Origin of the sequence: Zavarzinia marina, from assembly GCF_021568905.1 — a bacterium.
Taxonomy (GTDB): Bacteria; Pseudomonadota; Alphaproteobacteria; order Zavarziniales; family Zavarziniaceae; genus Zavarzinia; species Zavarzinia marina.
The window spans coordinates 1-42467 of the sequence record NZ_JAKGSB010000011.1; the positions used below are offsets into that span (position 1 = coordinate 1).

The window sequence follows — 42467 nt, forward strand, 5'->3', positions numbered from 1 at the left end:
TCTGCGCCAGATGCAGCATCACCGCGCTGTCCTTGCCCACCGAATAGAGCATCACCGGGCGCTCCGTCTCCGAAACAACCTCCCTCATGATGTGGATGCTCTCCGCTTCCAGACGCTGCAGGTGAGTCAGTGATGGTGTGGACACGGCGAGCTTCCAAGGTTCGAGGAGAAATCACACCGGAAAACAGGAATTGAGATAATTTCCGGCCACCAACCGCAGATAATCCGGGCGGCGAGGCAGGTCAAGGCTTTGAACGCCGTCGGATGCATTTGGAAAATTATTATTTTCCATTTTGCGGGTCAATCGGGAGATCAATCGGGGCCATCGGTTCCGGTGGGGCGGGGGACAGCCCAGCGCGCGGCGGCGGCATCGTCGCCCATCTTGGCGGCGACCCATTCGGCGGCGCCGTCCGCCGTGATCTCGCGCTTCCAGAAGGGGGCCTTGGTCTTCAGCCAATCGATCAGGAAGGCGCAGGCATCGAGCGCGGCGGCACGATGGGGGGCCGCCGCCGCGACCATGACGATGCGCTGGCCGAGATCGAGCCGCCCGACCCGGTGGACGATGGCGCAGCCGGTCAGGGCGAAGCGACGGCGGGCCTCGTCCTCGATCGCGGAAAGCGCGCGTTCGGTCATGCCGGGATAGTGCTCCAGCTCGATGGCGACGATGTCCTTGCGGTCGCCATGATCGCGCACCAGGCCGATGAAACTGGCGACGGCGCCGGTGCCGCCGTCGCCGGCAAGGGCGTCGAGAATGGCGCCCACGTCGATGTCGCCGGTCTGTATGGAAACGCTCATCGCGCCGTTCCGCCTGTCATGCCGACCATCTGTCATGTCGACCATCTGCCATGCCGACCATTCTGGGCCGGCGCGGGCGGAAAGGGAACCGGCCGCGGGAAAGGGAAGGGGCGGGACGGGAAGGCAAGGCAAGGGCCAGGACGGGAAGGGTCAGGGCAGGGCGGGGGTGGCGGCGATGCCGGGCGGCAGGGCCGGGGTCTCGCGCAGCAGGGTGATGGTGATGCGGCGGTTGGCCGGATCCAGCGGATCGTCGGGGTTCAGGGGTTCCGACGCCGCCTTGCCCGAGATCTGATAGACCCGCTCGGGCCGGATGCCGGCTTCGGTCAGGACGCGGCGGCTGGCGTTGGCGCGGTCGGCCGACAGTTCCCAATTGGTATAGCCGGTCGACGAGCGGTAGGGCGCCGCATCGGTATGGCCGGCGACGGCGATTCGATTCGGCAGGCGGCCGACGATGCCGGCGATCTTGCCCAGCAGTTCGACCATGGCCGGCGACATGCGCGAAGAGCCGGACTGGAACATGGCTTCGCGCCTGCTGTCGACCAATTGGATGCGCATGCCCTCGGGCGTGACGTCGACCAGCACCTGGCCGGCGATGGCCCGCATCTCGGGCGACGACTGCAGTGCCAGGCGGAGTGCCTGCGCGGTTTCGGCGAAGCGCTGTTCCTCGGCGCGGGCCATGGCCTCGGTCCGGGCGCGCTCGTCCTCGCTGAGGGGCGGGGCCTGGGGGCCGAAGGCATCCACCGGGCGCCGGCCGACGCCTTCGGCATCGGGCCGCTCGCTGCGGGCCTCTTCCTCGCCCGGCGCGGGCGTCGCGACCGCCGCGCTGCGCTCGCCGACGTCGGTCTGTTCGCCGCCGGTTTCCCGACCCTCCTGGCCGAGATCGCTGATCGGGCGGCTGTCGTCCTCGATCGGCTCGCGCTCGCTCTCGCTTTCGCTCGGCGGGCGCTGGGGTTCGATGCGGGTGATCAGGGCGGGGCTGCCGCCATTGTTGCGATTGCCGTCCCGGGCGATGGTCTCGCCGCCCAGGACGCCGCCGGCGCCCGATGTGGTCTCGGATACGGAGACCGGGTCGAAATAATCGGCGATGCCCTGTTTCTGCGCCTCCGACGTGGCGTTCAGCAGCCACAGCAGCAGGAAGAAGGCCATCATGGCGGTGACGAAATCGGCGTAGGCGACCTTCCAGGCACCACCGTGGTGGCCGCCCGCGACCTTCTTCACCTTCTTGACGACGATGGTCGGGCCGTTGCCCATGTCACCATTGGCCATGGACGGGTCCTAGACGGGCTGGAGCTTCTGGGTCGCTTCCTCGACCTCGTAGAAGGTCGGGCGGACGTGGGTCTGCAGGGCCTTGCGGGCGAATTCCACCGAAACCGCCGGCGGATAGCCCTGGAGGTGGGCGAGCAGCCCGGCCTTGATGCAATGGAGGTAGCGCATCTCCGCCTCATGGGTGGCGCGCACGGAATTGGCGATCGGGGCGACGAAACCATAGGACATCCAGACGCCCATGAAGGTGCCGACCAGGGCCGCGCCGATCAGATGGCCCAGCACTTCCGGCGGCTCTGTGATCGAGCCCATGGTATGGATGATGCCGAGCACGGCGGCGACGATGCCGAGCGCCGGCATGCCGTCGGCCATGTTCTGGATGGCGTGGGAGACCTCGTGTTCCTCGGCCGCATGGGTCTCGAGCTCGAGGTCGATCAGGCTCTCCATCTCGAAGGCGTTCTCGGTGCCGAGCGTCATCAGGCGCAGGTAGTCGCACAGGAAGGTGACGGCATGATGGTCCTTGGCGAAGGTCGGGAACTGGTTGAACAGGGTGCTGTCGTGCGGGTTCTCGACATGCTGTTCGAGGGCCAGCATGCCCTTGCTCTTCGCCAGCTTGAACACGGAATAGAGCAGGGTCAGCAACTCGAGGAAGGCGTCCTGCTTGTAGCGCGGCCCCTTCATGGCGCCGGCGATCGCCTTGCCCGTCTTCTTCAGGACGGGCGGGGGGTTGGCGATGATATAGGCGCCGATGGCGGCGCCGAAGATGATGAGGAATTCGAGCGGCTGCCAGAGCACCTCGACATGGCCGCCCGCCAGGATATAGCCGGACAACACGCTCCCGAGGACGACGACGATACCGATGATCAGCAGCATGTGGCGCGGCCCTTCTGGCCTGTGAATCATTGCGTATGGACTGTTGCACTCTGGCGCAGGGTGGTTAACAAACCGCTTAGGCGGTCGCGCGAGCGGGGATTTTCATGAAGACGGCGATTACGGCCCTTCTGTGCCTCATGCTGTTCGTGATGCTGGGATCCTGCGCCAGGCACCCCGGTACAGGCAGCCAGGGCACGCGCAGCCAGGGCGCCGGCGTGTCGTCGGCGGCGGGCGCGGCCGCGCCCAGGCCGGTTCGTGCCGTGCCCGTGCCGCTCGCCTGTTCCGACCGCCGTCCGTCGCCGGCGGCCGAGGGGCTTTCGGGCGCCATGGTGCGCGCCGCCACCGCCGAGTGGCGCCGCTGGGGCGAGCGCGTGGTCGAACTGCAGCCCGGCCGCTCCATTCTGATGCTGTCCGGCGGCATGCCGACGGTCTGGGAGCAGGAGGCCGACGCCTTTCCCATGCTGGCGAACTACTGGTGCGCCGCGCCGCCCTATCGCAATTATTGGGAGACGGCGGCGCAATACGCCGGCTTCGACCGGGTGCGCGCGCCCGATGGCGCCATCGACCGCTACGCCCTCGAAAACCTGCCCGTCGGCTCGGCGCCCTTCGCCGATCCCTGGTCGGCGGCCTTCGTCTCCTACATCGTCTTCATGGGCGGCGTGCCGGACCAGCGCTTCCGCTACAGCGATACCCATTGGGATTATGTCGCCGACGCCATCACGGCGGCACCCGGCACCAGGGCCTTCCGCGCCGCCGGCATCCGCGACGTCGCGCCCCGGCCCGGCGATCTCGTCTGCGCCACCCGCAGCGGTTCGCCGCCCGCCGACTGGCGTGCCCTGCCGGCCGGCGGCTCCCGCCCCATGCATTGCGACATCGTCGTCGGCACTGTCGGCTGCGCCTTCTCGCCGGCCCGGCGCTGCGTGGAGGCGATCGGCGGCAACGTCCTCCAGGGCGTCACCCTCAGCCGCATCCCCGCCGACGGCTTCGGTCACATCCTGCCCGGCGGCGAAGGGCGGGACTGGGTCGTCGTCCTCCAGAACATGGGGCGGTAGGGGACGGTCTCAGACCGTTTTCATCGCTCTTTCCAGCAGCGTCATCCCGGCGGAGGCCGGGATCTGGTGCAGAAAGAGACCTCTTCTGGCCGAGGTCCCGGCCTTCGCCGGGACGATGGCTGTTGAAGGGGCTGCCCGAATGTGACGTCGAGGCGGATCAGGCCGCCGTATTGGCGAGGCGCTTCACCGGGAAGCCGGCCGCCTCGATGCGGGCGATGATCTCGTGCAGATGATCGGTGTCGCGGGTTTCGACGATGAGGTCGAGATCGGTGTTCTTCACGGGGACGTCGAGGAACAGGCGCTGGTGCGATACTTCGAGGATATTGCCGCCGGCATCCGCGATCAGATTGGCGATCACGGCGAGGGTGCCGGGACTGTCGGAAATCATCACACGAAGGCCGGCGATCCGTCCCTCCCGCACCAGATTGCGGCGGATCACCTCGCCCAGCAGGCGGGGGTCGATATTGCCGCCCGAGAGCACGAGGCCGATGCGCCGGCCCCGGAAGCGCGCGGGATCGGCCAGCACGGCGGCGAGTGCCGCGGCCCCGGCCCCTTCCGCCACCGTCTTTTCGATGGCGAGGAGCAGGCCGACCGCCTGTTCCAGCTCCGCCTCCGAAACCAGCAGGATATCGTCGACCAGGCGGCGCGCGATGGCGGCGGTGATGCGTCCGGCGGTCTTCACCGCGATACCCTCGGCGATGGTCATGCCGCCGCAGGCTTCCTCCCTGCCGTCGAGGGCATTCTTCATGGAGGGGTAGAGCGCGGCCTCCACCCCGATGATCTCGATCCCGGGCTTGAGCGCCTTGGCCGCCGTCGCGATGCCGCCGATCAACCCGCCGCCGCCGATGGGTACGACGATACAGTCGAGGTCGGGCACGGCGGCCAGCATTTCGAGGGCGACCGTGCCCTGGCCGGCGATCACCGCCGGATCGTCGAAGGGATGGACCAGGGTCAGGCCTTCTGCCTCCGCAATCCGCAATCCGGCGACGAAGGCATCCGCCAGCACCTGGCCTTCCAGAACCACGCGGGCGCCGTGGTCGCGGGTCTGGCGCACTTTGACGAAGGGCGTCGTCCTCGGCATGACGATGGTCGCCGGAATGCCGAGGCGGGCGGCGTGATAGGCGATCCCCTGGGCATGATTGCCGGCCGACATGGCGATCACGCCGGCCGCGCGTTCCGCCGCCGTCAGGCCCTGCAGCTTGTTGCAGGCGCCGCGATCCTTGAAGGAGGCGGTGAACTGCAGGTTCTCGAACTTGACGAAGAGGCGGGCCCCCGCGATCTGGCCGAGCGTCCGGGCTTCGGCGCAGGGGGTCGGCACGATCTGGCCCGCGAGCGCCGTGGCCGCCGCCTCGATGTCGGCAAGGGTGACGATGTCGTCCGGAACGGGGGAATCGGGCGGTTTCAGCATCGGGGCAAGTCCTTCACATGCCCCGACTTGAGCATGTCAGGCGGCGTCGCGAAAGTCCCAGCGTGTGCCGGTGCGCGCCAGCGCGAGATCGAAGAGCCGCGCCGCCGTCGCGGGATCGGGCGTGATCTTCTTGTCCGCCTTGGCCGGCGCCCCGCGCATACCCCCCAGCTTCGACGGACCGTAGAGATCGCCGCCCCGCGCGGCGGGATCGGTCGCGGCCAGCAGGCTGGGGGCGGCCCCCATCGCTGGCGACTGCGCCATCAGGGCATTACCGAGGGCGAGCATCGCCGTCTCCATCAGGGTCGGCTTGATCGAGCGTCCGCCCCAGGCACTGTTGGTCGCGGCATAGCCGGGGTGGGAGAGCAGGCTCTTGACGCCGATCCCGGCCTGGTCCAGGCGCCTTTGCAATTCCTCGGCGAGGAGCAGATTGCCGAGTTTCGAATCCGCATAGGCCTGCCACTTGTTGTAACGCCGCGCGCGCCAGTCGAGATCCTCGAAATCGATCCTGCCGCGCCGGTACATGGCGCTGGTCACGGTGACGACGCGGGCATCGCGCCGCCCGGCCATCAGGGGCAGCAGGCCGAGGGTCAGCGCGAAGTGGCCGAGGCAATTGGCGCCGAAATGCCATTCGAAGCCCTGAGCGGTATGGCCGTGTTCGACGCCGAAGACGCCGGCATTGCAGACCAGGATGTCGAGCCCGGGCAGGCTGTCCGACACCGTCGCCACGCAATCGCGGACCGATGCCAGATCGTCGAGGGACAGCAGGGCGGCGCGAACCGTGGCGCCCGGGCGGACGGCGCGGAGCCGGTCCAGGGTCTCGGCCGCGCGACTCTCGTCGCGGCAGGCGATGACGACCTCGGCGCCCCGGGCGACGAGGCCCTTGGCGGTTTCCAGCCCGATGCCGCGGTTGGCGCCGGTGACGAGGGCGATGCGGCCCTCCAGTTCATTTCCGGTCATGCGTGATCCTCCCCATCGCCATCGTGCCGGCGAAAGGGAGGGGGCGGATCGTCCGTATGGAGGGTGTTCGCGCCTCAGGCGGCGCGCAGCACGTCCGCGACCGCGTCGAGCGGCACGTCCTGGGTGATGAAGGCCTCGCCGATGCGCCGCGCCAGGATGAAGGTCAGCTTGCCGTCCTTCACCTTCTTGTCCTGGGCCATGTGATGGATCAGGGCGTCGGGCGCCAATTCGCCGGCGATCTGTGCCGCGCCCTCGATGTCGGCGGGGGCGACCGGCAGGCCGACGGCGGCCATGTGGCGGCAGGCCCTGACCGCGTCCTGTCCCGGACAGAGGCCGAGGCGGACCGAGAGATCGAAGGCGAGGCGCATGCCGATGGCGACTCCTTCGCCGTGGAGCAGGCGGGGGCCGAAGCCGGTCGCGGCCTCCAGCGCATGGCCGAACGTATGGCCGAGGTTGAGGAGGGCGCGTTCGCCCGTCTCGCGCTCGTCGCGGGCGACGATGCCGGCCTTCGCCGTGACGGAGCGGCGCACCGCCTCGATCCGGGCCGCGCGGTCGCCGTCGACCAGGGCGGGCCCGTTCGCTTCCAGCCAGTCGAAGAATGCGGCATCGCCGAGCAGGCCGTATTTCACCACCTCGGCATAGCCCGCCAGCAATTCGCGCCGGGGCAGGGTTTCGAGAATGGCGACATCCGCCAGCACCAGGCGGGGTTGATGGAAGGCACCGACCAGATTCTTGCCGTGGGACGTGTTGATGCCGGTCTTGCCGCCGACCGAGGAATCGACCTGAGAGAGCAGGGTGGTCGGCACCTGCACGAAGTCGACGCCACGCTTGGCGATCGCCGCCGCGAAACCGGCCAGATCACCGATCACGCCGCCGCCAAGGGCAACCACGGCGTCGCGCCGTTCGATCCGCGCGTCCAGCAGGCGGGACATCAGCCGTTCCAGCATGGGGAAGGACTTGGTGCCTTCGCCCGGCGGCATCACGACCGTTTCGTGGTGCACACCGGCGGCATCGAGGCTGGCCTGGGCCCGCTCGAGGTGAAGCGCGGCGACGTTTTCGTCGGTCACGATCAGGGCCCGGCCCTTGGGAAAGAGGTCGCGCACGCCCGCGCCCAGGCTGTCGATCACGCCGGCGCCGATATGAATGTCGTAGGCGCGTTCGCCCAGGGCAACGGGAACGGTTACGGCGCTGTCAGGCATGCTCGGTTTCCTCGCCGGGGGCGATCAGGGTCAGGATGGCGTCCACCACCTGGTCGTGCGGGCCGTCCAGGCTGTCGACCACCAGATCCGCCTCGGCATAGACGGGATAGCGCGTCGCGATGAGACGCTCCAGGATCTCGCGCGGGTCGCCCTTCTTCAGAAGCGGGCGGTTGTTGCGCTTCTTCACCCGGCGCAGCAACACGTCGAGATCGGCGCGCAGCCAGATGGAGACGGCGGTCGCCTTGATCCTGGCCCGGGTTTCGGGATCCATGAAGGCGCCGCCGCCGGTCGCCAGCACATGGGGCGGCGAGCCGGTCAGCAGGCGGGCGATCACGCGCCGCTCGCCGTCGCGAAAGGCGGTTTCGCCATGGCGCTCGAAAATCTCGTCGATGGTGCAGCCGGCGGCTTGTTCGATCTCGGTGTCGGCGTCGACGAAGGGAACGTGGAGACGCTGGGCGAGGCGCTTGCCGATCGAGGATTTGCCGGCGCCCATAAGGCCGACCAGCACGACGGTCCGCGCCAGCCTGAAGGGCGGGATTGGCGGTACCGGGGCGTCGGCCTGGGTTTCAGCGCTATGAAGGTTGTCGTCCACGGGCGGAATGTGCCCTTTGGTCCCGTATCTTTCAAGGCGCCATCGGTCGAATCTGCGGGCCGTCGCGGGATCGGTCGCGGCCTTGTCCTGCCGCGGGGCGGCCCTTACAGTGGCCGCATCGAAGCCGTTGGGGAATCGGCGCGCCCGGCGCCGTCCCGTGACCGGTGCCACATTCCTGCCTCATCCGGATCGTCAGTATCAGCCCATGTCGAAGTTTCTCTTCATCGTCTTCGGGGTCCTCGTCGCCGCGGTGGTCGGGGGCGGCGCCTATCTGGCGACCTTCGACCCGCCGGTCTCGCGCGAAAGGATGGAGCAGGTCCTGCCCAATGACCGCTTCCCCGACTAGGCGACGGCAGACCAGGCGACGGCAGGCATCCCCCCGGCGGGCCGTTCTGGCGCTGGGACTCCTGTCCTGCCTCGGGGGCAGTCTGGTCGTGCCGACGCCGGCGCGCGCCGAAGGTCCCGTCCGGATCCTGCCCGATTTTCTCTATGGCGATCCCGCGCCGCCGGTGTCGCCGCCGGCCCCGTCCGGTCCTGAAGACGGGGATGGCCCCCTGTCCCTGATGCCGCCCGACATGGGCGCGCCGGTTGACGCGGGACCTGCTGACGGCGAGACCATGCCGCGCGGTGCCGCCCTGCCGCCGCCAATCGAGATCGCCCCGCTCGACACCGTCCGTCCGCTCGAAGGCGAGGATGTCGCCGCGCCGGCGCCGATCGGCAGCGGCGAGCTCTGGCTCGGCACGCCGCCGGGCCTCGTGGCGCCCCTGCTGGCCAATGTGCCGGCGCCGGCACGGGGCACGGTGCCCCGCCGCCTGACCCAGCGTCTGCTGATGGCGGCCCCCTCCGTGCCCGATGCCACCGCAAGGGTGATCGAGAAACTGGCTGCCGCCGGTGCGGCCGAGGATCTGGCGAGTTTCGCCGGGCGTCTCGCCGGCCTGCCCGCGCCCTCCGTCCCCCATGTCGTGCGCGGCCTCGCCGCGGCGGGCGACCGGCGTCGTCTCTGCGATGCCGGGCTCGACCGGGTGCCGGGCGCGGGCGGGCTCGACGTCGACGTGCTGCGGGCCGTGGCCCTGTGCCGGGCGGTGGCGGGCGATACCATCGGGGCGCAGCTCGCCCTCGATCTCGCCCACGAACAGGGGGCGGTCGGCCTCGGCTTCGAACATCTGCTGCGCGCCCTGACCGGCGGTGAACGGGCCGCGTCCTCGGATGTCGGGGGGACGGATCCGCTCGCCCTCTGGGCCGCCGCCGCGCTCGATCTGGCGCCGCCGCCCGAAGCCTTCGACGATCCGCCGCCGCTGGTCCTCGGCCTGCTGGCGCGCGCGAAGGCGCCGATCGGATTGCGCCTGGGCGCGGCGGAACGGGGTGTCCGCCTCGGCCTCGTCGATCCCGCCGATCTCGCACTTCTCTATGCCGGCGGGCCGGCGCCCCTGGCGGCGCCCGCCGATCTGTCGCCGCCCATGCGCCGGGCCGTCCTGCATCGGGCCGTGCTCGAAGCCTCGGGCCCCGCCGTCCGCGCCCAGGCCGTCGTCGCCTTCGTCGAGGCGGCGGAGGCGGATGGTCTCGCCACCGTGGCGGCAAGGGTCGAAGGCCGTGCCATCGCCGATACGGCGGACCAGTCCCTGCCGCCCGCGATCGGCGCCGGCCTCGTCCGTGCCGCGCTTCGCGCCGGCGACCGGGCGGCGGCGCTCCGCCAGATCGAGCGGCTGGCGAGGAATGCCGGGGATTCGCGCGACCTCGCCCGCCTCTGGCCTTACCGTGCCCTGCTGGCGGGCGATGCGGCGGTGCCGCCGCGCTTCGACGATTTCGAGGATGCGCTGCCCGCCGGGACGGCGGGGGAGCGGGGGGGCGACATGACGGCGGCCCTTCTCGATGCGCTGGGCGGCCGGCGCCTGCCGGACGACCTTGCCGCGCGTCTCGATCGGACCGGCGGCAATCCCGCGATCCCCGGCCTCGATGCGGCGCTCGCCGGCGGCCGGCGGGGCGAGGCGGTGGCCCTGGTGCTGGAATTCCTGGGCGGCAACGGCTTGCAGGGCCTGGAGCCCAAGGCGGCGGGGGCGGCGGTCGCCGGTCTCGTCCGGGCCGGTCTGACGGCCGAGGCCCGCGATCTCGCGATCGAGATCGCGCTGGCGGCGGGGCTTTGAGCGAGGAAACCCCGAAACGGCGACGGGGCCGGCCACCGGCCAAGCCCGCCTTCGTGCCGAGCGGCAGGGCGGCCGACGTCATCGACGCCTTTCTCGAAATGATGGCGGCGGAACGCAACGCCGCCCGCAACACGCTCACCGCCTATCGCACCGACCTGATCGACTATGCCGCCTTCCTGGCGAAGCGGGGCGGCTCGATCGACCGCGCCGGACCGGAGGAGGTGGAGGCTTACTTCGCCTCGGTCGAGGGACGGGGCCTGAAACCGGCCACGGCGGCGCGCCGGCTGTCGGCGCTCCGCCAGTTCCATCGCTTCTCGCTCGACGACGGCCTGCGGGCGGACGATCCGACCAGCCGCATCGAAGCTCCGCGCCGGGGCCGCCGCCTGCCCAAATATCTGACCGAGGACGAGGTGGAGGCGATGCTGAGGATCGCTGCCGAAGCCTTGACCGATCCCGCCGGCAAGGCGCGGGAAAAGCGCGTCGTGCGCTTCATGGCGCTCCTCGAAATCCTCTATGCGACCGGGCTTCGGGTCTCGGAACTGGTCGGCCTGCCGCTTTCGGCGCTGGCCCAGGACCCGCGCTTCGTCCTAGTCACGGGCAAGGGCGGGCGCGAGCGCATGGTGCCCCTGTCGGACCCCGCCCGCGCCGCCATCGCGCGCTGGCTGGGCTTCCGGCCCAAGGGCCTCTTGGCCAAACAGGCGAAGTTCCTCTTTCCCGCCGGCACCGCGACCGGCCATATGACGCGCCAGCATTTCGCCCAGGGGCTGAAGGCGCTGGCGATCGAGGCGGGGATCGAGCCGACGCGCGTGTCCCCTCATGTGCTGCGCCATGCCTTCGCCTCGCATCTGCTGGCCCATGGCGCCGATCTCCGGGTGGTGCAGACCCTGCTGGGCCATGCCGATATCTCCACGACGGAGATTTACACCCATATCCTCGACGAAAAACTGCGCAGCCTCGTCAATCGTCATCATCCGATGGCAAAATCGCCGCGCCGCACAAGTTGACAAGCGATTGGCGCCTTCTTACGGTCCCCGCCACCCAATCCGGAGACGTTCCTGATGAGCTTCAAAACCGTCGAGCAGGCCCCCTCCCGCCTCAATCGCTGTGAGCTGGCGGTGCCGGGCTCCAGCCCGCATATGTTCGAGAAGGCCGCGAAATCGGCCGCCGACGTGATCTTCCTCGACCTCGAGGACGCGGTCGCGCCCGACGACAAGCCGAAGGCGCGCGAGAACATCATCCAGGCCCTGCACGACGTCGACTGGGGCGACAAGACGATCTCGGTCCGCATCAACGGCCTCGACACCCACTATGCCTACAAGGACATCGTGGAAGTCGTCGAGCGCGGCGGCGAGCGTCTGGACCTCATCATGATCCCCAAGGTCGGCACGGCGTCGGACGTCTATGCCGTCGACATGATGCTGACCCAGATCGAGACCGCGATCGGGCGCAGGAAGAAGATCGGCCTCGAGCACATCATCGAGACCGCCCTCGGCATGCAGAACATCCACGAGATCGCCGCCGCCTCGAAGCGGAACGAGTCGCTGCACTTCGGCGTCGCCGACTATGCCGCCTCGTGCCGCGCGCAGACGACCCAGATCGGCGGCCCGAACCCCAATTACGCCGTCCTGACCGATCCGGACGAGGCGGGCGAGCGTGTCCGCCATTGGGGCGACATGTGGCATTATGCGATCGCCCGCATGGTGGTCGCGGCCCGCGCCAATGGCCTTCGTCCGATCGACGGTCCCTTCGGCGACTTCTCGGATTCGGACGGCTATCAGGCCCAGGCCAGCCGCGCCGCCGTTCTCGGCTGCGAAGGCAAATGGGCGATCCACCCGAAGCAGATCCCGGTCGCCAACGAAGTCTTCACCCCTTCGGAAAAGGAAGTGACCAAGGCCCGCCGGATTCTGGAAGCGATGGCGACCGCCCAGAAGGAAGGCAAGGGCGCGGTCTCTCTCGATGGCAAGCTGATCGACATCGCCTCGATCCGTCAGGCCCAGTCCCTGGTCGAACAGGCCGATCGCATCGCCGGCAAGTGATGTGCTATCAGGGCGTGCGGTTTCCGGACATGCGTCCGGAACCGGACGTCCACGGTCGCTTCGGCGACCGTATCGGGCGCTAACGAAGGACGAAACCCATGGCCATGTTCCTCGATTTCGAGAAGCCCATCGCGGAGCTCGAAGCGAAGATCAAGGAACTGCAGGCGATGCCCGAACATCCGGGCGTTTCGATCGCCGACGATATCGCCCGGCTGGAGGACAAGGCGGATCTCCTGCTCCGTCAGACCTATGGCAGGCTTACGGCCTGGCAGAAGACCCAGGTCGCGCGCCACCAGAACCGCCCGCGCTTCAACGACTACGTGAAGCTGCTGGTCGAGGATTTCGTGCCGCTCGCCGGTGATCGCGCCTTTTCCGACGACAAGGCGATCCTCGGCGGCATGGGCCGCTTCCGGGGGCGCCCGGTCATGGTCGTCGGCCATGAGAAGGGCGCCGACACCGAAGGCCGCATCCGTCACAATTTCGGCATGGCCAAGCCCGAAGGCTATCGGAAGGCGATCCGCCTGATGGAACTGGCGGACCGCTTCGGCATGGCGGTGATCACCCTGATCGACACCCCGGGCGCCTTCCCGGGCATCGAGGCGGAGGCGCGCGGCCAGTCGGAAGCGATCGCCCGCTCGACCGAGACCTGCCTGAAGCTCTCCGTGCCTCTCGTCGCCGTGGTGGTGGGCGAGGGCGGCTCGGGCGGCGCCGTGGCGCTCGCCACCGCGAACCGGGTGCTCATGCTCGAACACGCGGTCTATTCGGTGATCTCGCCCGAAGGCTGCGCCTCGATCCTGTGGCGCTCGGCCGAACGGGCCCAGGACGCGGCGGCGGCGCTCAAGCTGACGGCGCAGGATCTGATCAAGCTCGGCGTCATCGATGCCGTCGTCCCGGAACCGCTCGGCGGCGCCCACCGCGACCCCAAGGCGACCGTCGCCGCGGTCGGCCACGCCGTCGCCTCCGCCCTCGACGAATTCAAGGGCAAGGACGGCCCCGCCATCCGCCGCGACCGCCGCGAGAAGTTCCTGGCCATGGGCCGCAGCGGTCTGGTGGCCTGAGGTCGGGGTCTAGTCGGTCCCGTCCATGTCTTGAAGTGCAACGGTGGCGTCATCGCTGCCGGCGTCGATGGCACGACGGAACCACATTCTGGCTTGTTCACGGTCGGCGGGTACGGTTTTGCCATCCCGATAGACGATCCCCATGAATGTCATGGCCTCGGCGTCGCCGGCATCGGCCGCCTTGCGCATCCACTCGACGGCGGCGGTTTCGTTCTGTTCGACGCCATAACCATTTTTCAGGGCGATCGCGTAGTTGAACATGCCGTAGCTGTTGCCGGCTTCGGCCGCCCGTAGCATCCAGCGGGTGGCGGCGATATCGTCCTTGGCGAGACCGGCACCTTCACGAAGCATGACGCCGAGTTTGACCATCGCGGGCACATAGAGGGCCTCCGCACTCTTCAGGTACCATTTCGCGGCCTCGACGTCGTCCTGGGTAATGCCTTCACCCTTCTGGAGACTGTAGGCATAGTTGTACATCGCTATCGGCAGGCCGGTATCGGCTGCCTTTCGGAACAAGGCAACAGCGGCGGCCTGGTCCTTCTCGGTGCCCCGGCCCTCGAACAGCAACTTGCCCAGGTTGTTCATGGCGTCCGGCTTGCCGGCGTCGGCGGCCTCGCGGTACCACGCGACGGCCGCGACTAGATCGGCTTCATGGCCTTCACCGGCTTCGAGCATCTGGCCCAGGGCATACATGGCGTCAACGATTCCGGCCGATGCTGCCCTGCGGTGCAATTCCAAGGCCTCGGCAGCATTCTTGGGGACGATATCTCCCGTCCGCAATTCGACGGCATAGCGATATTGGGCGGCGGGATAGCCGGCCTCGGCCGCGTTGCGCAGATGGCGAAGAACGTCGGGGTGGTGATCCTCCAGCGCGACGAATGCCCTCGCGAGCTGATACTCGAAGCGAGGTTCGTCGGGATATTCGGCCATGGCGTCGCGGCAGGCGGCGATGGCGTCCTTTGCCGGGATCCAGAAATAGCTGCGGCCGACGATCCCCATGGGACGTCCCGAATCTTCCGGGTCAGCGGCGAGCCGATCGCAATCCGTAATCGTCGTGGCCGATGCCGATGCCGAGCCGATCCAGACCATCGCGGCGAGACATGCTGCCGCGCATCGGGGCCACCATTTCGCCATCACCATCTCCGCCCGCTCAGTGCTGGTGCATACGATACCATGTATGCGTGCACGGTGGGTGGGGCGAATGCGGCCAAGCGGTGCGGCTAATTCCCCCCGCCCATCTTTTCCGCCCGGTCGAGGGCCATGGCGGCTGTCTTGGAGCCGGCGTCGATGGCGCGGCGGTACCAGTCCTTGGCCTGGGCAATGTCCTTCGGCACGCCGGCGCCGTCGAGATAGGCGTGGCCCAGCATGGTCATGGATTCGGCATCGCCCGCCAGTGCGCCTTCGCGGAACCAGTCGGCCGCCGCGACGGCATCGGCCTTCGTGCCCTCGCCGATGGTATAGGCCTTGCCGAGGGCCTGCATGGCCCTTGGATGGCCCGCTTCCGCCGCCTTCAGGAACAATTGGAAGGCCGCCGCGACGTCGCGGGGCACGCCGAAGCCGCTGCGCTTCATGACACCCAGGAAATACATGGCGTCCGGATAGCCGGCCTCCGCCGCTTCGGTCAGGAGCGTCGTCGATTCGGCGACCATCTGGTCGTTGCCCGGCGCCAGCGCCCGGGCGAGCTGATATTTGTAGCGCGCGATCTCGGGATTGGCCGCCATGGCCTCGCGGCAGGCGGGTACCGCCGCGCGGACGTCGATCGCGATGATGGCGACGCCCTTGACCGGTGCCGGCCGGTCGACGTCGGTCGGCGATGCCGCCAGCCGGTCGCACTCCGTGATCTCGGCCCATGCGCTCCCGGCCGAGAGCGTGCCCGAAACCGTCAGTGCCGCCGCCAGGATGCGTGCCCGCCGTGTCATCGTCGTCTCCCCCGTCGTCCAAACCGGGGGCATTCTGGCAAAGGCGGCGGCCCCTGTCTGCCCGCAGTCACCCCACCAGCGGCCTGAACGTGGTCTTGTCGGTGCCGCAGTCGGGGCAGCGCCAATCGGCGGGCAGGGCGGCGAAGGCGGTGCCCGGGGGGATGGCCTGGCCGGGCAGGCCCTGGGCTTCGTCGTAGATGAAATAGCAGCCCCGGCAGATGTGGCGCCGCGTGCCGCTGGGGCGCGGCGTCGCGGTGACCGTGGTGGCCGGCGCGGGCGCGATGTCGGGGATGGCGACGGTATCGTCGCGGCTGACGCGGCCCGATTTTCGCACCGTCAGATAGATGCCGAGATCCTTGTGGCCGAAGGCGGCGCGCAGGGAGCCGGGAATATCGAGGTCGCGGCGCCCGCTCGCCGGATTGACATTGGTCGCGCCGCAGCGCCCGTTGCGCCGCTCCACACGGCACAGGGTCTCGCCCAGGAGGATGTCGCTGCCGATCCAGTCGAACTCCTGCCAGGGCTTGGCGCCATCGATATAGACATTGGCGCGAAAGCGCAGCGGATCGAGGGGGACGCCCCATTGCGCCTCGAGGCTGCGCAGGGTGGCGAGATTGATCAGCGAGATCACATTCTCGGGCTTGTCCATGAAATGGCCGCCCCGGCTGCGCACCAGGCGCGGCGTGCCGCGCAGCGTCGGCACCAGGCCGGCGAAGAAACGCTCCACCGCCGCGCGTCCGGCGGCGGTACCGATGTCGGCGCGGAGCAACTCGCCCTCGCCGTCGGACAGGGTCAGCACCTCGCTCCCGACGTCCAGATGGCTCCGCACCTGGGCCAGGGCCTCGTCCAGCATCAGCATGACGAAGAGACCCTTCTTGGCCCATTTGGGGTCGTCCTCGTCCACCGGCACGCCGGGGCGGGCCAGGGCGAAGAGACGGTCGAAGGGAAAGGGGCGGTCGGCCTCCAGCGTCACCGTCTCCACGGCCTGCGCGCTCAGGCCCTTGATCGGATAGCGATAGAGTCCCTGGATGACGGGCATGATGGGGGCGTCCTCGAAGGATGGCGGGGCCTTGGACTTTGCCCGAACGGACACGGGCCGTCGTAGGGCCGGCTTCTGAAGATTTCGGGGAGCCGGACGGGCATTGCGCCCGGTCGCCGGTGCCGCCATGCGCGACGGCGCCGCGTCCACCATCAGCGCATCGAGGAAGTCGTGCCGGTGGTCCAGCGTATCGTCGATGATGTCGGACAGCCGCGCGATGCCCTGGTCGATCTGGCGCGGCGTCAGCGCCGCGTAACCGAGCACGATGGCGCGGCGGCTGAACACGCCGGGCCGTGCCTCGAAGGCGCCGCCCGCGGCGAGCGGATAGAGGCCGACGCGGGCGCGCCGGGCCAGGCCCTCCAGGGTCGCGGCATCGGGCACGCCGGGCGGCAGTTGCCAGAACAGATGCAGGCCCGCCTCGGTCCCGCCGACATCGGTCTCGCCGAAATGCCGGCGCAATGCCGCGAGCAGCGTGTCGCGCCGCTCCCGATACTGGGTGCGCAGGCGGGCGAGATGGGCGGCATGGCTGCCACCCTTGATGAATTCGGCCAGCGTTGCCTGTTCGGCCCAGGGATTGCCGTTGTTGGCCAGCGCCTTGGCCGCCCGCGCGGCTTCGACCAGGCGCGGCGGCACCACCATGTAGCCGAGCCGCAGCCCGGCCCCGAGGGATTTGGAGAACGTGCCGAGATGGATGGCGCAATCGGGCGCCAGGCCGGCCAGCGACGGCAGGGGCGAGCCCTCATAGCGAAAGTCGCCGTCGTAATCGTCCTCCAGGATGTAGCAGCCATGGGCGCGTGCCCAGGCGATCAGGGCGCCGCGGCGCGCGGCCGAAAGCGCGTGGCCGGTCGGATATTGGTGGGAGGGCGTGACATAGACCAGGCCGGCGGGGCGGTCCGGCAGGGCGTCGGTCACCAGGCCTTCCGCGTCGACGGGGACGGAGGCCAGCGCCGCGCCCGAAGCCTGAAAGGCGAAGGCGGCGCCCTGATAGCACGGATCCTCCACGATCGCCGTGGTGCCGGGGCCGAGGAACAGGCGCGCGGCGATGCCGATACCTTCCTGGATGCCGGCGGTGATCACCACCTGGCCGGGATCGGCGCTGATGCCCCGGCTGGCGGCCAGATGCTCGGCGATCGCGGCGCGCAGCGCGAACAGGCCGCCCGGATCGCCATATTGGGTCAGGCCCTGGGCCCCGCCATGGGCGAGGCGGTCCTGCAGCAGCCGGCGCCAGGTCTTCAGGGGGAAGAGCGCGGCATCGGGCCTGCCGGGAAAGAAATCGAAGCTGACGCGCCCGCCCGCCTGGGCGGTCAGGCGGGGCGCCTGGGGCAGCACGCGCGGCAGCGGCATGGCGGCGGCATCGGCCGCCATGGGCGCCGGGGGCGGGGGGCGCAGGTCTTCCGGCGGCGTCGCGGCGGCATAGATGCCGGACGCCACCCGCGCCTCGGCGTAACCTTCCAGGATCAGCAGGTCGTAGGCCCGGACGGCGGTATTGCGCGAGATCGCCAATTGTTCCGACAGGCGGCGCGACGAGGGCAGCCGCGCGCCGGGCGGAATGCGCCGGTGGCGGATCGCCGTGCGCAACTGTTCGGCCAATTGTTCGGTCAGGCTCTCGGGCCGGGACCGGTCCAGCAGAATGGGAAACTGCATCGCCACCTTCTCCTCGCCGAAGGAGCCTAGCGCCGGCCGCGCGCCTTCGCATCGCGGAAGATGGGGCCAGATGACCTCAGGGCGCCGCCATGGTGCCAGTTGTCCGGCAATCGGCCCGAATCTGGCGCTGCCCGCCTCGCATCGACTGGCACCATGCCCTGAGCGGAAGAGGGTGAAGCGCCCTGTTTTTCACCATTGATGGCCTTGAGCGTCTCGGATCGCCTGAAAAATCGGCATTTCGCTACGGCCGGGCGGGCGGTGGGGGACGGCGGCTGGCGCCTTTCGAATTTCGGGCGATGGCTCTCGGGCCCTGGCGGTCGCGGTGGTCAGTCTGTCTGCGTCGCGCGACATGGCGTCGCCGCCGCATCCGATAGGAGACCAGGATGAAACTGACCCGCCGCCGCCTGGGGGCCGCTGCCGCCGGCCTCTTGCTCGCCCTCAACCTGCCCGTGGCCGCAAGGGCCGCCGAGCCGATCAAGATCGGCATCCTCCATTCGCTTTCCGGCACCATGGCCATCAGCGAGACGGTCCTGAAGGATCTGATGCTGATGATGGTGAAGGAGCAGAACGAGAAGGGCGGCGTCCTCGGCCGGCCGATCGAGGCGGTGGTGGTCGATCCCGCCTCCGACTGGCCGCTGTTCGCCGAAAAGGCCCGCGACCTGCTGGCACGGGAGAAGGTCGCGGCCGTCTTCGGCTGCTGGACCTCGGTGTCGCGGAAATCCGTGCTGCCGGTGTTCGAGGAATTGGACGGCCTGCTGTTCTACCCCCTCGAATACGAGGGCGAGGAAAGCTCGAAGAACATCTTCTACGGCTCATCCGTGCCCGACAACAAGGCGATCCCGGCCATCGAATATCTGATGAGCGAGGACGGCGGCGGCATCCGCCGCTTCGTGCTGGAAGGCACGGACTACGTCTACCCGCGCACCAGCAACAAGATCATCCGCGCCTTCCTCGAACAGAAGGGCATTCCGGCGGAAGACATCCGCGAGAACTACACCCCCTTCGGCTTCGCCGACTGGCAGACCGAGGTCGCCGCCATCAAGGCTTTCGGTTCCACAGGCATTCCCACGGCCGTGATTTCCACCGTCAACGGCGACGCCAACGTGCCCTTCTACAAGGAGCTGGGCAATCAGGGCATCAAGGCGACGGACATCCCCGTGATCGCCTTCTCGGTCGGGGAGGAGGAGTTGAAGGGCCTCGACACCGGGCTGCTGGTCGGCCATCTCGCGGCCTGGAGCTATTTCCAGTCGGTCGACACGCCCGAGAACAAGGCGTTCATCGAGAAGTGGCGCGCCTATATCGGCAATCCCAAGGCGGTGACCAACGATCCCATGGAATCCGCCTATAACCTGTTCCGTCTCTGGGTGAAGGCGGTGGAGAAGGCGGGCACGACCGACGTCGACGCGGTCTCGGCGGCGATCGTCGGGGAAAGCGTGATTTCCCCGACCGGCTACGAGGTGGTAATGAACGCCAATCATCACGTCACCAAGCCGGTGATGATCGGCGAGGTCCAGGACGACGGCCAGTTCGAGATCGTCTATCAGAGCAAGCCGGTCGCGCCCAAGCCCTGGAGCCCCTATCTGCCCGCCAACGCCGGCCGCAACGATTGAGGGTCCCGGTCGCGCCCCACCCCTCGCGATGGGGTGCTTCCCGGCGAGGTCGGACCATGGTGAAGATCACATTCGTTGCCGCGGACGGCCGCCTCATGGTGGTCGACGCGATGGTCGGGGCCAGCGTCATGATGGCGGCGCTGACCGGGGGCGTCGACGATCTGCCGGCGGAATGCGGCGGTGCCCTCGCCTGCGGAACCTGCCACGTCCATGTCGGAACGCCGCCCGAAGGCCTGCTGCCGCCGTCGGCGATGGAGGAGGCGATGCTGTCCAGCCTCGACGCGCGCCGCCCCGACAGCCGGCTGAGCTGCCAGCTGACGGTCACGGCGGCGTTCGACGGCCTCGTCCTGCATCTGCCGCCCACGGACGGCTAGGCGGTGTCAGCGCGGCGCGATGGCGCGGCGTTCCCGATCGACGATATGGAAGGCGCCGATCGGCAGGTCGCTCGCCATCGGGTCATCCTCCAGCATGTCGACCCCGCCGCCGCGTGAGATGCGGAAGATTACCTTGAAGAGGGCGCCACCATAGAGGACGACGGCTTCGACGTCCTGGCTGCCGTCGTCGTGGCGGGCGAGAAGCAACAGGGGCTCCACGCATTTCTCGATCAGCCGGGCGAGCACGGGCGAAGGCGGGTGCGGTGGCAGGTCGTCGGCCGTCTCCAGGATCTGGAAGGCGCCGGCCTCGCCGCACACGACATGGCCGAAGAACTGGAGATAGGCGTCGAGCGCGTCGCGCTCTTCGAGCCCCGGCGGCGCTTCGGCGTTCAGGGCATGGATCACGGGCGCGGTGCCGTCGAACAGGGCGACGAATTCCGGCCCCAGCGCGAAGAGAAGGGTGGCGCCGCCGCCGTCGGCGGCGACCCGCGCGGTCAGGCATTCGATCAGCAGGATGTCGCGGCGAAAGGCCGGCGCCTGGACCCGGACGCCATGGATCGCGGCCGGTGCCGCATCGGTGCCGGCGGCCAGAAGGTCGGCGATCAGCACCGCCGCGCTCTCCCGCGGCAGGTCCAGCCAGGGGCCGGGCGTGACCGGCGGCACCGGCCAGACCGGAGAGGGGTCGAAATCGAGCCGGGGCACCTTCGGCGGCGCGCCGGCGGCATTGCGCCGCCGGAAGTTGGAAAGCGCCATCAGGCCGCTCAGTCGGACTTGATCTTCACATAGAGGCCGGGGGCGTCGTCCAGCACGCGCAGCTTGCCGTCGCCGGGCGTGCGCGCGGCCACCATGGCGCCGGACTTCTTCGACATCCACTGCAGCCAGTCCGGCCACCACGACCCCGGGTGTTCCTCGGCCTTGGCGAACCATTCCTCGAAGCTGCCGGCGCCGGCCAGATCGTCGTTGGTCCAGTGCTGGTATTTCTTCGCTTCGGGCGGGTTGATGATGCCCGCGATATGGCCGGAGCCGGCGAGCACCAGGCGCACCGGCGCCTTGAAGATGCGGGCACCCCGAAACACGGAGCGCGCGGGCGCGATATGGTCTTCCTTGGAGGCGACGAAATAGAGCGGCACCTTCACCTTGTTCAGATGGATCGGCACATTGTTCATGACGATGCCGCCCGGCTGCGACAGCCTGTTCCGCTGATACATCTCGCGCAGGTAGAACATGTGCATGGCGACCGGCATGCGGGTCGCGTCCTGGTTCCAGAACAACAGGTCGAACGGGAAGGGATCGCGGCCCAGCAGGTAGTTGTTGACGACGAAGGACCAGATCAGGTCGTTCGCGCGCAGCATGTTGAAGGTGGTCGCCATGTCGCCGCCTTCGAGATAGCCCTTTTCCGACATGCGCTCGGCCAGGAATTCGAGCTGGTCCTCGTCGATGAAGACGGAAAGCTCGCCCGCCTCGGCGAAATCGACCTGGGCGGCGAAGAAGGTGCAGGCGGCGATCCGCTTGTCGCCGATGGTCTGGAGATAGGCGAGGGTGGCGGCGGTCAGGGTGCCGCCGATGCAATAGCCGATGGCATTCACCTGATGCTCGCCCGTCGCCTGCTCGACGGCGTCGAGCGCGGCGAGCACGCCGTCGTTCATGTAGCCCTCGAAGCCGATCCGGGCGAGCTTCGAGTCCGGATTGACCCAGGAAACGACGAAGACCGTGAAGCCGTGGTCGACCGCCCATTTGATGAAGGAATTCTGGGGCTTGAGGTCCAGGATGTAATATTTGTTGATCCAGGGCGGCACGATCAGCAGCGGTCGGCGATAGACCTTCTCGGTCACCGGCTCGTACTGCAGCAGTTCCATCAGATCGTTGCGGAAGATCACCTTGCCCGGGGTGACGGCGATGTTGCGGCCGACCTCGAAGGCATTGGGGTCGGTCATGCGGATCGCGAGGCGGCCCTTGCCGCGCTCCAGATCCTCGAGCACATGGTCGAGGCCGCGCACCAGATTCTCGCCGTTGCTCTCGATCGTGACGCGCAGCACTTCAGGATTGGTCAGCACGAAGTTGGAGGGCGCGATCGCATCGACGAACTGGCGGGTATAGAATTCGACCTTCTTCTTGATCTTGGGGTCCAGGCCCTCGACGTCGTGGACCGTGTTCTGCATCCAGCGCGCGGCCAGCAGGTAGGACTGCTTGATGAAGTCGAAGACCTGATTCTCTTCCCAGCTCCGGTCCTTGAAGCGCTTGTCGCTGCGCGACGGCTGGATGATCGGGTCCGGATGCTCGCCCATGAAGCGCTTGGTGGCGGTCTGCAGCAGGGCGGCGTAGTCCTTCCACAGCTTGACCTGGGTCTCGAGCAGGAAGGACGGATTGGAGATGATCTTGGCCGTCATCTCCAGATAGGCGCTGGCCAGGTTCTGCGGGTCGAACTGGACGTTCTTCTTGACGATGTCCTGGCGTTCCATGAACTCAGCGACCAGTTTCCGGCACCGCTTGGCGATTTCAACCATGTTGCGGGCGAAGGCGGCGGGATCTGGGATCGATTGCTGGTCTTTGCCGTGTTGATCGGCCATGAACCATTCCTTATTGTTCGCGAGCGGGCGGTGACGGACATGCGGAAGACCCGATGGTGTTCCGGTGTGGGGTTTCCTCTCGCGGCGGAGTATAAGTACTTCGTGTTATGGGTTAAAGTCGACGTCCGTATGATGTCGTGCGGTCCTTGCGGGACCGGTGTTTGGTCGAGGTTCGGGCAATGGTCTCCAGTGTCGACAAGGGCGGGGAAAAAGGGGCGCGTTTCGTGCCGACCCTCGTCGTCGCGGTTTGTGTCGCGTCGGCTACGCTGGGGGCCGTGATGGCCGCGGGTTCCCTCGGTGTCGCGCAGGAGGCGTCGGCCGAGGGCAATACGCCCGCCGATACGATCGATCCGGATGCCGTGCGCCGGCCCGCCACCATCGAGGAAAGCTTCCCCAGCCTGTCGGCGGTGCCGAGCCGGCCGGTGCCCTCCGTCGACGTGCTGGAACGTTCCGCGATCACCAGCAGCCTGGTCAGCGACCGTCAGAACGCCCAATACACCAGCCAGGCCCTTCGCGGCGGCGAGGAGGCGGCGGCCCCGCCGCCCCGCAGCCTGCCGCCCGTGGCCGGCGAGATTCGCGATCCGAACGAGGAACGCCGCCGCATGGCGGAGGAGAGCGGCGTGACCGCCTTCGGTTCCTATTCCCGTCGCGCCGACGGCGCCCAGGTGCCGCCGCCGCTGCCCGTCCGGCCGGAGGCCCAGTCCTATGCCGGACGCGCGCCCGTGGTCGACGACGGCCGCGGCTTGGCGTCGACCGTGCCCGGCGCCGTCGCCCGCCCGGAAGGAACGGCGACCGCGTCGGTCGCGCCCGAGGCGCCCGAAACCATCGATCCCGCCGCGCCGCGCGGTGATTCGGTCCGTCCGCTCCGCGTGCCGACCGCCGTCGCCAGCCTGCCGGTGCCGGAGGGCCAGGAGCAGCGCCAGATGGCGGCCGGCCCGCAGCCGCGCGTGATCGCCTCCATCGACCCGAGCCGCGCGCCGGTGCCGTCGCCGGCCTCGGTCGCCGCCGCGCGCGGCGTTTCGCCGTCGCCGGCCCTCGTGGCCGATGCCTCGGTCGGCAGCCGCTATGCGCCGTCGTCGGCATCGCCCGCCCTGCTGCCGGCGCCCGGTTCCGCGCCGGCGCCGGGGTCCGTGCAGGCCAGCGGCCTCGACACGATCACCCCGGGCGGCAGCATCGAACTGCAATTGCCGGTCGAGGTCGCGCCGGGCGTCATCGTCGCCTCCGTCTACCAGAGCCAGCTGGCCGAAACCCGGCGCCCGACCTCGGTGCCCGTCTCCATGCCGCAGTTCGAGGTGTCGTCGGCGCCGGCCCTGCCGGTCACCGGCATCGCCATGACGCCCGCCATGCAGGCCGCCCTCGGCGGCCGCGCCCCGGCCCCGGCGCCGGTCCGTCTCGATGCGCCCGCCGATCCCGGCCGGCGCGCCGCGGCGCCCGCCCGCCCGGCCCGAGCTACCACCGCCGCCGCCTCGGTTCGACCGGCCGCGAGCGGTGGCACGACGATCGGTTTTGCCGCGGGGTCCATCGACCTTTCGCCGGCGGCGCGCGAATCCATCCGTCAGATGGCCGGCGCGCTGCAATCCGGCGCGGCGCAGGTGCGGATCGTCGGCTATGCCCGTTCCAACGGGGATGCCGGCGACTCGGTCGGGGCCTTCGGGCTCTCGATCGATCGGGCGAACGCCGTTGCTTCCGCCTTGATGGCGGCGGGCGTGCCCCCGAGGGCCGTGAAGGTGGAGGCGATCGTCGCCGACGCCGGCGCGGCCGCCCAGCGCAGTCGCGGCATCGGGCCGGAAGCGGTCGTCTTCATCGAGTAGCTGCTCGTCACATCAACATTTCACCCTCCATCGAGGGACATTGGATCGGATCATGGATCCCGAATTTCATCGCATCCGGCGGTTGCCGCCCTACGTCTTCGAACAGGTCAACAGTCTCAAGGCCAAGGCCCGCGCCCGCGGCGAGGACATCATCGACTTCGGCATGGGCAATCCCGATCTGCCGACCCCGAAACACATCGTCGACAAGCTGGTCGAGACCGTCGCGGACCCGCGCACCCACCGTTACTCGGTCTCGCGCGGGATTCCGGGCCTGCGCCGCGCTCAGGCCGCCTATTACGCCCGGCGCTTCGGTGTCGATCTGGATCCCGATCGCGAGGTGATCGCGACCCTCGGTTCCAAGGAGGGGCTCGCCAATCTGGCGCAGGCGATCACGGCGCCGGGCGACACCATCCTGGTGCCCAACCCGTCTTATCCGATCCATCCCTATGGCTTCATCATCGCCGGCGCCGCCATCCGCTCGCTGCCGCCGGTCGGCCCCGGCGGGGATTTCCTCGGCGTGCTCGAACGCGCGACACGCCATTCGGTGCCCATGCCGACCGCGATCGTGCTGAATTATCCGTCGAATCCGACGGCCGAGGTGGTCGACCTCGACTTCTACGGCCCGATCGTCGAATTCTGCCGGGCCAAGGGCATCTACATCCTGTCGGATCTCGCCTATTCCGAGATCTATTTCGACCCGGCGAAGCCGCCGCCGTCGATCCTGCAGGTGCCCGGCGCGCGCGAGATCGCGGTCGAATTCACCTCGATGTCCAAGACCTATTCGATGCCGGGCTGGCGCATCGGCTTCGCGGTCGGCAACCAGAAGCTCATTCAGGCGCTCGGCCGGATGAAGTCCTATCTGGATTACGGCGCCTTCACGCCGATCCAGGTGGCCGCCGCCGCCGCCCTGAACGGTCCGCAGGACTGCGTCGACGAGGCCCGCCAGATCTACAAGTCGCGCCGCGACGTGCTGATCCCCGGCCTCCTGGATGCCGGGTGGAAGGTGCCGTCGCCGCCGGCCACCATGTTCGCCTGGGCGCCTATCCCCGAGGCCTTCGCCCATCTCGGCAGCCTGGAATTCTCCAAGCGCCTGCTGACCGAGGCCAAGGTGGCGGTCGCGCCCGGTCTCGGCTTCGGCGAATACGGCGACACCCACGTCAGGATCGCCCTGGTGGAGAATGAGCACCGCATCCGCCAGGCGGTCCGCAACATCAAACGGTTCCTCGCGTCGGCCGATCCGGCGCAACCGAAGGAAGCCCTTTCGGCGAAGAAGGTCGTGGCGTGACGAAACCCCTGCGTCTTGGTATCGCCGGCCTGGGCACGGTCGGCGGCGGTCTCGTCCGCCTGCTTTCCGCCCATGCGGGCCGTCTCGCGCTCCGCACCGGGCGTCCGTTCGAAATCGCCGCCGTCTCGGCCCGGGATCCCGGCCGGGATCGCGGGCTCGGCAATGCGCTCGGCGGCGCCACCTTCCACGGCGATGCCGTGGCGCTGGCGCGCGATCCGGGGATCGACGTCTTCGTCGAACTGATCGGCGGCGAGAGCGTGGCGCGCGACGCGGTCGAGGCGGCGCTGGCGGCGGGCAAGCCCGTCGTCACCGCCAACAAGGCGCTGCTCGCCCATCATGGTCTCGATCTTGCCCGCAAGGCCGAGGCGGCGGGTGTCGGCATCAACTTCGAAGCCGCCATCGCCGGCGGCATCCCGATCGTGAAAGCCTTGCGTGAAGGCCTCGCGGGGAATCGCATCGATGCCGTCTACGGCATCCTGAACGGCACCTCCAACTACATCCTGACCAGCATGGAGGAGACCGGCGCGTCGTTCGAGGACGCGCTGGCAGAAGCCCAGCGCCTCGGCTACGCCGAAGCGGATCCCAGCTTCGATGTCGACGGCGTCGATGCCGCCCACAAGCTCGCGCTCCTCGCCAGCCTCGCCTTCGGGGTCGCGGTCGATTTCGACCGTCTGCATGTCGAGGGCATTCGCCGGGTCTCGGCGCTCGACATCGCCTTCGCCCGCGAACTCGGCTTCCGTATCAAGCTGGTCGGTATCGCCAAGGCGACGGCGGAAGGGCTAGACGTCCGGGTGCATCCGGTCATGGTGCCGGCGGGCAGCGCGCTCGCCCATGTCGACGGCGTCTTCAACGGCGTCGTCGTCGAGGGCGACCAGGTCGGCCAGATGGCGTTCGAGGGCCGGGGCGCCGGTGCCGGGCCCACGGCTTCCGCCGTGATGGCCGACATCGTCGACGTCGCGCTCGGCCTGCATCTGCCGCTCTACGGCGTGCCGTCGCCGGCCCTCGGAACGGCCGATGTGATCCCCGTCACATCGCGCGTCGGGCCGTCCTACCTCCGGCTTTCGGTCGTTGATCGCCCGGGCGTGATCGCCGACATTGCCGCGATCCTGCGGGACGAGAAGGTTTCGATCGAATCGCTGCTCCAGCGTGGTCGTGCCCCCGGCGAGGGCGTGCCGGTGGTGATCGTCACACACGAGTCGCGGGAAGAGGCTATGGCACGGGCACTCGCCCGCATCGACGCATTGGAGTCGGTGCTGGAGCAGCCGACCATGATCCGGATTGAAGAGATAAGGCGCGCCTGACCCCTGGTACAACCGACCCTTGGGGGTCAGGCGCGGGTTCATTCGAAGGAAAGAGAGACATGCCGACCAAGAAGACCAAGGCCGAAGGCAATACGGCGGCAGCCTATGACGATCGCGCCCTCGTCCTCGAACTCGTCCGCGTCGGCGAGGCGGCGGCGATCGCGGCGGCCAAGCTGGCCGGCCGGGGCAACGAGAAGGCGGCGGACCAGGCGGCGGTCGACGCCATGCGCACCGCGCTGAACCAGATGGCCATCAAGGGCACCGTCGTCATCGGCGAGGGCGAGCGCGACGAGGCGCCGATGCTCTACATCGGCGAGGAAGTGGGCACCGGCAAGGGGCCGGAAGTCGACATCGCCCTCGACCCCCTGGAAGGCACCACCCTGACCGCCAAGGCCTGGCCGAATGCGCTGGCGGTCGTGGCGCTGGCCAAGCGCGGCAATTTCCTGCATGCGCCCGACGTCTACATGGAGAAGATCGCGATCGGCGGCGGCTTTGCCCCCGGCCTGGTCGACATCGACCGCGACCCCGTGGACAATCTGAAGGCCGTCGCGGACGCCAAGGGCGTGCCGGTCGAACGGGTGACCGCCTGCATCCTGGACCGCCCGCGCCATGCCGAACTGATCGCCAAGGTGCGCGGCGCCGGCGCCCGCATCAATCTGATCCCGGACGGCGACGTCGCCGGCGTCATCGCGACGGCGGAGCCGGAAACCGGCATCGACATCTATTTCGGTTCGGGCGGCGCGCCGGAAGGCGTGCTGGCGGCGGCGGCGCTGCGCGCCATCGGTGGCCAGATGCAGGGCCGCCTGCTGTTCCGCAACGATGAGGAAAGGGCCCGCGCCCTCAAGGCCGGCATCACCGATCTGAACCGCAAGTACGATCTCGAGGAACTGGCCAGCGGCGACGTCATCTTCGTCGCGACCGGCGTCACCAGCGGTTCCATGCTCCAGGGCGTGAAGATCACCCCCCAGGGCATCACCACCGAGACCATCGTGATGCGCTCCAAATCCGGCTCGGTGCGCTGGATCAAGACCCGCCACGGCGCCGGCAAGTAAGGCGCTACCGGCTGGCGCCCCGGCGCGCCAGCCGATCCGCCGCGCCCAGCTAGTCCGTCGTGCCCAGCTAGTCCGTCGTGCCCAGCCAGTCCGCCGCGCCACGGCCGGCGGCGCGGCCGAGCGCCAGGCAGGCGGTGAGCAGATAGCCGCCGGTGGGCGCATCCCAATCCACCATTTCGCCCGCGCAGAAGACGCCCGGCAGGGCCTTCAGCATCCAGCCGTCGTCCAGCGCATCGAGGGCGATGCCGCCGGTGGTCGAGATCGCTTCCGCCAGCGGGCGCGGGCGTTCGAGGGGCAGGGGCAGGGCCTTGATGCGCTGCGCGATCGCCGCCGTCTCTTCGAGATCCCCCGGCCCGGCGCCTTCCCGCAGCAGGCCGGCCCGCACCCCGTCCAGACCGAGCGTGCGGCGCAGGTGGTCGGTCAGGGTATGGCGTCCGCGCGGCCGGGCCAGCGCCGCCGCGATCTCGTCCTCGTCCCGCGCCGGCATCAGGTCGAGGGTCAGGGCGGCCCGTTCCCCGGCGGCCATGCGGGCGGCGATTTCGGCCGACAGGGGATAGATCGCGCCACCCTCGATACCGCTTTCGGTGACGACGAATTCGCCGCGCAGCCGCCGTCCGCCCCAGGCGACGGCGACCGGCTTCACCGGCTGGCCGGCGAAGCGGTTCTTGAAGACCGGGCTCCAGGCGACGTCGAAGCCGCAGTTGGACGGCCCGAAAGGTACCGTCGCCACCCCCGCCGCCCCGAGGGGTGTCCGCCAGGCGCCGTCGCTGCCGAGCTTCGGCCAGCTCGCGCCGCCAAGCGCAAGGACGAGGGCAGGGGGCTTCGGGACCGTGACCCGCACCCCTTCCGGCCCCGTGAAGCGGAGGCCGCCGTCCGCCCCGAAGCCGGTCCAGCGGTGGCGCACCCGGATCGTCAGGCCCTTGGCGCGCAGCCGGTGCAGCCAGGCCCGCAACAGGGGGGCGGCCTTGAAGCCGGTCGGAAACACCCGCCCGGACGAGCCGACGAAAGTCTCGACCCCGAGTTGGGCGGCGAAGGCGCGGACCGCCGTCCCGTCGAAATCGCGAATCGCCGCTTCCAGGCGCGGGCGGGCGGCCCCGTAACGTTCGAGCAGATCGTCCAGCGGCGCCGCATGGGTGAGGTTCAGCCCGCTCTTGCCCGCCATCAGGAACTTCCGCCCCAGCGACGGCATGGCATCGAACAGGATGACGCCATGGCCGGCATCCAGCAGGACCTCGGCCGCCATCAGACCGGCCGGTCCGCCGCCGATGATCATGGCCTCGGCCGGTGCGGTCGGCCCGGCTTCATCCGATTTCGCGCCGTTCGGCATTCGCTGAGTCGGGACCTCTCGAAAGATGGCTTCGACCGCGATCTATCATCTGGCGCGTCCGTTCGCGACCGTCTTTGCCGACAAGATGCGAACCGAAGTCGGTTTTTTTTGCCCAGCCGGCGCACGGCAACGGCCCGTTAACAATTGGCGACGATACTCTCCTCAGCGCCGGGCAGTTGATTGGCGCTGCCGATGTGATACCAGTTTTCCGGGACGAACTTATGTTCGACGTCCTGATTTAGGAGAAATGCAATGCTTCGCAACATGATCGCCTCGGTGCGTGAATCCGGTGAACGCGGTGCCACGGCCATCGAATACGCCCTGATCGCCGCCCTCATCGCCGTGGCCGCCATCGTCGCCATGCAGACGGTCGGGACCGAACTCACGAACACCTTCACGGAGGTTTCCGACACGCTTGCCGGCGACGAAGCCGCGACGCCGACGCCGTCTCCCACCCCGTAACGCGCGCGTCCAGACGTAGTTCTGATTTCAGCGGATCCCGGCATCGGGTCTTCTCGATGCCGGGCGATTGCCGGGGAAATGCTGATGTCGATGAAGGGGATTGCGCCCGGCGATGGCGGGCGCAAATGTGAGACGCTGTCCCTGTTCCACGACGCCCGAGCGGAGCGCGGTGTGACGGTGATAGAATATGCCGCCATTGCCGGCCTGATATCGATCGCCGCCGCAGGGGTACTCTATGTGATCGGCGGCGATCTTTCCGCAGCCTATGAAGGCTTTGCCGCCGCCTTTCCCTAAAGCCCCAGTTATGGTTCCGTCGGCGGTGCGACCGGACACTGGACCCGACCGTGACGAGAGCATCTTGACCGTCAGGTAAGCTTGGAGACCGGAAAGGCGAAATCATCATGACCGACACCAGCCTGTCCGCGACGATGGGGCGAACCCGGGCTCATCTTTTCAGTCCGACCGTGGACTTTCTTTGTCTCGGCGGTGGCGGAATCGTCGTCATGGCAGCGATCGCCTTGATGCTGCCGGGGGCGGCGGATATTGCCACGGTGGCCGCGGTCAGTCTTGTGGTCGCGAATTTCGTCAATCATCCCCATTTCGCCCATTCCTATCAAATCTTCTACCGAGGATTCGGGCGTCGCCTGTGCGATTCCTCGCTTCCGACGGTATTGCGCTTGCGCTATGGCTTTGCCGGCATCGTGGTGCCCATTCTGATCGCAGCCTATATGGCCGCGACCATCCTGAGCGGTGACGCGCTGGCCCTCGGTTATGCGCTGAACTTCATGGGGTTCGTCGTTGGCTGGCACTATGTAAAGCAGGGCTTCGGGATCGCCATGGTCGATGCCGCCATGGCAAGGCGCTATTACGCGCCGGGAACACGTCGCGCCATGCTGGTGAACGGATACGCCGGCTGGATTTATGCTTGGCTCGCGGTCAATCGCGCAGTCGCCGCACATGATCTCTGGGGCATCAAGAATGCCGCCTTTGCGCTGGGAGACACGGTGGCCGTAGTGGCTGGCGCGATCTTTGCCGCGACTTCGGCCTTCGTACTATTGCGTTTGGCGGGCGACCGCTGGCGCCATGGTCGGCATTTTGCGGTAAATGGCCTGATCGCCTATTTCGTCTCTCTTTATGCTTGGGTCGTTTTTGTCCGAATCGATCCGATTTTCATTTATGTCGTGCCGGCAATGCATTCACTGCAATATCTGACAGTGGTCTGGCGTTTCGAGGCCAATCGGGAGAGAGCGAAGGCCGGGACGGCTGCGCAGCGCCAAGCACCGGGCAACGGCCCGCGCGCGCGGCTTGCCGCATTTGGCTTCATGGGCCTGGTATTGGGGGCCGTTGGCTTCTGGGTTCTTCCTCTGACGTTGGACATGGCTGTCCCTTACGACCATGCCATCTTCGGAACCCATCTTTTCCTTTTTGCCTTCTGGATCTTCATTAACGTCCACCACTACTTCATGGACAATGTGATCTGGCGCCGAGAGAATCCAGAAGCGAAGGCCTTCCTCTTTTCCTGACGGCGATGCTTAGTCCAGCGTGATCACCTGGACCGAGCGTGCCGGCTGCGCGCCCGGGGGCAGAGGGATCGTTTCAGCGGGATCGCTCGTTTCTCCCTCATTCATCGCGTCTTTGGCCGAAGCACCAACATCGATTGCGCCCGCTGGCGCATTGGGGGAGGCCGTTTCGACGTTCGCCGGTTCGGTCGCCGCCGATTCGGTCGCAGGCGGCTCTGTGCCGGCCATATCGCCATCGCTCACCATGTCGTCGGCGGCTTCGGGCGGTGTGGGCGGCACTTCGGTGCCGTCCGCGCGGATGATCTTGATCGAGCGGGCGGGCTGCGCGCCTGGCGGTGGGGGCGTCGGCGCCGCGGGCATGATCTCGGCGCCGTCGGTCGGGGGCGCGATTTCGACCACTTCGGGGACCGGGGCGGCGCTGGGCGGCGGCGGTTCCAGGAGCATGGGGCCGTCGGCCGGCTCCGGAATCGGCGCAGGCGGGGCTGCTGCTGCCGCATCCTCGCTGGCGTCGTAGATCACGGTCGCATGGGCGGCGGGGTCCGCGTCGTCCATGGGATTCGGTGCGGCCGCCGTTTCGGGGGCGGGCGCTTCGGGAGAGGACGGCGGTTCCGGGGTCATGGGCGTGGACGCCGTCGCGTCGAAGATGGTGGTGGCGCCGGCGGCCGGATCGTCGTCGGGCCTTTCGGGCGGCGGCGCGGTCGTGGCGATCGAGGGCGGCACGGCTTCCGCTCCATCGTCCGTGGTCGCGTCGCGAATGACGATCGAGCCGGTCGCCGCCGGCATCGGCGGGCGTGGCACGGGGGGCGTGGCGGTCGCGGGGGGCGTGGCGGTCGCGGCGGGGGCCGTACCCTCGTCTGCATAGACCTCGGGGAAGAGGCTGCGTTTCGACAGGCGATCGCGAACGTTCGAGCAGGCGGCGACGGATGCGCTCACGCAGAGGGTCAGGATGACGAAAGTGGTTGTCGTCCGCATGGGCCTCGCTCCGATCGTGGCATCGTCCGCATTCCTGCGCCCTTGGGTGGAACAGCGGCGGCCCAGCGTCAAGGGCCGAGGCGACAATCTGTCATTATATTGGTTCCGAAATGGTGCGGTGCGAAGCCGAATGGCGCCGCGACACCATGGCGGACATGCCGCGCCGAGGGCTCGACGGCGGCAATGGAACGCCCTAACGTCTTCGCGCCAAAGAAAACCCGAGCCATTCGGCCAGGAGGAGAGCGTCATGAGGGAGTATCTGCGTTTCTACATCGACGGCGCCTGGGTGGACCCGGTCGAGCCGAAGAGCATCGACGTCATCAACCCCGCGACCGAGGAAGCCTTCGCCCGCATCTCGCTGGGCTCGGCGGCCGATGTGGACAAGGCCGTGAAGGCGGCGAAGGCGGCGTTCGAGAGCTATTCTCTGACCACGCGGGAAGAGCGCATCGACCTGCTGCAGCGGATCCTGACCGCCTATCAGGCGCGCTACGGCGATTTCGTCGAGGCGATTTCGACCGAAATGGGCGCGCCGCTGTTCCTTTCCAAGGCGGCCCAGGCCGCGACCGGCGTCGCCCATCTGGCCAAGATGATCGAGATCCTGAAGGAATTCCCGTTCCAGGAGTTGCGCGGCACCACGGCGATCAGCAAGGAGCCGGTGGGCGTCTGCGGTTTCATCACGCCCTGGAACTGGCCGATCAACCAGATCGTCTGCAAGGTCGCGCCGGCGCTGGCGGCGGGCTGCACCATGGTGCTGAAACCGTCCGAGATCGCGCCGGTCAACGCCATGATCCTGGCCGAGGTCATGCATGAGGCGGGCGTGCCGGCCGGCGTATTCAACTTGGTGAACGGCGATGGCATGGGCGTCGGCCAGCCGCTGTCGGCGCATCCCGACGTCGACATGGTGTCCTTCACCGGCTCGACCCGGGCCGGCGTCGCGGTCGCCAAGGCGGCGGCCGACACGGTGAAGCGCGTGCATCAGGAACTGGGCGGCAAATCCGCCAACATCATTCTGCGCGACGCCGACCTGAAGGCGGCCGTGACCGGCGGCGTGCGCGGCGTGATGGGCAATTCGGGCCAGTCCTGTAACGCACCGACCCGCATGTTCGTGCCCCGCGAAGCCCAGGACGAGGCGGCGGCGATCGCCAGGGCGGTCGCGGAGAAGATCAAGGTCGGCAATCCCTTCGAGGACGGCGTGACCATGGGGCCCGTCGTCTCGGACGTCCATTTCGCCAAGATCCAGGGCCTCATCGCCAAGGGGATCGAGGAGGGGGCGACCCTGGTCACAGGCGGCCCCGGCCTGCCGGAAGGCATGAACAAGGGCTATTTCGTGCGCCCGACCGTCTTCGCCAACGTCACCAACGACATGACCATCGCGCGCGAGGAGATCTTCGGCCCGGTGCTGGCGATCCTGCCCTACGACAGCGAGGACGACGCCATCGCCATGGCCAACGACACGGTCTACGGCCTGTCGGGCTATGTCCAGTCCGGCGATCTCGACCATGCCCGCAAGGTGGCGGCCCGGCTGCGTACCGGCAATGTCCATCTGAACGGCGCCGGGCCCGATTTCGCTGCGCCCTTCGGCGGCTTCAAGCAGTCGGGCAACGGCCGCGAATGGGGCGAGTTCGGCCTCGAGGAATTCCTCGAGATCAAGGCCGTGCTCGGCTGGGAAGCCGCCTGATTCGGCTGTCTCCCCGACGGGGCAAATTGTGCTCGTCTCCCGCTTCGATCGGCCCTTATCATGCAGGCGCCGTATTGGGGATGGGAGGCGGGTGCAGATGGCGACGTCGAGGGCGTGGAAACGACGGGAGTATTCCGCCGTCGCCAAGCTCCTGCATTGGGTGATGGCGGGGGTCGTGATCGCGGCCTGGACCTTCGGCCTTCTGCAGGACGACATGCCCGCCGGTCCGGAGCGTCTGGCCCTGATCGATACCCACAAGGCGATCGGCAGCACGGTCATCGTGCTGGTCGCGTTGCGCATCCTGTGGCGCCTGTTCAATCCCGCGCCGCCCCTGCCGGGCACGATGGCGCCCTGGCTGCAGGGCGCCGCCATGGTCGGCCACCTCGTCCTCTACCTGTTGATGGTGGCGATGCCGATGTCGGGATGGCTGATCAGCTCCGCCTTCGGCTATCCGGTGATGCTGGCGGGCTTGGTGGAACTGCCCAGCCTTCTCGCCGACAAGGATCCGGAACTGGGCCGGACCGCGGCCGAGGCCCATGGCCTGATGGCCTGGATCCTGGCGGCGGCGGTGCTGGGCCATGTCGCCATGGCCCTCAAGCATCATTTCATCGATCGCGACGACATTCTCACGCGGATGATGCCCCGGGTGCGTTGACCGCGCCGTCGAAACACCAGACGGCGGTATTCTTTATCTCCATGTCCTCGAGGGCGCGCGAGACCGGCACCTGATATTCGGCGAGGCGCCGCAGGCGCCGGCGCGGCAGATAGGAACGGCCCGGGTCGCCGATCAGCACCAGACGGCCGGCGTCGGCGAGCGCGGCCAGCCATCCGGTGACGCGCGTCGCCATCGGGCTCTCGTAGCAGACGTCGCCGGCGAGCACGACATCGGCGTCAAGATCAAGGCGTCCGACCAGGTCGCCCGCCGTGACCTCGATCGTCACCTCGTTGAGTGCCGCGTTCATGGCGATGGCGGTCAGCGCGAAGTCGTCGATCTCGTTGGCGGCGACATGGGTGGCGCCGGCCAGGGCGGCGGCGATCGCGACGATGCCGGACCCGGCCGCGAAATCGAGCACCCGCCTGCCGCGAACCAGTTCCGGGTTGTCGAGCAGATAGCGGGCCAATGCCTGGCCGCCGGCCCAGGCGAAGGCCCAGAACGGCGGCGGCAGGCCCATGCGGCCCAATTCATCTTCCGTGCGCTGCCAGAGGTCCATGGCCTCCGTCGCCAGATGGAGCCGGACCTCGGGCGCGTGGGGCGGCGTCACGATCTCCGTATTGCCGGCGATGAAACGGTGGCGGTCGGCGATGGGCGAATCGGACATGGCGGCGCCGGATCGAGGGAGGGAAGGGGAGGCGAGAGGCGAAACGACGAAGAGCCCGACCGAAGGCCGGGCTCTTCATGCGCGTTTGAAGGCGATCAGGCGCGGAAGAGGCCGCCGCAGGAGCCGCAGACGACGTTGACGTAGTAATTGGTGTCGAGGCCGACGGTCCAGCCGACGTGGCCGCACCAGGGGCACTGGGTATAGCCGTTGTAGCGGGCCTGGCCCTCGGTCGCGTCCTGGGGCGGCTTGGCCAGCAGGATGCCGAGCTTCGACTTGTCGATGGAGGCGGCATCCGCCTCGTCGATCTTGGTGCCGCGCTTGATGGTCAGTTCTTCGCTCATTCCGATTCTCCGTTAGGGGGTCTGCAGGGTCCGGGCCCGCCGGCCGCTTCCTCTCGACCTCGGCCGAGAGGATAGCGGTCGGCGCGCTGCCAGCACAATGGAGTCGATCGCCTTCAAGGCGGGAGCTTCTGCCGGATGTCGCGGGATTAGGCGCGGAAGAGGCCGCCGCAGGAGCCGCAGACGACGTTGACGTAGTAATTGGTGTCGAGGCCGACGGTCCAGCCGACATGGCCGCACCAGGGGCACTGGGTATAGCCGTTGTAGCGAGCCTGGCCCTCGGTCGCGTCCTGGGGCGGCTTGGCCAGCAGGATGCCGAGCTTCGACTTGTCGATGGAGGCGGCATCCGCCTCGTCGATCTTGGTGCCGCGCTTGATGGTCAGTTCGTTGGTCATCGTGGTTCTCCGAAAAAGGCGTGGTGTTCTGGACCGACGGTCGTCGGCCTGTGGATTCCTTGGTCACTGACTGTCCGAAGATTACGGGCGCGACGTCCGCCCGGCAGTGAGGCAGGTCACAATCCCTGCGACGTTAAGCGTGACGGGAGTCACATTTTGGCCACTGGCCGCCGCCGCATCCGTCCGGCCGCGAATTCTCCGCGCTTTTCACGGATTCGAACTGTTCCCGAAGTATGGTTAAGAAGAAAAGCGAGCCGGTCCCGGCAGGGAAAGAATTTCCCGGTCGGATTGGTTGGGTTTCGGGAATAAAACGCCATTCAACCAAATTGGTGGAAGCCCGGGCAGGTAGTTTCGATTTCGGCGGCGTTCGTGGTCGATATGAGTGCGGCGACCACACACAATGCATTTCGAAACGCCACTTGGGTCATGTGGGGTGCCGTCGCGTTCATTTCGGCGCTTGAGCCCAGAAAGAATGCAAATACCCCTGATTTGGTGAATTGATCACTCGATTTGGGGGTAGCTGATTTTGACGATCCGGGTGGCTTGGGGCACTGCAAAGGCAAGGGGCACCCTAAGAGTGCTGGCGAGGCGGAAGATCATGAGAAACGGACAGCGCGTACCTTCGACCACGACCAATAACAACCGTCTGAGGATGATCCTGTCCTCGACGGCGCTGGTCTCAACATTGGCTGTGGCCGCCTGGGGCTCGGCCCAGGAAGCTGTGCCGGTCACCGGTGATCAGTTCGGTTACGATGCCTACGGCTCATCGGCCGTGGACGGCGTCAGCGGCAAGTTCGACTTGTTCGGCGGCGGCGACGACAACGGCACCCTCTATGGCGGCTCGGCCAGCATCGCGGTGCCGATGGGGCGGAATTTCGGCTTCCAGGTCGATGCGATTGCCGGTGTCGTGGCGGACGAGCGGGGCTTTGCCGGCGGTGCCGCGCAACTCTTCTACCGCGATCCGAGCGCCGGGATGATCGGTGTGGCCGCCGGCGGTTACTACGTCGAAGGCCTGAAGCAATATGCGACCTCCGCGATTGCCGAATATTATCTCGACAATGTGACGCTCGAGGCACTGGGTGGCTATCAGTGGGGCGACGTCAACGACGAATCGTTCTACGGCCGCGTCGGCGCCTCGCTCTATGTGAACCCGGACTTCCGTCTGGGCGCCGGTGTCGCCTATGACGAAGAGACCGGCTGGGGCGGCGATGTCGGCGCCGAAGCCTATATCGCGGATGTCCCGGGCCTCGCGCTCTATGCGAACGCCTATTTCGACGAGGACAACGTCACCGGTGTCGGCGGCCTGCGCTTCTATCTGACGCCGGCGACCACGCTGGTTTCCAGCGACCGCACCAAGCAGGCCGGCGGGCCCTCGCTCATGGAACTGCAGCGCAACGGCGCGATGCGCAGCAACTTCTTCATGCTGACCGGTTCGGGCTTCGGCCTGCGCCAGATCAGCCTCGCCGGCGGCGGCCAGCTTCCGGGCGGCGGTGGCACCGGCGGTAACGGTGGCAACGGCGGTAACGGCGGCGGTGGCGGCGGCGGCGGCGGCGGTGGCGGTGGCGGCGGCGGTGATGGTGACGGCACCAACGGCCTGGTCGACACCGTTCAGGACGTGCTCGACCAGGCGCTGGACGGCACCCCGCTCGAGCCCGTGACCGATGTCGTCGATCAGCTCGTCGATCCGGAAGACGGCGCCCTCGGTCCGCTGACCGGTCCGCTGAACGACGCGAGCGACAGCAACAACGACGGTCCGCTGGCGCCGGTCAACGATATCGTCGATGCGCTCGCCGGCGAGGACGGCTCCAGCCTCGACGGCGTGGTCGACGGTGTTCAGGACCTGCTCAGCCAGAATGCGGACAGCAGCGACTATGACGGCGGCCTGATCGACCTGGTGCAGGATGTGGCGGGCAACGCCATCGGCGGCACCGCGCTTCAGCCCCTGGTCGATGGCGTCGACATGCTGGTCGATCCCGAGACCGGCGCGCTCGCGCCGCTGACGGGTCCGCTCAACGACGCGACCGACGTTCCGTCCAATGGGCCGGGCGCGGCCCTGACCGAGATCGTCGAGGCCCTGGCGGGTCCGGATGACAGTCTCCTTGGGTCGACCACGGACGGCATTCAGGATCTGGCGAGCCAGGACGCGAACAGCGGCGGTACCGACAACGGCCTGATCGACGAGGTTCAGGACGTGGTGACCGATCTGGTCACCGGCACACCGCTGGAGCCGCTGGCGGGCGCTGTCGACATGCTGGCCGATCCGGCCACCGGCGCCCTCGCGCCGCTGACCGGTCCGCTGAACGATGCGACCAGCGTTGCGGCGAACGGCCCGCTGGCCGCGGTCACGGAAATCGTGGACGGCCTCGCCGGTCCGGAAAACGGCGAACTGGCGCCGGTGGTGGATGCCGCGAACGATCTGCTCACGGTCGACGGCTTCGGCGCGGTGCCGGGTCTGCCGGGCGAAGGCGGCGACAATCCGCTGGAAGGCGTGCCGGTGCTGGGTGATCTGGTCGGCGCCCTGACGGATCTCGGCGGCGGCGGCGTGCCGGGCCTGCCGACCGACGGGAGCAATCCGCTGGAAGGCGTGCCGGTACTTGGTGACCTGGCCGGTGCCCTGACCGACCTTGGCGGCGGCTTGCCGGGCGGCGGCGATGCCTATGAGGCCGGCGTCATCTCCGAGGTGCAGGATCTCGTGGGCGGGCTGCTGGGCGGGACCCCGCTCGAGCCGGTGCAGAGCCTCGTCGATACTCTGGTCGATCCGACTACGGGGGCTCTCGCTCCGCTGACCGGCCAGCTCGAGGCTGCGACGGCGGCCGATGGACCGCTGGCTCCGGTGACCCAGCTCGTCGACGCCCTGGCGGGTCCGGAGAACGGTGCCCTCGACCCTGTGATCGAAGGTCTGAACAGCGCGCTCAGCGGCGACTTCGACAGTCTGCCGGGCCTGCCGACGGGTGGCGACAACCCGCTGGCCGACGTCCCGGTGCTGGGCGATCTGGTCGGCACGCTGACGGACCTCGGCGCTGGTGGCCTGCCGACGGGCGGCGACAATCCGCTGGCCGACGTCCCGGTGCTGGGCGATCTGGTCGGGGCGCTGACGGATCTCGGCGCGGGTGGCCTGCCGACGGGCGGGGACAATCCGCTGGCCGACGTTCCGGTGCTGGGCGATCTGGTCGGGGCGCTGACGGACCTCGGCGCGGGCGGCCTGCCGACGGGCGGGGACAACCCGCTGGCCGACGTTCCGGTGCTGGGCGATCTGGTCGGGGCGCTGACGGACCTCGGCGCGGGTGGCCTGCCGACGGGCGGCGACAATCCGCTGGCCGACGTTCCGGTGCTGGGCGATCTGGTCGGCACGCTGACGGATCTCGGCGCTGGCGGCCTGCCGACGGGCGGTGACAATCCGCTGGCCGATGTTCCGGTGCTGGGCGATCTGGTCGGCACGCTGACCGGTCTTGCCGGTGGTTTGCCGGGCGCGACCGGTGGTGCCGATGTCGGCACGGTCGATGTCGTGCAGTCGGTGGTCGGCTCCCTGCTGGGCGATACCCCGCTCGGTGTGGTGGCCGACGGTGTCGACACGCTGGTCGATCCGGTGACCGGCGCCCTGGCGCCGCTGACCGGTCCGCTGAACGATGTCACCGGCGTCGTGAGCGGCCCGCTGGGGCCGGTCACCGAACTGCTGACGGCAGTGGCCGGCCCGGATACCGGGGCGCTGGCTCCGGTGCTGGATACCGTGGGGAGCCTGCTGTCGGGCGATGTCGGCGGCCTCGCCGACCTGGGTGGCGGCGACCTGCCGCTGACCAGCCTCGGCGACCTCGGCGCGCTGACCGGCCTGCTGGCCGGCGCCACCGCCGGCGGCGCGCCCGATGCCTCGGCCCTGAGCGACATCCCGCTGCTCGGCGATCTGATCGCCACGCTGACGGGCAGCTTCGATCCGGCCAACAACCCCCTCGGCGCGCTGACCGGCCTGCTGCCGGCCTGATCCGCCAATCCCGCATGAAGAAGGGCCGTGCCGCTGGCGCGGCCCTTTTTCGTTTCGCCGGTTGCATCCGCGGGCTCCCTGTTGAAGGCTTCACAGCCTCATGACGATCAGGAGATGCCATGTTCGAGAGCGCCGAAATCGGCAACAGCCTGCCGCGCGAGGCCTATGAGCGGGAGATGCCGCGCCTGCGCACCCGCCTGATCGAACTGCAGACCCAGCTTCTCGAACGCCGCGCGACCGAAGTGCTGATCGTCGTCGGCGGTCTCGTCGGCGCCGGCCGCAGCGAAACGGCACGCCTGATCGGCGAATTGTTCGATCCCCGCCATGTCGAGGTGGTGCCGGATCTGCCCCCCAACGACGAGGAAGCCAGCCGCCCGCCCATGTGGCGCTATTGGCGGCAATTGCCGGCCAAGGGCCGAATCGGCGTGTTCTTCTATGGCTGGTACGCCGGGGCGCTGGGCGAACGCATCGGCAAGCGCTGCGATCTCGCCCATTTCGACGCCCGCCTCGAGGGGATCAAGCGCTTCGAGCAGATGACGGTGGACGAGGGGGCGCTGGTCATCAAATTCTGGTTCCATCTCAGCCGCAAGAGTCAGCGCCGGCGCCTGGAGGAATTGGCGGCCGATCCCGAGACGGCCTGGCGCGTGACCAAGGAGGATTGGGCCCATGCCAAATCCTATCGCCGAATCCGCAACGTGGCCGAACGCATGGTGCGCGAAACCTCCACCGGGGCGGCGCCCTGGTTCGTGATCGAGGGCGAGGACCGCCATTACCGCGAGATCGCCGTGGCCCGCACCCTGGTCGACGAAATCTCCCGCGTGATCGCGGCGCAGGACGAGGCCGCCCACGCCCGCCGCCGGCGGCGCAATGGCGCCAAGACCGCGCGCCTGTCGCCGCCGCCGGTCGCGACCCTCGGCACCACCGACGTGCTCAGCGCCCTCGATCTCTCGCTGTCGCTGTCGAGCAAGGATTACGACGACGAATTGCCCCGCTGGCAGGGCCGTCTCGCCGAACTCTCGCGCGAGAAGAAACTGCGCAAGCGCGGCATCGTCGTGGCCTTCGAAGGGTATGACGCCGCCGGCAAGGGCGGCGCGATCCGGCGCGTGGCGGCGGCCCTGGACCCGCGCTTCTACCGCATCATTCCCGTCGGCGCCCCGACCGACGAGGAACGGTCCCATCCCTATCTCTGGCGGTTCTGGCGCCATGTCCCGCAGCAGGGGCGCATGGCGATCTTCGATCGCACCTGGTACGGGCGGGTGCTGGTGGAGCGGGTGGAAAACCTGCTGGCGGAGGCGGATTGGCGCCGCGCCTACGCCGAGATCAACGAATTCGAACAGGAACTGGTCGAGAACGGCCTGATCATCGTGAAATTCTTCCTCGTGGTCTCGCCCGGGGAACAGTTGAAGCGGTTCCGCGCCCGGGAGAAAGTGCCGTTCAAGCGCTACAAGATCACGCCGGACGATTGGCACAACCGGGAAAAGCGCAAGGACTACGACACCGCCATCATCGAGATGGTGCAGCGGACCTCGTCCGAACTCGCGCCCTGGACCCTGGTCGAGGCCGAGAACAAGCGATTCGCCCGCATCAAGGTGCTGAAGACCCTAGTCGAGACCATGGAGGCGGCACTCTGACCGGACACCCCGCCAGGCGGGGGCCCGGGCGATCGACGATCAGCGCGCGGCCATGCGGCTTTCGGGCAGGCCGAAATCGTCGGCGGCGAGAGCGCGGCAGGCGACGGCCATTTCCGAGGCGCTGGCCGGATTGACCTGGAACAGGCGCGACGACAGGCCCTTGCGGACCCGTTCCGACAGCGCCGCCACGGTCTCGGCCGAGGCATCGGCCATGCCGCCCTCGCGCAACCCCTCGATCAACAGGCGGTCGGCCCGGGCGGCGGTCGCGGTCAGGGCGGGCGCCAGATCCTCGTAGGCGACGGCGGCGCTGCGCCGGCTGGGGCTCCAGGGCATGGCCGGGGTGGTCGCGGCCACCGCCGCCTCGCGGCACAGCAGATGGGCGGCGCCGGTCTCGATCTTGTCGTTGACGGCGGCGAGGCCGAAGAGGGCCGCCTGCGACTTGAAGAGGCTGGCCGGATCGGCCGCCCCGGCGGTGGCCGTCATGCCGAGAAAGCCGGCGACGGCGAGAACGGTCACGGGTTTAAGCAACATGATACACCTCACGAGCACAGGGGTTCATTGTGCGCCAGCGAGATGAAATCCCGCACTGCAATGTGAGCAAGGCTCATCTGCAGTGCGGGGGATGCGGATAGACCCTGCGTTCCCCTCACCCCCAACCCCTCTCCCCGAGCGGGGCGAGGGGCTTTCAACGCTCTCCCTCGCCCCCCGGAGGGGGAGAGGGTTGGTGTTAGGGGGGAGGCCCCTACCTGTTCTGTCGGTTGTCGATGAGGTCTGTGACGACGGAGGGATCGGCGAGGGTGGAGGTGTCGCCGAGGGCGCCGAACTCGTTCTCGGCGATCTTGCGGAGGATGCGGCGCATGATCTTGCCGGATCGGG

General features: G+C 68.4%; 37 protein-coding genes and 1 pseudogene. 19 read left to right on the forward strand and 19 right to left on the reverse strand.

Translation table 11 applies throughout. The annotated features are described in order from the left end of the window. The 4 genes and pseudogenes from L2U69_RS18695 to motA all read right to left on the reverse strand — a co-directional run. A pseudogene (locus L2U69_RS18695) lies at positions 1 to 130 on the reverse strand (sulfate adenylyltransferase subunit CysD); the annotation flags it as partial. A gap of 182 nt (positions 131 to 312) precedes the next feature. Then, positions 313 to 795 (reverse strand): molybdenum cofactor biosynthesis protein MoaE, encoded by a 483-nt coding sequence (locus tag L2U69_RS18700; protein ID WP_236108649.1) that lies wholly within the window; start codon positions 793 to 795, stop codon positions 313 to 315. 150 nt (positions 796 to 945) lie between these two features. After that, the gene (locus L2U69_RS18705; RefSeq protein WP_236108650.1) at positions 946 to 2061 is read right to left on the reverse strand and encodes a flagellar motor protein MotB; all 1116 of its coding nucleotides are present in this window, start codon (positions 2059 to 2061) and stop codon (positions 946 to 948) included. 9 nt (positions 2062 to 2070) lie between these two features. Then, positions 2071 to 2931: a flagellar motor stator protein MotA gene (gene motA / locus L2U69_RS18710; protein WP_236108651.1), complete on the reverse strand. Its 861-nt coding sequence runs from the start codon at positions 2929 to 2931 to the stop codon at positions 2071 to 2073. 104 nt (positions 2932 to 3035) lie between these two features. Between motA and L2U69_RS18715 the strand changes: the two genes are divergently transcribed. Beyond that, a complete protein-coding gene (locus L2U69_RS18715) occupies positions 3036 to 3983 on the forward strand; it encodes a DUF2272 domain-containing protein (protein WP_236108652.1) in 948 nt (315 codons plus the stop codon). A 157-nt stretch (positions 3984 to 4140) separates the two neighbouring features. On the opposite strand, the gene L2U69_RS18720 is transcribed toward L2U69_RS18715, so the two are convergent. The 4 genes from L2U69_RS18720 to L2U69_RS18735 all read right to left on the reverse strand — a co-directional run bounded on the left by L2U69_RS18720 (position 4141) and on the right by L2U69_RS18735 (position 8085). Then, entirely contained in the window at positions 4141 to 5391 is a 1251-nt protein-coding gene (locus L2U69_RS18720; RefSeq protein WP_236108653.1) for a threonine ammonia-lyase, read from the reverse strand. Between the two features lie 36 nt (positions 5392 to 5427). Then, the gene (locus L2U69_RS18725) at positions 5428 to 6348 is read right to left on the reverse strand and encodes an SDR family NAD(P)-dependent oxidoreductase (RefSeq protein ID WP_236108654.1); all 921 of its coding nucleotides are present in this window, start codon (positions 6346 to 6348) and stop codon (positions 5428 to 5430) included. A 74-nt stretch (positions 6349 to 6422) separates the two neighbouring features. Beyond that, complete coding sequence (gene aroB / locus L2U69_RS18730) at positions 6423 to 7547, reverse strand: 3-dehydroquinate synthase (RefSeq protein WP_236108655.1); 1125 nt, start codon at positions 7545 to 7547, stop codon at positions 6423 to 6425. Beyond that, positions 7540 to 8085: a shikimate kinase gene (locus L2U69_RS18735; protein WP_456243238.1), complete on the reverse strand. Its 546-nt coding sequence runs from the start codon at positions 8083 to 8085 to the stop codon at positions 7540 to 7542. Before L2U69_RS18735 ends, aroB begins: the two co-directional genes overlap by 8 nt. A 259-nt stretch (positions 8086 to 8344) precedes the next feature. Between L2U69_RS18735 and L2U69_RS18740 the strand changes: the two genes are divergently transcribed. The 5 genes from L2U69_RS18740 to L2U69_RS18760 all read left to right on the forward strand — a co-directional run bounded on the left by L2U69_RS18740 (position 8345) and on the right by L2U69_RS18760 (position 13374). Beyond that, positions 8345 to 8485 carry a hypothetical protein gene (locus tag L2U69_RS18740; RefSeq protein ID WP_236108656.1) on the forward strand — a complete coding sequence of 47 codons (141 nt, stop codon included), beginning with the start codon at positions 8345 to 8347 and terminating at the stop codon, positions 8483 to 8485. An 88-nt stretch (positions 8486 to 8573) separates the two neighbouring features. Then, entirely contained in the window at positions 8574 to 10280 is a 1707-nt protein-coding gene (locus L2U69_RS18745) for a hypothetical protein (protein WP_236108657.1), read from the forward strand. Continuing rightward, positions 10277 to 11284, forward strand: coding sequence for a site-specific tyrosine recombinase XerD (locus L2U69_RS18750; protein WP_236108658.1), 1008 nt, complete (start codon positions 10277 to 10279; stop codon positions 11282 to 11284). The genes L2U69_RS18745 and L2U69_RS18750 overlap by 4 nt, the downstream gene beginning before the upstream one ends. A 54-nt stretch (positions 11285 to 11338) precedes the next feature. Beyond that, on the forward strand, positions 11339 to 12316 hold the full coding sequence (locus L2U69_RS18755; RefSeq protein WP_236108659.1) for an HpcH/HpaI aldolase/citrate lyase family protein: 978 nt from the start codon (positions 11339 to 11341) through the stop codon (positions 12314 to 12316). 98 nt (positions 12317 to 12414) lie between these two features. Continuing rightward, on the forward strand, positions 12415 to 13374 hold the full coding sequence (locus L2U69_RS18760; RefSeq protein ID WP_236108660.1) for an acetyl-CoA carboxylase carboxyltransferase subunit alpha: 960 nt from the start codon (positions 12415 to 12417) through the stop codon (positions 13372 to 13374). Positions 13375 to 13383: 9 nt separating this feature from the next. Here L2U69_RS18760 and L2U69_RS18765 read toward each other — a convergent pair whose 3' ends face one another. The 3 genes from L2U69_RS18765 to pdxR all read right to left on the reverse strand — a co-directional run bounded on the left by L2U69_RS18765 (position 13384) and on the right by pdxR (position 17973). Next, positions 13384 to 14508 (reverse strand): tetratricopeptide repeat protein, encoded by a 1125-nt coding sequence (locus tag L2U69_RS18765; protein ID WP_236108661.1) that lies wholly within the window; start codon positions 14506 to 14508, stop codon positions 13384 to 13386. An 86-nt stretch (positions 14509 to 14594) separates the two neighbouring features. Then, entirely contained in the window at positions 14595 to 15293 is a 699-nt protein-coding gene (locus L2U69_RS18770; RefSeq protein WP_236108662.1) for a tetratricopeptide repeat protein, read from the reverse strand. A 67-nt stretch (positions 15294 to 15360) separates the two neighbouring features. Continuing rightward, positions 15361 to 17973 (reverse strand): MocR-like pyridoxine biosynthesis transcription factor PdxR, encoded by a 2613-nt coding sequence (pdxR, locus tag L2U69_RS18775; RefSeq protein ID WP_236108663.1) that lies wholly within the window; start codon positions 17971 to 17973, stop codon positions 15361 to 15363. 383 nt (positions 17974 to 18356) lie between these two features. Here pdxR and urtA point away from each other — a divergent pair, with 383 nt between their 5' ends. Then, positions 18357 to 19583, forward strand: coding sequence for an urea ABC transporter substrate-binding protein (gene urtA / locus L2U69_RS18780; RefSeq protein ID WP_236108664.1), 1227 nt, complete (start codon positions 18357 to 18359; stop codon positions 19581 to 19583). A 56-nt stretch (positions 19584 to 19639) separates the two neighbouring features. Beyond that, a complete protein-coding gene (locus L2U69_RS18785) occupies positions 19640 to 19957 on the forward strand; it encodes a 2Fe-2S iron-sulfur cluster-binding protein (RefSeq protein ID WP_236108665.1) in 318 nt (105 codons plus the stop codon). A 6-nt stretch (positions 19958 to 19963) separates the two neighbouring features. Here the strand turns inward: L2U69_RS18785 and L2U69_RS18790 are convergent, their stop codons facing one another. Further along, positions 19964 to 20710, reverse strand: a complete 747-nt coding sequence (locus tag L2U69_RS18790; protein WP_236108666.1) for a hypothetical protein — start codon at positions 20708 to 20710, stop codon at positions 19964 to 19966. A gap of 8 nt (positions 20711 to 20718) precedes the next feature. Further along, positions 20719 to 22524, reverse strand: a complete 1806-nt coding sequence (locus L2U69_RS18795; RefSeq protein ID WP_236108667.1) for a PHA/PHB synthase family protein — start codon at positions 22522 to 22524, stop codon at positions 20719 to 20721. A gap of 179 nt (positions 22525 to 22703) precedes the next feature. On the opposite strand from L2U69_RS18795, the gene L2U69_RS18800 reads away from it, so the two are divergent. From L2U69_RS18800 to glpX, 4 genes are read left to right on the forward strand one after another with little or no spacing between them, the layout of a single operon-like run. Next, positions 22704 to 24335 (forward strand): OmpA family protein, encoded by a 1632-nt coding sequence (locus L2U69_RS18800; RefSeq protein ID WP_236108668.1) that lies wholly within the window; start codon positions 22704 to 22706, stop codon positions 24333 to 24335. Between the two features lie 52 nt (positions 24336 to 24387). After that, positions 24388 to 25620, forward strand: coding sequence for an LL-diaminopimelate aminotransferase (locus L2U69_RS18805; protein ID WP_236108669.1), 1233 nt, complete (start codon positions 24388 to 24390; stop codon positions 25618 to 25620). Then, the gene (locus L2U69_RS18810) at positions 25617 to 26921 is read left to right on the forward strand and encodes a homoserine dehydrogenase (RefSeq protein WP_236108670.1); all 1305 of its coding nucleotides are present in this window, start codon (positions 25617 to 25619) and stop codon (positions 26919 to 26921) included. Before L2U69_RS18805 ends, L2U69_RS18810 begins: the two co-directional genes overlap by 4 nt. Positions 26922 to 26980: 59 nt before the next feature. Further along, positions 26981 to 27973, forward strand: coding sequence for a class II fructose-bisphosphatase (glpX, locus tag L2U69_RS18815; protein WP_236108671.1), 993 nt, complete (start codon positions 26981 to 26983; stop codon positions 27971 to 27973). A 67-nt stretch (positions 27974 to 28040) separates the two neighbouring features. Here the strand turns inward: glpX and L2U69_RS18820 are convergent, their stop codons facing one another. Further along, on the reverse strand, positions 28041 to 29300 hold the full coding sequence (locus tag L2U69_RS18820) for a TIGR03862 family flavoprotein (protein ID WP_236108672.1): 1260 nt from the start codon (positions 29298 to 29300) through the stop codon (positions 28041 to 28043). Positions 29301 to 29552: 252 nt separating this feature from the next. On the opposite strand from L2U69_RS18820, the gene L2U69_RS18825 reads away from it, so the two are divergent. From L2U69_RS18825 to L2U69_RS18835, 3 genes are all read left to right on the forward strand, one after another. After that, positions 29553 to 29762, forward strand: a complete 210-nt coding sequence (locus L2U69_RS18825; protein ID WP_236108673.1) for a Flp family type IVb pilin — start codon at positions 29553 to 29555, stop codon at positions 29760 to 29762. An 84-nt stretch (positions 29763 to 29846) separates the two neighbouring features. Then, positions 29847 to 30056, forward strand: coding sequence for a Flp family type IVb pilin (locus tag L2U69_RS18830; protein WP_236108674.1), 210 nt, complete (start codon positions 29847 to 29849; stop codon positions 30054 to 30056). Positions 30057 to 30163: 107 nt separating this feature from the next. Beyond that, positions 30164 to 31285: a hypothetical protein gene (locus L2U69_RS18835; RefSeq protein ID WP_236108675.1), complete on the forward strand. Its 1122-nt coding sequence runs from the start codon at positions 30164 to 30166 to the stop codon at positions 31283 to 31285. A gap of 9 nt (positions 31286 to 31294) precedes the next feature. On the opposite strand, the gene L2U69_RS18840 is transcribed toward L2U69_RS18835, so the two are convergent. Beyond that, positions 31295 to 32326, reverse strand: a complete 1032-nt coding sequence (locus L2U69_RS18840) for a hypothetical protein (protein WP_236108676.1) — start codon at positions 32324 to 32326, stop codon at positions 31295 to 31297. A 175-nt stretch (positions 32327 to 32501) separates the two neighbouring features. Here L2U69_RS18840 and L2U69_RS18845 point away from each other — a divergent pair, with 175 nt between their 5' ends. Next, a complete protein-coding gene (locus L2U69_RS18845; protein ID WP_236108677.1) occupies positions 32502 to 33932 on the forward strand; it encodes an aldehyde dehydrogenase family protein in 1431 nt (476 codons plus the stop codon). A gap of 97 nt (positions 33933 to 34029) precedes the next feature. Further along, positions 34030 to 34587, forward strand: coding sequence for a cytochrome b (locus tag L2U69_RS18850; protein WP_236108678.1), 558 nt, complete (start codon positions 34030 to 34032; stop codon positions 34585 to 34587). Here L2U69_RS18850 and L2U69_RS18855 read toward each other — a convergent pair. From L2U69_RS18855 to L2U69_RS18865, 3 genes are all read right to left on the reverse strand, one after another. Then, positions 34559 to 35251 (reverse strand): class I SAM-dependent methyltransferase, encoded by a 693-nt coding sequence (locus L2U69_RS18855; protein ID WP_236108679.1) that lies wholly within the window; start codon positions 35249 to 35251, stop codon positions 34559 to 34561. The genes L2U69_RS18850 and L2U69_RS18855 overlap by 29 nt on opposite strands. Before the next feature lie 95 nt (positions 35252 to 35346). Beyond that, positions 35347 to 35592: a hypothetical protein gene (locus tag L2U69_RS18860; RefSeq protein ID WP_236106406.1), complete on the reverse strand. Its 246-nt coding sequence runs from the start codon at positions 35590 to 35592 to the stop codon at positions 35347 to 35349. Positions 35593 to 35738: 146 nt separating this feature from the next. Further along, on the reverse strand, positions 35739 to 35984 hold the full coding sequence (locus tag L2U69_RS18865; RefSeq protein ID WP_236108680.1) for a hypothetical protein: 246 nt from the start codon (positions 35982 to 35984) through the stop codon (positions 35739 to 35741). Between the two features lie 652 nt (positions 35985 to 36636). Here L2U69_RS18865 and L2U69_RS18870 point away from each other — a divergent pair. After that, on the forward strand, positions 36637 to 39960 hold the full coding sequence (locus tag L2U69_RS18870; protein WP_236108681.1) for a hypothetical protein: 3324 nt from the start codon (positions 36637 to 36639) through the stop codon (positions 39958 to 39960). Positions 39961 to 40079: 119 nt separating this feature from the next. Further along, positions 40080 to 41591, forward strand: a complete 1512-nt coding sequence (gene pap, locus L2U69_RS18875; protein ID WP_236108682.1) for a polyphosphate:AMP phosphotransferase — start codon at positions 40080 to 40082, stop codon at positions 41589 to 41591. A 39-nt stretch (positions 41592 to 41630) separates the two neighbouring features. On the opposite strand, the gene L2U69_RS18880 is transcribed toward pap, so the two are convergent. Beyond that, positions 41631 to 42122, reverse strand: a complete 492-nt coding sequence (locus tag L2U69_RS18880) for a hypothetical protein (protein ID WP_236108683.1) — start codon at positions 42120 to 42122, stop codon at positions 41631 to 41633. Positions 42123 to 42467: the final 345 nt, after the last annotated feature.

Bases quoted from the DNA above. Each gene is read 5' to 3' on its own strand.
- L2U69_RS18700 (WP_236108649.1), bottom strand. From the start codon at position 795: ATGAGCGTTTCCATACAGACCGGCGACATCGACGTGGGCGCCATTCTC.
- L2U69_RS18705 (WP_236108650.1), bottom strand. From the start codon at position 2,061: ATGGCCAATGGTGACATGGGCAACGGCCCGACCATCGTCGTCAAGAAG.
- motA (WP_236108651.1), bottom strand. From the start codon at position 2,931: ATGCTGCTGATCATCGGTATCGTCGTCGTCCTCGGGAGCGTGTTGTCC.
- L2U69_RS18715 (WP_236108652.1), top strand. From the start codon at position 3,036: ATGAAGACGGCGATTACGGCCCTTCTGTGCCTCATGCTGTTCGTGATG.
- L2U69_RS18720 (WP_236108653.1), bottom strand. From the start codon at position 5,391: ATGCTGAAACCGCCCGATTCCCCCGTTCCGGACGACATCGTCACCCTT.
- L2U69_RS18725 (WP_236108654.1), bottom strand. From the start codon at position 6,348: ATGACCGGAAATGAACTGGAGGGCCGCATCGCCCTCGTCACCGGCGCC.
- aroB (WP_236108655.1), bottom strand. From the start codon at position 7,547: ATGCCTGACAGCGCCGTAACCGTTCCCGTTGCCCTGGGCGAACGCGCC.
- L2U69_RS18740 (WP_236108656.1), top strand. From the start codon at position 8,345: ATGTCGAAGTTTCTCTTCATCGTCTTCGGGGTCCTCGTCGCCGCGGTG.
- L2U69_RS18755 (WP_236108659.1), top strand. From the start codon at position 11,339: ATGAGCTTCAAAACCGTCGAGCAGGCCCCCTCCCGCCTCAATCGCTGT.
- L2U69_RS18760 (WP_236108660.1), top strand. From the start codon at position 12,415: ATGGCCATGTTCCTCGATTTCGAGAAGCCCATCGCGGAGCTCGAAGCG.
- L2U69_RS18765 (WP_236108661.1), bottom strand. From the start codon at position 14,508: ATGGCGAAATGGTGGCCCCGATGCGCGGCAGCATGTCTCGCCGCGATG.
- L2U69_RS18770 (WP_236108662.1), bottom strand. From the start codon at position 15,293: ATGACACGGCGGGCACGCATCCTGGCGGCGGCACTGACGGTTTCGGGC.
- pdxR (WP_236108663.1), bottom strand. From the start codon at position 17,973: ATGCAGTTTCCCATTCTGCTGGACCGGTCCCGGCCCGAGAGCCTGACC.
- urtA (WP_236108664.1), top strand. From the start codon at position 18,357: ATGAAACTGACCCGCCGCCGCCTGGGGGCCGCTGCCGCCGGCCTCTTG.
- L2U69_RS18785 (WP_236108665.1), top strand. From the start codon at position 19,640: ATGGTGAAGATCACATTCGTTGCCGCGGACGGCCGCCTCATGGTGGTC.
- L2U69_RS18790 (WP_236108666.1), bottom strand. From the start codon at position 20,710: ATGGCGCTTTCCAACTTCCGGCGGCGCAATGCCGCCGGCGCGCCGCCG.
- L2U69_RS18795 (WP_236108667.1), bottom strand. From the start codon at position 22,524: ATGGCCGATCAACACGGCAAAGACCAGCAATCGATCCCAGATCCCGCC.
- L2U69_RS18800 (WP_236108668.1), top strand. From the start codon at position 22,704: ATGGTCTCCAGTGTCGACAAGGGCGGGGAAAAAGGGGCGCGTTTCGTG.
- L2U69_RS18805 (WP_236108669.1), top strand. From the start codon at position 24,388: ATGGATCCCGAATTTCATCGCATCCGGCGGTTGCCGCCCTACGTCTTC.
- glpX (WP_236108671.1), top strand. From the start codon at position 26,981: ATGCCGACCAAGAAGACCAAGGCCGAAGGCAATACGGCGGCAGCCTAT.
- L2U69_RS18820 (WP_236108672.1), bottom strand. From the start codon at position 29,300: ATGCCGAACGGCGCGAAATCGGATGAAGCCGGGCCGACCGCACCGGCC.
- L2U69_RS18825 (WP_236108673.1), top strand. From the start codon at position 29,553: ATGCTTCGCAACATGATCGCCTCGGTGCGTGAATCCGGTGAACGCGGT.
- L2U69_RS18830 (WP_236108674.1), top strand. From the start codon at position 29,847: ATGTCGATGAAGGGGATTGCGCCCGGCGATGGCGGGCGCAAATGTGAG.
- L2U69_RS18835 (WP_236108675.1), top strand. From the start codon at position 30,164: ATGACCGACACCAGCCTGTCCGCGACGATGGGGCGAACCCGGGCTCAT.
- L2U69_RS18845 (WP_236108677.1), top strand. From the start codon at position 32,502: ATGAGGGAGTATCTGCGTTTCTACATCGACGGCGCCTGGGTGGACCCG.
- L2U69_RS18850 (WP_236108678.1), top strand. From the start codon at position 34,030: ATGGCGACGTCGAGGGCGTGGAAACGACGGGAGTATTCCGCCGTCGCC.
- L2U69_RS18855 (WP_236108679.1), bottom strand. From the start codon at position 35,251: ATGTCCGATTCGCCCATCGCCGACCGCCACCGTTTCATCGCCGGCAAT.
- L2U69_RS18860 (WP_236106406.1), bottom strand. From the start codon at position 35,592: ATGAGCGAAGAACTGACCATCAAGCGCGGCACCAAGATCGACGAGGCG.
- L2U69_RS18865 (WP_236108680.1), bottom strand. From the start codon at position 35,984: ATGACCAACGAACTGACCATCAAGCGCGGCACCAAGATCGACGAGGCG.
- L2U69_RS18870 (WP_236108681.1), top strand. From the start codon at position 36,637: ATGATCCTGTCCTCGACGGCGCTGGTCTCAACATTGGCTGTGGCCGCC.
- pap (WP_236108682.1), top strand. From the start codon at position 40,080: ATGTTCGAGAGCGCCGAAATCGGCAACAGCCTGCCGCGCGAGGCCTAT.
- L2U69_RS18880 (WP_236108683.1), bottom strand. From the start codon at position 42,122: ATGTTGCTTAAACCCGTGACCGTTCTCGCCGTCGCCGGCTTTCTCGGC.